A 57,671-nucleotide genomic window follows, 5' to 3' on the forward strand; every position below is an offset into this window, starting at 1 on the left:
CGCACTTCCCGCTCCCGCTCCCCCGGTCACCCTGCCCACCGTCGACCAGACACTCGCCGGCCTCGAACGCCACGGGCTGCTCGAACCGGCCCCGGAACACCGGACTGGACCCGTGGTGGCTGCGCGCCGACCACCGCCCCGCCTCCGCCCGGGTCCAACTGCGCGCCCTGGCCGAGCAGACCGCGCTCGCCCGCGGCAATGGCAGCACTGGCGGTCCCGACCCGGGCCCCGGCACCGCGCCCATGGTCCGGCGGCTGTTCCGCGACCGGCACGGCCGCGCCGCCGTCGCGTCCCCGGCGACGGTCCGGCTGACCCGATCCCGAGACGCTGACCAGCAACAACACCATCACCACCGACTGTCTCTCACAGCCACTGCCACACACCCGCGAGATCGCACCTGGGGACCTTGCTACTCAACGTGTCGTCGCGCCGGCGGGCGGCGGTCAGTCCGCGGCGGGCGTGCTGGCGCTGCCGGCGCCGGCAGCGCCTGCATCGGCGTCCGGGCCGAGGTCGTCGGCGTCGATCCGGTCGAGGAACCGGGAGAAGCCGCGGTCCGCGCGGGCGAGCAGTGCCGGGGACGGGACCCCGTACCCCGGCGCCCGCGTGCTGCCGGCAGCCGGGTCGGGGGCGGTGGCGTCGGTGTGCGCGAGCATGGCCCCACCTTTCCGTGTTCGGTCGTCTGTCAGTGTTCCGACGCTACGGACCGCCCGGATGCGGGCTCGACAAAGTTGTGCGAAATAGCGGGAGTGCGCCCCAGTGCGTCGGCTGCTGCCTGGATGAGCGCGCGGGCGGCGTCGCCGTGGACAGCCGAGCCCGGTGAAGGCCCTGGCGTAGTCGGCCGGCTCGCGCGACTGGGTCACCTTGATCTCCACGGTCAGCGTCTCCACGGGGCAGAGCGGGAGCAGCGGTGCCGCTACCTGCGTCATCTGACGCGACGCCGGCTCTGTCCCCACGGGCCGGGGTTTACGCGTCGTTCATTGCCCACGATCGCCGCAGCCGCCGGTGCAGCGCTCAGCGCAGGACCGTGCTGCTCCATGGGTGGTGTCGGCACCGCGGCCGCCGGGGCACCGGCCGTGCACCAGGATGCGGCTGCAGCCGGCTGCGTCAGCGTCGAGACGTTGCCCTTCACCGTCCGCAACGACACGGCCGGGCGGGCCGTGTCGCGCGGGGGGGCCCAGCCCGTCCCGCAGGCTGCGCGGACATCACTCGCACGGGCCAACTGAGTTCGGTCGAGAGTATGGACGATAGACCCGCGAGGGAGAGCTGCTCGCGCCACATCTCTCTCAGGGCCGGGAGGGTGTCCAGTCCGGGCCGCGCAGTTGCTCCCACAGCTCGCGCAGGGCCCGCACCTCGTCCGCGACCGAGGATACGGATCGGGAGTCGACATTCGGAAGGCCGATACGGCGACCGGAGGTGACGCGGACCACCACGAACTCGCCGCTCAGCCAATTCCTGCGGACCTCGAAGGCTTGGATGTCGCTCCACCTCACTCGCCTCGTTTCCAGGGGAACGCGCACCTCGATGTAATCACGGTGCGTGGTGGTCGCAAACTCCTTGCCGGCCCACCACTTGCCGCTGCCATAGGTGCGAAAAGCCGGGTCGTCCGTCATGGCCGACGATCGTAGACCAGTGGGGCCGGTCCTCCAGTCCCCCGAAAGAGGGTCCATGACGGCCGGTGCTCGGGGATCCCCAGGATGCGGATCGAGCAACTCACCATTAGTGACGCCGAGCGGCACGTCCGCGGCCGCGGTGCTGTGGCTCGCGTCGGTCACGGCGAGGGTCGCGTCGTCCCCCAGCGCCCGCAGCCGCGACGTCGACGCCGGCGGCCGCAGTGCCAGATCGAACGCCGCAACCGGTCCTCGCAGCATCTTCCGCCGCTGCTCCGACCGCGTCTTGCCGTCGCGTCCGGCACGACGGCCTCCGGTCCTCCCGGCTCCTGGTCGCCCGCGCGGGTCGGGTGGATGAACGCCCGCCCCGGACGTCTTGTCCGCCACGCCTGCCAGGGCGGGGGCGGTGGTGTGCAGTTTCCCGGTGTGGTCGAGGTAGCGCAGCGTCGCCACGTGGGTGTAGCCGGGTTCGGGGGGGGGAGGGTCGGGACGTTGTCGTTGTCGCTGTCGTTGACGAAGCGGAACACCCGGCCTTTGAGGCCCTTGTCGTATGCGGTGGCCAGCAGGCGGTCGCAGGTGCGGGGCTGGCCGTAGGTGTAGACACCGTCGGCGGCCAGCTCGGGGTCCTCCAGGACCGTTCGCGCCGCAGCGAGCATCGCGAGGGCTCCGCCGAGGCTGTGGCCGGTGAAGTACACCCGCTGTCCCTGGTCGCGCAGTTCCTCGATCGCGGCCCGGACCTTCGGCCAGATCGAGTCCGGGGCCTGCGCGAAGCCGTAATGGACGCAGCCCATACCGCCCGGCCCCGCGCTCGGCGGGGTCGTGGCATCGGTGAGCCAGTCCATGATCTGCTGCGGCTCGGTACCGCGGAACGCGGTGACGCCCGTGTGCGGACCGGCCATGGTGCAGGCCTGGGTGTCCTGGAGGGGGAGCGGCGGAGTGAACGCCGTCAGGTGGTGCCGGACCTGGCCTGGTCGAACACCACGGGCACAACCACGGTCCACCCTCACTCTCTCCTGCCGCCACGCTCTCGGGGCGGCTTCTGCCGGCGGCCGGCGCCGCCGCTTCGTGCGCTCGGTCAGGTACGGGGAGACCTGCGCGAGGTCGAGCAGTTCGACGGGGCGGCCCCCCGCCTGGAGCCGACTGCCGACGTCGGCGACGCCCAGGGTGTTGTGAAAGATCACCGGGGTCGGCCAGCAGCGAGGTGAACTTCACGTCCTTCTCCCGTTCGACCGAGTCGTCGGCCGCCACCGTGCCGTTCCGGCCGAAGCGCACCCAGCCGGAGAAACCGTTGAGAGGCCGAGAGCCTCGGCGCGCTGAGACACAGGTGACGCGGATGGCCCTTACCCGGAGCCCGGGCCGTCGTCCGGGTCCTGGTGTGCCGGGCCGACCGGACGTTCGCCGTGCGGCGTGAACGGCGACGGGAGCCACGGGTCGAGGCCCGTACCGGACAGGTCCACCAGCCGGCAGCCGCCGCATCGCCTTGTCGAACCGCGGGCCGCGCACGTGCTCGGGGGCGCCGGGACCGACGACCAGCCGGTTCGCGGCCGCGAGGAACGCGGTGTTCACGTCGACGCCGACCGCGAACTGCTTCGCGCACTCGGCGCCGGTGAGCAGCTGCGGGTCGCGGATCCAGTCGAACGCCTCCTCGTCGAGAACCTGCTCGGGCGTGCGCTGGTGGCCGCACGGGAAGAGCCCGGCGACGACGGGGCGCTCGTCCGGGGCCTGCGGCGGCCGCCGGGTCCACCGGTGTGGTCAGCGAGCCCGGGACGGTCCCGGACACCCACGTGCCGGTCGCTTCGTCCTTCACCGCGCGGGTCGGCGGCCGCAGCGCGCTCGTCAGTTCCAGACCCGCCACCGCCGTGGAACCGCGCGGGGTCAGCACCCGGGCCGCGTACACCGACAGGACGCGGGCGAGATCCGGCGCGGGCAGCGTCGCGCCGACTGCCCGCGGGCGGGTCCGCGCCACCGTGATTCACGGTGATCGGCGTTGGAGTGGCACCCGCGTGGGGTCCGCCGCTCACGGAGCTACCCGATCCGGAATCTCGCGGCGGGCGCCGCGCCGAGCGGCGTCATCGCGCGGTCGGCGGCCCCGACGCCGTCGCCGACAGGGGCGCACTGACGTGTCCCCGGTCTCCGGTCTTCTCCTTCCGGGTCGACCCGCGTGTCACCCGCCGGACGGCGAGGCGGGTGTGGCGGGCCGGCCGGGACGGGGGGTCAGTCTTTCCAGCAGGTGCCGGACGGCCTGGGTGCCGCCCCGGACGCGCCGGTACTCGACGGAGGCACCGAGGTCAGGTACGGCTGGGCCCTCCTCCTACGTCGGACGAGGAGGACAGCGCCGACCGCTGCCACGGCGCCGGCGAAGGGTGCCCAGATCACTGGGGACGAAAGTGACGAGGCAGTCGTCCCCATGACGACACATGCGCTGGTGGCCGGCAGGGTACCGAGCGCTGTGGCGGCAGCGAACGGAAGAATCGGCAGCCGGCTGGAGCCCGCTGCCACACTGACCGCCGCGAAGGGCATACCGGGCGTGATGCGCATCCACAGCAGGCCGACGAAGGGTTTCTGTGCGAGGCGCTGGCGCAGGAGACCGACGTGACGGCTGCGAACGCTGAGCAGACGGAGGGCATCGCTGCCCAGAAGCCGGGCAGCGCCGTACCCGAGCAGGGCACCGGCGGTGTTCCCCAGAACGGCCACGAGCAGTCCCGTCCGAAGGCCGAAGAAGGCACCGGCGGCAGCGCACAGGGCGGGCTTGGGAAGGAAAACACAGATGCCCAGGACGTACACGCCGATGAAAGCGAGCACGTCGGGACCGCTCCCCTGTGTCCCGTCCCCAGGGTTCAACAGGCCGGACGGTGACGCCCAGATCACCGCCCCCGCCGTACCCGCCATGACCAGCGCCAGAAGTCCCAGACGCACGCCTGCCGCAGCCCAGGAGGTTCGGCCGGGCTTGTTCCCGGGACCCATCCGCCCCCGCCTCAGCACCCGTCGAGGCGTGTGGCGCCCACGAACGCCTTCGGCCTCACCCTGACAGCTGTGTCGACGCTCTCCGGCACGTGGACGCCTGCCCGTGAGCCGAAACGGACCGGGCTGGTGCTGTCTCGCTGTTCGACCCGCGTCCCTGGCACAGGCCAGGGTGAGCGCCCATGGGCGGGACGGACGGAAGAGACAGGCATGCGACTCCAGACAACCGTTCGGGAAGGGCTTCCATGCTGGCACGGTTCCGCAGGATCGACGGCACCGCCCCGAAACCGGACATCCCCGCCGTTCCCGGACCACGGCCGAGCCTGCCGCGAGTCGCGCTCATGGGGTGGATTCGGCGTCGCGGGCCAGGAGTGCCGCCTGGACACGATTGGTGACACGCACCGGGGTCAGGATACGGCTGACGTGGGGCCAGTGGGGATGCGGGCCCGGGCCCGGGTGGCCTCCGGTCGGCTGGTGCGGTGAAAACGGTCGATGAGGCGGCGGGCGGCGGCGGGGTGGAGCATGCGTCATCCAGGATCGGCGAGCGGCGAGGCGAGGTGCCGGAGTTGGAGGACGGGGCGCCGCAGTTCCGGGTCGAGGGACGAGTAGAGGCTCAGCCGCACGGCCCAGGCACCGCCGTCCGGTGAAGGGCGCATGCTCTGCTGCCAGTCGTCGACTGCGGCGACGATCGCCGGGGCAGTGGCGTCGCCGTAGGGGCCGGCCGGCGACTGCACCACGGGGAGGCTGACGGTCACTGGCCTGTCTCCCGGTACGAGGGTGTGCTCGTACCGCATGCCGATCGCGATGGTCCGACCCGTAGGGTCGCCGTCGAAGACGGTGTCGAACAACGGATCGAGGGGGCGGCTCGGCCAGGGGCCGAGGGGAAGGACCCCCGTGACGTCGATGAACGGCACGACCGGTTCCGGGTATCCGACATCGGGGGTGCGGTAGACGAAGGGCTCCCGGGTGGCGGGACCTTCCGGACCCAGCAGGCGCGCGTTACGCGTCACCCTCGCGCGGGCCGAGGCGTTCTGGTAGCCGGCGATGTGCACGGGCGGGAAGGTCAGTTCGAACGTGACCGGCACGGAGGCCGCGACCGTCCGCGGGGGGAAGGCGAGGCACGCGCAGTCCGTGTCCGTGCACCCGCAGGCGGCCGGGTCGGCGGCCGCGACGAGGGGGATCCGCTCGCCGTCCGCTGCGACGACCACGACGTCGGGCAGGCCCACGTCCCCAGGACCCGCCTCCGCCGAGCGCACCAGGCTCAGGAACGTGTACCAGCCGTCCTCCGACAGCACGCCGAGTTCGTACCGGTAGACGTCCGCGACCGGGCCGTCACCGGGTGGCCCGGTGACAACTGCGGAGGGCACCTCGCTCGTCCAGTGGCCGCTCCACGCGACCGCCACGTCGTCGGCGAGAGTGGCGAAGGAGTCCAGCGCGCGGGCGAGTACCTCGCCCCCCGCCGTGTCCTCCTGCTCCCGGACGGTGAGGCCGGCCAGCAGTCCCAGCAGCGGGGCGGACACGGCATCGTAGCGTGCCAGCGCCGTGAACAGGTCGTCGCTCCGCACCGACGCCGCCATCGCGGCGCGCTGGTTGTAGGTCACGGTCAGCTCGACGGTGTCCTGCTCGGCGGGCCGGTGCCGTACGGCGCAGCGATACCGCCACCGCACCGCGTCCTCGACCCGGGAGACCTGACCGGGCACCACGGCCTGGTGGTCGAGCAGGGTGGGAGGCTCGGGGTAGGCGCGTAGCGGCACGGGCACCCGGGGGTCGCCCAGCACGATGTCCAGGGCCTGGGGCGGCAGGTCCCCTGGCCCTCCCGTGAAGGTGAGCCAGTCGGAGCGTTCGTAGCCGTCTGCGCCGGGTGCGATCCCGAACTCCATGTCGACGACCGCGAATCGCAGGGAAAGGTCGACTTCGCGGTGGGCGGCCGCGTCGGGCACGCTGACCAGGAACGACACCTGCGAGGTGCCCGTGGTCAGGGAGACCGAGCCGTTCGACACCGTTGCCGCGGAGCCCCCCGGGGCGTCCTGCCCGGCCGCTCCCACCGCGTGCCCGGAGAGCCGGGCGAACGTCCCCGTCCACGGTGAGGTCACCCTGGTGTCGTACTGGATGACTGCTGCCGTGTCGTAACCGCGCGGCAGCGAGACGAGCAGTTCCTGGCGCAGCGTCGAGGCCGCCGCCTCCCGCTCGGCGGCAGCGCCGCCCGCGGCGGGGTCGGGGACGTCGAGAACGCGGTCGAGTCCTGCGGCGACAGCCGCCGCAAGCGTCCTCTTGGTCTCCGCGATCCTGTCGAGGGCCGCCGGGGCGACGGCGTGGGCCCCGCGGACGTAGGCGGCCGACAGGAGCAATTCGACGTCCGCGAGGAGGCTGCGCGCCCACACCTCCATGTCGATTCCCTGGTAGTCGCGCGTGTCCGTGTCGCTGAGGCGCCCGGTCGCCAGGTCCAGTTCCGGTGTGGGGACACCGCTGCGCCCGAACAGTGTCGTGGCCAGGGGGCGGAGGGCGAACACGCGCGGCTGGCCGTTCTCCCCGGGCGGTCGCACGGAGACCTCCGAGATGGCGCCCGGTCCGAAGTCCACCGCCCACACGTCGGTGTCCGACGCCTGCCCGGTGGCCGGCCACAGACCCGGCAGTGCGTCGCGCAGCCGTCCGGCGAAGTCCGCCAGGCCGCGGGTGCCCTGGGCGTCAGCGGCGGCCCAGTCGGGTGCGACGGCGGTCGTGTTCCGGGTCGCGCTCCCGGCGAGGTCCGGGTCGACCAGGGTGGGATCGCGGGAGATGTCCAGCGCCACGGTGACCGGGAAGACGGCAGCAGGAAACGGCCTGCCCGGTGCACCGGGCAGCGACTCCCGCAGGTGCACACGCAGACGTGCGCCTGCGGGAGGTACGAGCACCCGCGCGCCCGGGCGCAGGAAACCGATGCCGAGGTTGGCGGTGACGACCGTTTCGACCGCGACCGCCGCGCCCTGCCTGCGGAAGCGCTCCACGACCGCGGTGAGCGTGTCCGACTCCGTCGTGGTCTGCGTGGGGACGCTGCCGTCCGGCTGCGCGGGCGCCATGAGCACCTGCCCGGGCAGCAGCACGTCCGGTGCACCGGCGTTGGCCGCCAGCAGCGCCACGGCCGTCACGCCGAACGGACGCGCCGCGTCGCCCGGCGTGGTGCCGGGGAGGCCGGGCGTGGCCGTGGGCACCACGCCGGGCGGGCAGACCAGCAGGGCGCCGGGAGCCAGGACATCGGTACGGGCACCGATCGCGGCTTGGAGGGCTGCGAGGTCGGCCGGTGGGTCGAACATCGCGCACACCTCGGCGAAGGAGGATGCCGCCGCGGTCGTCGCCGAGACGCCGTCGACAGTGACGGTCACGCCGGGCGCGACGGTCTTCGGCATCGTGGCGTTCACGGTCACCAGGTCGGCTCCGGGACAGCGGCCGGCAAGGGCGTCCAGCGAGTCGCCGGGCTGCACCGTGCAGGGCACCCGTACCGTCTCCTCGGGCCGCTCGGGCCACTGCCACCTGCCCGGTACGACCGGCGGGGTGGCCGGTGGAACGGTGAGGGAACCGTTGTGCCGCAGAAGGGCTCCGGGCGTACAGCCCCGGGCATCGGCGAACTCCGCGAGGGTCTCGCCGGCCGTAAGCGGTGCGGACCGTACGGTGAGGAACAAGGGCGTGCCCGGCGGGAAGAGGTCCGCGGTCGTGGTGTTCAGCGGGGCGAGGTCTTCCGGGGGACGCCCCGCTCCGTTCACCGCCAGGGTGTCGCCGGCGGCCACCAGGTACCCGTCGACGTCCACCGCCGCGCCGGAGCGGAACATCCCGGGCGAGTCCGAGTTCAGCGCCACGATCTGCTGCACGTCGAACGGCACACCGTTCTGCTGGAAGAGGAGCGCGACCCCGGCCAGGGTCGCCTCGCTCTGCGGCGGGTCCGTGGCGATTCCGACCCGCAGCCCGTTGCACTCGAAGGTGAAACCGGGTGTCAGCAGCCCGGCACGGTCCTGGTTGGCCGCGACCAGTCGGGCCAGGCTGCAGCCGCACTGCGCTGCGACGTCGCCGGCGGTGGGCGAACCGAGCGGCACCAGGACCTGGTGGCGCGGGACGCCTAGTTCGGCCCCGGTCGCGAGCGGCAGGACGGTGTTGTCCTGGTCGAGCAGGACGGACACGGCGTCGAGCGGCGGGTCGAGCCGGGCGCAGACCGCCGTCACCGTCTCGCCGGCGTGGAACACCCCGGTCACCGGCACCGCCATTTCCGTGGCCGAGACCAGGCGGTCCAGCGGGGTGGCCGCGTTGGCGGCGGCCAGCGCGTCGTGGTCGACACCGTAGGCGGCGCAGATCCCGTCCAGGGTAGGGGCCGCGGTGGCGGGCAGCGGAAGGACGGCGGTCAGCGAGTCGAGCAGGGCGTGCGCGCCGATCGCGTACCGGCGCAGCACGTCCGCGTCGACGGCCAGGGCGACGGGGTCGCTGCCGGGCGCCTGCTGGAGGGAGGTGAGCACACTGACGGCGATGTCGGGCTGGGCCAGCTGGTGATGGACGGACACCAGCTGTTCGCGGCCGGTGGCGGCTGCCGTGGCGGTGTCGGCAGCGGTACCGGACGGTCCGGGCTGGTAGGCGACGGCCTGGAAGTCGGCGGAGACCGTCAGCACGGCGCCGTCCGCCGCCGCATCGACCCCGTAGCGCAGGGTGGTCGACGGCCACCCTCCGACGCCGACGACCGGATCGGTGTAGCGGACGGGCAGCGTCACGGTCCCCACCGTGGCAGACGGGTTGCCGAACACGTCGCCGAACCGGGCCAGTACCGGGATGCCGGACCGCGCCGCCACTCCGGCGTAGGGGTCGCCCTCGGAGGGCGGCGCGGTCGGCACGTCCGGCAGGCGGGAGCGGGCGAACCGGCCGGAGTCGACGATCCGGCTCAGCTCCCAGACCGGTTCTGCCTCCTCGCACGCCGTCAGCAGCCCCAGTTCGTCGGGGTCGTCGGCGGGGCGCGGTGACACCGGCCTGCTCTCCCCGGAGCCGCGGAAGGCCTCCGTGGCGCCGAGGCTGAAGGAGAGCAGCCCGTACAGGCGTCGCAGGCGCCCCTGCGGGGTGTCGTCGGCCAGGGGGTTGCCGAACCGCGCGCGAAAACCCACCCGGCCCGGATCGGCCGACGCGGCACGCCGTACGTCCAACGGTCCGGGTTCGGCGGCACGCGCGGTCAGGGCGACCGTGGCGGGGTCGATGCCGTCGCCCACGACAGCGGCGTTCATGAACGGGTGCAGGCGCAGCTCGGCCTGCGACGCGAGCTGGACGACGAGCGACAGCTCGGCCAGCCCGTCCTGGTCGAAGGCCGCGTCGGGGACGTCGCCGCCGAAAACCATCCAGTAACCGCCGCCGCCGACGGTACTGCACTCCCACAGGAGGGCGAGGAACGCCTCGGCGTCGCCGAGTGTGGCGCTGTTGCGGCCTGCGGTCGCCGCGCTCGCGGCCCTCCCTGCGGCTGTCCGGGTGGACAGGTTGGTCCGGGCCACGAAGGTCCGGTCGGTGTCCAGAGGCGCCGACGTCAGCCCGGTCGCCGTGCGTCCGGGCGCCGCGGGAAGGCGCCAGGCCACGGTGAGGGGGTGTGCGCGGTCGCCGGAGCCACGCAGGTAGGACAGCAGCTCGGCGATCCGGCGGCGTTCGGCGGCGTCCGCGCCGAGCACCTCGACGGTGCCGGGGGTGCCGGGGATGCGGCGGACGGTGAAGGACGACAGGGCTGCCCACGCGTAGGCGTCCAGCTCGCGGTAGGGTGCCCCGCTCGCTGCCTGCGGTGCGGTCTGCTCCAGCAGGACACGGGGGCCGGCCGAGTCGGCAGCGGCCCGTGCGACGAGGTCGGCGGGCAGCCGCCACAGGGTAGGGGGCGCCGCAGCCTCGGCCGGCAGCACCACCTTCGCGGTGGTGTGCCAGGCAATGACCTGAGTGACGGGATGGCGGACGGCGGCGTCGTGCCGGAGCGGCACCGGTGCGAGTGGGGCGACCACGACGGGTTGCAGACCCGTGGCGGGGTAGTGGTCACGCAGGTCGGCCCCGGTGACGGTGACGACGGCGGTCGACGGCTCCTCGCCCACGGCAGGCGCTCCGCCGGTGGCCGGCGGCGCGAAGGACAGCCAGTCGGCGGGCCCGACCTTGGTGACGGTGACGGTCACCACGGGGGGTTCCGCGGCGGTGGGGGGCTGCGGTGGCGGTGGCGGCCCGGTCACCTGCTGGCCGATCAGCTCGTACAGGCCGGTCACCGGGCCACGAGCACGGTAGACACCTCCCTCGGGGACGGGGGCCGGCAGACACAGACCTCCCAGCAGGAACCGTGCTGCCTGTCCGCTCACCGAGCCCATGGCCGGCCCGTCGTGCAGCGCCGCGACCAGGTCGGCGAGCGGAACGGCCGGTACGTCGGGCACGACGAGTTGCCGCCCGGCGACCGGCGCGAGCACCCCGGTGTCGTCCGCGATCCGGGCGGCGAGGTCCCCGAGGCCGAGTCCGTAGCGCTGTCCCAGGGTGAGCAGCGTGAGACCCGGCCCTGTCTCGCCGACCGCGCCGGGCACCTCCGCGGTGACGAGGGGCAGCAGGACGTCGGCGTCGGCAACGTATCCGGCGAAGTCGTCCGGCCCGGCCAGCAGCCGCTCCCGCAGCGAGGCCAGCGTGTCCTGCGGCTGGACCACGGCGGTGGCGCCGGCGGGGAGCACGACCGCGCCCGGTGGGCGGGGGGCGTTGGCGGCTCGCACCTCGCCGAGCCAGGAGGCGAACGACGGGTCCAGCGCCGGTTCCTGGAGCAGCGCCGCACAGGCCGCCACCAGGAGGAGGGTGTCGCCCTCCAGCGGTGCCCAGGAGGAGGACCCGGTGCTCTCGTACCGGGTGGGGACGTCGAGGGCCGTGTCGAGCGGCACCTGCTCCGGCACGCCTGGGTTGAGCCGGACGATCGCCTGCTGGTACCAGTCCGCCCGCGGCACGTCGAGCGGCTGGACGTGGCCGAGCCGGACCCAGAAGGCCGCTGCCACCCGGTCGACCTGGGCGTCGCTGCGGACGGTGAGCCCCGCCACCGGCACGGTCGCGCCCGCCCGCAGGAGGGGCGTGGTGGCGTCGAGGTGTCCGGTCAGGGCGGTCAGCGCAGCCCGGTACCCCGGGTCCGCAGGGGCCAGGAGCCGGTAGTCGCGCACCAGCTGGGACAGCGTGCGGCCGCCTGACTGCACCGGCAGGTCGCCGAGGTTGACGCGGCTGCCCTCGGTGACCGGCCAGTCGGGGTTGGCCAGGGCGATCGACTCCGGGGTGACGGCGACGGCGACGGCCAGGCCGTCGCCGGGCCGGGCGGCGGCCAGCTCGTCGGGCAGACGGGGGTTGTGCGCGGCCAGTTCGCTCGGTGTGACGCGCAGGCGGGAGGCGACGCTCTCCACGGTGTCGCCTGTGGCGACCCGCAGGGCCGCGGACGCCGCCGGGAAACCGGCGGCCACGGAACGCAGGCTCTCCTGACCGGTCACCGAGTACGGGTACGCGGTCAGGAGGTCGACAGCGGCCTGTGCCGCCGCGCGGGTGACGAGGTGGAAGTAGTCCCGCAGCACGTATGTGGCCATCGACTCGCTGCCCCCGTCCGTGGCCACCGACCGCGCCGCCGGTGCCGGTGCGTCCTGCCGGGGGCGGGGGTCCAGGTCGGCGAAGTACCCGAGAACGTCCGCCTCGTACGTCGCGTCGACCGGCTGGTGGGCCGCGAAATCCCTGGTGGCGTCGCCCGGATCCGGCAGGCCGGTGGACGTCCAGGTGAGGACGGGCAGCATGGGGAACGGCGTCCCGGGCACCGGGTCGGAGCCGCCTGCACCCTGCGTGCCGCTGACGACGAGGTGCAGGTTTGCGGTGAGGAAGCCGGTGACGGCCTGCCACGTGAAGCCGGACCCGGCCGCTTCGGGCATGGCCAGTTGCTGCACCAGGTCGCTGAGCTGGGCGAGGGACACGACCGAGTCGGACCCACCGACGCCGAGCGCGTCGAGGGCCCAGCGCAGCAGGCCCTCCGCGAGCAGGTTGAACGACGCGTCGGCCGGCGTGTCCGCGAGCGCGTTCCGCGTCACGTCGGGACGCAGGGCCCGCGCGATCGTCATCGCGTCGGCCGGCACGGCGTTGTCGGTGACCAGCGTGATCACCAGGCGGTAGCCGGGGTCGCCGTTGGGCGGGACCGTCTGCCCGGTCCAGTCGGCCGGCACTCCCGCGACGGTGTACCCGGGCACCAGCGTCAGGGACACCGTCCGCGGCAGCCCGTCCGGGAAGACCCGCGCGTCCGGGTCGAACCGCAACCGGTAGCCCGCGGGCGGCGCCACCTCCGCACGCACGGACGCCGGCAGGCGGCGCGCCGGGGCACCGGAGGCCACGTGCCACGGCGGCACGCTGTCGGCACCGATGGTGAACGACGCCTGCAGGGAGAGGGAGAAGGAGAAGGAGATGGTGAAGAAGGCGATCCGCACACTCGCGCTGGCGCGCAGCGAGACACTGAGCGAGACGACGGCCGCCCGGTACGCCTCCAGCTCCACGGTCGCCATGGCAGCGACCTGCACGCTGATCTCCAAGCCGATGATCTTGAAGTCGACCGAGGCGAAGAGCCGCCCGACGATGCCGACCGTGCCCCGGCACCAGTAGTACAGATCGGTGTCCCCGTCACCGTCCGCGGGGTGGAACCACGCCAGTACGCCCTCGACGATCAGCACCAGGTTCGCGTACAGCCCGGCCCTGAGGGGGCCGCGCTCGAAGGTCCGCCCGACCCCGACGGACAGCCCGATGCCCAGTTCGACCACCGGGCTGAAGGTGCCGTCCGTGACGGCGGGCACCCTGCTCGAGGTCGCACCGCTGAGCACCCCGAAGTACAGCCCGCCGCGGCCGTTGTACAGGCCGGCCTCGACCGCGAACGAGGAGCTGAAGTCACCGCCCGAGGGAAAGCCGAGATCGATCCGGAAGTCACCGTTGGTGTAGATGTCGACCGTGATGAGGCCGAGGGTCACCGACACCGGGCCGAACTCCATGTGCCGCAGCGCGTCGGGGACCTGCAACCGGGCGTGGAAGACACCGATGCCGTCGGCGACCTTTCGGTAGAGCAGTTCGGCTCTCAGCCCCGCGAGCGGTCCGGCCTGCGGTCCGCTCAGTTCCACGAGGACGCCGTACAGATCCGGGTCGTGCATCACCAGCTTCACCGCGACCGTGTCCATGACCGTCAGGTCGAGGCCGAGCAGCCACTGGCTGGAGGCGTCGAACCGCATCGGCGTCCCGGCGCCGACAGGCGGCGGACCCGGAACGGGATCGACGGGCCGCATGGCCGAGGCCAGCGCGTCGACCACCGCGGAGATGCCGGTGTACGTGGTGAGCGCCGCCGGTGTCACGTGCTGGCCCAGGCCGAGGTATCGCAGCGACACGAGCCGGTCGCCCAGGCCGGGCGCCTGCGGCGGAGCCTGGTTGACCGGGTCCCACACCCGCGGTACCGCCACGGTGTCCCCCGCCATGCGTGCCGACAGCTCGATCCTCACGCCGGGCTTGCCGGAGGCGTGGTCGTAGCGCACGCCTACCGACTCGATGGTGACGAACCCCAGGTCCAGCTTGATCTTCCAGACGGCGGCCACGGACTGCGCGGTGGGGTCCACCACCACCGAGATCCCCGTGAGGTCGAGCGAGCCGAGGAAGTCCCACGGCGGGTCGAGCCGGAAGGTGGCGTTGGGGTTGACCAGGGCCACCAGGTAGGCCAGCAGCTCGCCGAGGGTGCCGGTGAGGGTCACGGTGAGGATCTCGTGACGCGGCGCGGGACTGGTGATCCAGGAGGTCGCCGCGCGCAGGGACACGTCACGGTAGGTGACGGCGAACGTGAAGTCCTTCTCCGCGCCGGTGACCGACACCGACGCGGCGACGACGAGGCCGCCGACGGAGAACGTACCCGAAAGGCTGCCGCTGACCAGCGCGCCGCTGTCCGCCGCGGGGGTGCCGAGCGCGACTACCGCAAGGTGCTCGTCCGCGGAGGCCGTCGACAGCCGCCGCTCGATGTCGACGCTCAGCAGCAACCGGACGGCGAGCCCGAGGAGTTGCTCGGGCACGCCGACCGACAGGGTGCCCGATGCGGAGAAGGGGTGGCCGGACGCGGTGCTGAACAGGATGCCGAGGTCGGCGAGTTCGACGTCGACGTACCGGGGGTCCCGCAGCCAGTCCGGTGCCCGCCCGAGCAGCCCCCGCACCAGGCCCGGCACGTCGACCGACCCGCGCGCGCCGGCCGCGAGCACCCATGCGCCGCCCCCCGGGTACCGGGCCTCGACGTACAGTTCGACCGGTGGGGCGGGCGGGTCGGCGCCCGGAACGGTGAGCGTCCCCACTCCCCGTAGCAGCCCGCTGACGCCGCTCTGCGAGATCTCGACCTGAAAGCCGAATCCGGCCAGGGTGAGGATGACCTCACCGATGGTGAGGCTCCAGTCGCCGACGACGTCGAGGGCGACGCCGAGACTCTTCTGCGGCAGCGACCCCTCGATACTCAGCGACTCGATCGTGAGGTCCGCGCCGGTCCGTGGCGCCTCGCCGAGGAGTACGGCCAGGATCTGGGAGAAGCCGACCTCGATCGGACCCTCCGTGTACGCGGTGAACCACAGGTCCGGCAGCGACAGTTCCACGGTGACGGTGACGTCGGGCAGATCCGGGGCGGGCGGCAGCAGGCCGCGTGCGGCGCGCTCCTGGTACGACGGCGCCGCGCCCAGGGAAGGGGCGGTTTTCCGCCCGAACGTCATGGTCCCGAACAACGTGCCCCAGACGAACGGAGCGCCGCCACCGCCGAACGAGAAGCCCCATCCGACTCCGACCCTGTCGATCAGGAGGTAGGGAACGGGAGGGTCCCACGGTTCGTCCGACTCGATGCCCGCAGTCACGTACGACAGGCCGGGGCCGCCGCGTCCGGGGGGCGTGATGCCGAGTTCCATGAAGGAGAGGCCGAACGCGTCGACGGCCGCGATCCCCGCGGGGAGTTCAAAGTCGCCGGACCCCCCGCCGGTGATCGCAGTCAGCGCGGTGATGCCGCCGACCAGTCCGAGCGGGGTCGCGAAGTCCAGTCGCACCGGCCAGAGGTGGTCGCCGGTCAGCAGCGGTCCGCTGACGGTGACGACGTCCGCGGGAGTGGTCGGGAGCGCGACGTCGGCGAACAACAGGACGGCGGAGAGCACCGCGTGCGGTTCGTGCAGCGGCGCCGGGTCGGGGAACGTGGTCGTCAGCGCGAGGCCGACGGCGTCGACGGCGGGCCGGTCGATCCCCAGACCGACGCCGGGCGCGGTTGCGCGCAGTTCGAGCACCACGGGCCCGGCCGCCGGGAGGTCCACCGTGCCGTCGGCCTGGAGCCGGTCCCCCAGCAGGTCGGCGTACCCGGAGAGCAGGTCGCTGCCGGGCACGCCCGCGTCACCGCGCAGCGGCAGCGTGCCCGTCAGGCGGGCCGCCGCCCGCGGGCTGTTCGTGGCCCGTACGACGGGCTGTTCGAGGACCAGGTGTGCGAGCACACTTTCGCCGGCGACGAGGCCGCCACCGTCGTCCGCCGGCACCCGGCTGATCGGCAGCGTGCCGAACGCTTCCCCGAACGTCCAGGGTCCCGTGCCCGCGTCGAAGACGAGTTCCAGCACCAGGTCTGCCTGGTCGGCATCCTCCCGGAGGCTGCCGGTCAGCCGCAGCCGCCACCGCCACCCGGGCCGCAGGTAGGTGGTCGTGGCGGTGAGCCAGGCCTCGGCCGAGCCGATACCCGTCCCGCCTGCCTCCAGCGGGAGGGGTCCCGCGATCCCGAGGGACGCCAGCAGCGCGGCGAGGCCGGGGGGCGAGTCGCCACCGAGCGCACCCGACTGCACGGCGGCTTGGAAAGCGGCATGGATCTCGTCGAGTGTCATGGCCGGTTCCTAGGGTGCGGGGGCCAGCAGGACGAGGTCGCGCGCGGTGAGAAAATTGCCCGGTGTGACCGGCCGGAGCTTGACACGTTGTTTCACCCCCAGGGTCGCGTGCAGCGTGATGACGATGTCGGCCATCTTCGTGTTGATGAACGGCGAAGGCGCAGCCGGTGCACCCGACGCCGGAGACCGCCGCTTCCTGCTCAATCGCTTCTCCGCCTCATCGAAATAGGAGACGGTGGACCAGATACCTTCAGAAACGGTCTTGTTCTCCCATTCGTCGGCCGCCTCGACGAACGTCGCGTAACCATGAGAGGAAACACCGCTGACCACTTTCACGTTGTCCACTCCCCCCCTGAACCGGTCGAGAACCTCGAATACCGGATGATCGTGCCGATTACCAGGCCCCGCGCTGGCACCGAGGTGTTGCGGGCGCACAGTCTGAGCAAACCGGTCAAAGTTCTCCCACCTGCCGCCGCACCGGGTCACCGCGGTGGCCCGTGCCCCGTGGTGCGGAGCAGCGAGTACCACCACATCCCTCAGGGGATGTCGCTCATTCGGCTCCCCGACCTGGTCGTGGATCCAGCCCATCGTGTGACATGTGATGTCGCCGGGAAGAACCGCGATCAGGTGCGGCGCCGAGGACACGTCCTCCACGACGACGACACCGGAGGACTGGTTCTTCTCCTTCTTCACCGTTGACGGCATATTCATGAACAAGATACGGAAGAAGACTTTCTTCTTGTATTGGGCAATGCATGTCGGGGACTTGGCCCAGTAGTCACTGCGCGGATTCAAATCGAACTGCAGCGAGCCGGTATAATGCACACGCTGCGCGAATTCCAACACGTCGGGCTCGCTCTTATCTGGGTCCCAATTTACTCCGCAGCGATAAATTTCCTTCACCTTGACACCAGCCGCTCCCAGCCGCTTGCCCAATTCGGGAAGAAGGTTGATGTGGTCCTTGTCCTGGTGGGAGAGGACGACGAGGTCGAGTACTGACGGCTTCCTGGCCAAGACCTTGTCCGTGACGTACTTGATTGCCCCTCCGGTCATCCCCGGCACATTGATGTCGTCGCTGCCGCAGTCGATCAGCGCCAGGAAGTCGGCAGGCTGCGTAAGGTCCCCCATGTCGTAGACCTCGACCAGGGTCATCGCGCCCTGGCCGCAGGACAGCATCGTCACCAGCGTCAGGCTCATTGCCCTGCGCCTCCTTGCGTGGAGCGGAGCGCCGGACGGCGGCGGGCCGTCTCCGCGCGGGTGGGCGGTGGTGCGGGGCGCCTCGGGTCGGTGTCCGAGGCGTAGGCGAGATACCAGCCGACCTTCGACGGGCCCGACCGGTCGGGGTTGCCGAAGAGGATCACGTCGTTGTGGCCGGGCGGGAAGGCGAGGCCCAGCAGGCGCAGGGCGAAGTCCCGCAGGCGCAGCGTGTACGTCCGCGGCGTGCCGGTTGGCTGGTCGGTGAGGAACTCCACCGACCGGAAACCCATCGTCACCACACCCTGCAGCGGCAGGGTGACGCCGACCAGGCCGTCGGTGCCGGGCAGCCGGACGCCGAGGTAGAGGCCCGGCTCGTCGTCGGGTCCGCCGGGGCTCCACGCCGCGAGCACCCGGAGGGTGAGGGCCTCGCTGCCGGCCAGGGCGCCGAGTGTGCCCAGGTCGACGGTGTAGTCCAGGCCGTACCAGGGCTGGGTCAGCGCAGTCTGCTCCAGCGGTGCCGTGACGGAGACGTAGCCGAGGTCGGCGGGGAGGAGTGCGGGGGGAGGATCGCCGGCCGACAGTGCCGGGTCGGCCGTGCAGAGCAGCCCGGCGAGCCGGACGGGGAAGCGGCTGACCAGCGAATCGGGGCGCGCGGTGCTGTTCGCGGTGTCGAACGACAGGTTGCCGTCGCGCAGCGAGAAGACCGTCGAGCCGGCCGGGTCACCGACGGCGAAGGACATCGCGACGGCGAGACCGGCGAATCCCAGACGGCTGCCGCCTTCCTCGGTGCCGTCCGCGCCCGGCCCCCAGCAGAACGGGTCGAAGGCCGCCGGTTCGGAGAACCGCAGGTTGCCGGACATCTGGAAGACGGCCTCCGCGGTCGGCCGGCCGGAAGCGGGATCGGCGGCCCTGACGGTGACGAGCTGCGTCGACAGCAACTCGACGCTGCCCAGGACGGGCCCTTGGAGCTGGAAGGTGTTCTCCTCCCCCGCCATCGAGAAGGCGTACGCGTCCTGTGCCCCGCCGCCGGGCAACTGCTGGCGTTGCAGGGAGCCGTCGAGGAGGACGTTGTTGCCGTGGCTGGTCTCCAGGAGGCGGGTGGCCGCGCCGAACAACCGGTTGACCAGCAATTCCACCCGGCTGGTGAACGTGGTGACCAGGCTGTTGCCGATCCCGACCGCCAGGCGCAGCACGCGGAAGGCGAAGGCGGTGTCCTCGGTGAAGTACTGGTCCTCGGGGTTCTGGTAGTCGATCAGTCCCGACATCGCCGACCTGTCGAAGGCAGGCCGGCCCCCGACGAGCCGGAACGGCGTGACCGGCATCGTGAAGTGGTGGGCGCGGAAGGCGCCCGCGTCGATTCCGGCGCCCAGCACCTGGAGCGCGGCGGGCAGTTGATCGAGCGGCACTTCGGCGGACAGGGCGAGGATGCCCGTCCAGTCCGGATCCCGGACGAGTGCGGCGAAGTCCGCGTACGGGGATTCCGGGGGCTCGTCCGCCGCGGCGGCGACGACCGCGTGGAGGGCCGCCTGGGCGTCCGAGGGACGGCCGGTGCGCGAGGCCGCCTCGGGCCAGGCCCAGCAGGAGGTGTCGGCGACGAGTTCGGTGACGCTGCGGCCGAGCCCGAACTTCATGATCAGATAGGTCGACGGCCCCCAGTTGTCCGGCGACAGGCGGAACTGCCAGCCACCGGCGTCCGCGGTCATCAGGCCGGCGTGGCGGAGGAAGACGTGCGTCTCGTCCTCGGTGATGTCGGCGCATGCTTCGTGGAGGGCTCCGATGAACTCCGTCCGGGTACCGTAGGTCCGGTCGGCCATCGGGCGGACGGCCTCCAGGGTCCCCGGGCGCATGCCGCCGCGGTCGGCCGGGACCGTGGCGATGACGTTCAGTGCCATGGTGGCGAGCAGGTAGCCGACGGATCCGAAGCGGTGGAACTCGTCCGGATCGCCCAGGACCATGAACAGGTCGTTGGTCTGCATCGCCTGCCGGAAGCGCCCCGAGACCGCGGTGAAACGCAGGTCGGGCAGCGGGGCGCCCCCTTCCCCGTCATGACCGATGCCCAGCCAGTTCCACGCGGAGTCGGCGGCCACACCGACCGCGAGGCCCTGCGGGCTGACGCCGATGGTCTCGGCGCCCTCCACGGCGGGCCCGGCGTCCGCGGTGGGCAGCAGCGCGGATCGGCGGGCGGGGGCGATTGCGGACCGCTCCAGGGCGACGGCCGCGGCCACCGCGTCCGTCGCCAGTCCGCGGAAGGGCGCCATCGGGAACACCGCGCCTGCCGTGTCCGCCGCCGGCACCTCCAGGAAGCCGAGCAGGGCCGGTCCGCCTGCCGAGGGACCGGTTCCCCGGTCGCCGCCGGTGTGCAGCGGCGCGTCCTCGGGCTGGCTGTAGTAGACGGCCGCGGTACCGGATGCCGGCGGTTCGACGCGCACCCACGAGGTCGTGCCGAGCGGTGTGAGCGGTCCGTCACCGCGCGCGTAGGCCGGGCTGCCCGGCAGGAAGGTCACCGTGCACCCGCCGGGCGGCACACCGATGTACTCCAGTCCCGACGTACCGCAGACGACCCGGCCCCCGTCCGGCCCGGCATCGAGGGAGAACGGCCCGGCCGGAGTGAGGTAGCAGCCGGAGGCGCCGGGCGCGCCGTCGAAGTACGGGGCGGTGCCGAAGACGAGCCGGGCCGGCGGTCCGGCGGCGGGTCCGGCGGCGAGCGGACGGAGGGTGACGTCGTGTCCGAGCACCGTGGCGTATCCGGACGGCAGCGGGGGCGCGTCGCCTCCCGGAGCCCAGGAGAAGAAGCCCAGCCAGGTGCGGTCGCCGTCGAGTGGCCGCATCGGATCGATCTGCGCGTACATCTCCAGCACCGGTCCGTCCGGCTGGCGCAGAGCCGCGAAGTGGGTGCCGTCCGCGTAGCCGTCGTCGCGTGGGGAGAAGAACCGGATTCCGGCGCCGAGCCGGGCGAAGGCGTCACCGCTGCCGGACGGGAGGTCGAGGGCGAACCGCCACGCACCGCTGTGTCCCGGTTCCATGCTCAGCAGCGTCGTACCGGGCCGGGCCGGGAACCGGTCGGTGGCCGAGGACAGCACCGCGGCGCCTTCGCCGCCGCTGTCGGCGACGGTCAGCCCCCAGCCGGCTTCCGTCCTCCCCGGGGCGACGGCTCCACCGCCGGACACGGCGGCCTGATAGCCGGAGAGAGGGTGGGCGGTGCCCCGCGACAGCCACGTGCCCCCCGGCCCGGGCCGGCAGTCCAGCACCGAGGTGACCCATGCGGTGGGGGCCGCGGCCGGGTCGGCCACCCAGAGGAATCTGGGGGCCCGGCGTGGCGCGTAGGAGGCGATCCACCCCAGCAGGGCCTCCAGGAAAACCGCTTCGTCCACCGCGGGGGCGCCCGGGAAGACGTAGCACCCGCCGGCGTCCTGCCAGGTGCGGGTGAGCGTCGGCGTGTCGCCGAGCAGGCCGGGTGCGGAGGCGAGGAACGCCGCGCCGCCCCCGGCCCGGCCCGTCCAGTACAGGGATGTCGTCCCGCTGCGGGTGAACGTCGGCTCGGCCATGGTCAACCGGCCGTCCCGAGCCCCACACGGTCACCGTGCAGCAGCGGCAGGTCGAGGACGCCGGGGTCCAGTCCGGCCCAGTCCACCGCGACCCTCCAGTCACACGGCCGGTCCCCGGGTGGGACCGCGGCGGCGCGGGCTCGCCGCAGGGTCACCCCGGTCAGAGGCAGAGCGGAGGAAGGGGGCCGCCGTGCGGCGCCCGCCAGGACGTCGCCGAGGGTGGTCCCCAGCGCCACCAGCCGCTGCGCCCCGTCGACCCAGATCCGCACCATGGGGCGGACCACCGCACGTCCCCGCAGGTAGGCCGCCGCGACACCGGGACCGGGTGCTCCGCGGCGGCGGACGTTGTCGGTGGCGGCGTCCAGGGAGCCGAGTGTCGCCCCGGCGAGGAACAGCACGTTCTGCTGCGGCAGCAGTGACCCGGGGGACGTGGTCTGCAGCGACTCGGGCGGGTAGACCACGCGGGTGTAGGGCAGTTGCACGGTCGGGGTGAACAGGTCGAGCAGGCCCCCGCCGCCGTAGGCCTGGCCGGGGCCGGGCGGGACGGGCGGGGGCACCGTCACGCCCGCCTGCGTGAGGGCGTTCAGGAAGGCGTCAAGGCCGGCGGACCACCGCCCGGAGCGGTCACCGCTTGTGACCTCGTAGTCGGCGACGGCGGTCGTGACGTACCCGGACAGGGCGTTGGCCTGCTGGCCGGGAGCCACCTGGTACCCCTCGTACTCGACCCTCACCACGACGCCCGGCCGCAGGTCGAAGCAGCCGCGGTCGAACCGCAGACCGTAGGCGAAGTACAGGCTCTCGGCGAAGGTCTGGGGCACCGCCCGTGAGACCGCCTCACCCAGTGCGGCGACACCGTAGGACGTGATCCCCCGTTGTTCCAGTCCGGCCAGCAACGACGTCCACTGCGGGACCACGTCGTCGCGGACGGTGAAGTCCCACAGGGGACTGTTCCCGGGGATCTCCAGGACGTACGCGTACGGGGCGGACCTGGCCGGGGCCAGTGTCAGGCCGAGCGGCAGGTTCAGTGCACCGGACTGCGGAGTGGCGAACAGTTCGGGCAGGCACAGCGTGATGTCTGCCGGGCCCGACGCCGGCCCGTGCCGCGGCGCGATCGACGACGGGCCGGGAAAGAGCGCCTCGGTCAGGAGCGGCACCGGTGCGGTCGGCAGGCCGCGGGCGAGTCCGCCGGCCATCGCGGCGACGGTGAGGGTCGGGGCGGAGAGCGCGGCCCCTGCGGGCAGTTCGACACGGGCCCGCGGCTCCGCCGTGGTGACCACGACATCCGGCGCGTCCGGGCGGGAGACGACGACCACGTACCGGTCGGTGGCGGGGGCGCCGACCGGCTCCCAGGCCGCTGCCACCGCCGCCCCGTCGTAGGCGACCTCGAGGGCCGCGGGAGCGACGGTCAGCAGCGTGACGGCGTTGCCCAGGGGACCGCTGCCCGCCAACGACACCCCGCGCAACGCCACGGTGGCGGCGTTGGGCACCTCGTCGGGCAGCATGACGACGAGCGGGTTGCTCACACGCATGACGTCGAGGGGGACGGTGTTGTCGGCCCACCGCACGACCGGTTGCAGGCCCGTCAGTGGCGGCCTGGTCGCCCCGGCCCACGTCAGCGTGACCCTGCGGCCGGCGTCGACCGCCGCGCGGGTGATCCGCACGGGGTCCGTGAAGAGGGTGACGGAGGTGACCGGGCCGGTGGCGGCGCCGTCCACCTCTGCGACGGTGGCGGTGGCGGCACCGGGCTCCAGCGGAAGTTCCGCGCCCATCCCCGTCGTCACCACGCCGGACCGGCCGGCCGTTACACGGAAGGTCGCCCCCTCGCGCCCGTCCCAGGCCAGAGCGACGCGATCCGCACCGACCTCGACCGCGGTGAAGCCGACCCGCCCCGTCGGGACGGGAACCGGCTCGCTCCACGGGCCGGCCGCCACGCCGTCCACGGCCCGCACGGCGACGGTGACAGCGTGGGCAGGGGCGGGAACGGGAAAGACCGCGCGGCCGTCGGCGTCCAGCCGCCTCGACGCGGCCGACCCGGTTCCGGTCCGCAGCAGCGCCTCCATCGGCCGGTCCGAGGTGTGCGTGGCCGTCGTGGCGGTGACCGTCAGCCCCGTCCCGCAGACGACCGAGGACACGCGAGGGGCGGTGAGGAGCGCAGGCGCCGTGGCCGCGGGACCAGCCGAGCGGCCCGCGCGCGCACGGACCGAGACCGTGTAGACGGCCTCGGCCACCACCACGTCCGGGACAGGGAGTGACAACGTCGAAGCGGCGCCGGGGGCGGCGGTACGCACAGGCACTCCGTCGCGCAGCAGGGCGAGGTCGTAGCCGGTCGGCACGAGGCCCGGAGGCGGCGTCACGTCCACCGACAGCGTCCTGCCGTCCGAGCGCACGGCGGTCACCCGCGGGGCGGTGAACAGTACGGGAAGCGGCGCCGACGGCGGGCCGGAACCCGCCGCGCCGAGCGCCTGCACCACCACGGCACACGCCGGCCGGCCGCCGTCACCGCCGGCCGTGCCCGCCGGCTCTTCCAGCGGCTCGTCCAACGACGTCGTGACCGCGTCCGTGGTGGTGTGCTGCCAGAGCACGTGTCCACCGTGCAGGACGCTGACCCGGTAGGCCTCCGCGCCGGCGCTCGCGGTCCACTCGGCGTGCAGGCGTTCTCCGGCGAAGCGTACGGCGAGGAGCGCGGGACGGTGGGTGGGGACGGGGAGCCCGGTGCCGTAGGGCCCCACGCTCACTGCGCCGTCGTGACGGCGGACGACCGCGACCGAGGCCACCGCCCACGCGCCGGGTGGCAGTTGCGAAACGGTGGACGTGCGTCCGGTGGCGGGGCGTTCGGCGCCCGTGCCCGCCCCGCCGACATCGAGCCGGACGAGGAACTCGTCCTCTTCAGCCGTCCAGCACAGCGTCGGCTTGCCCGACACGGGATCGTTCTCGACCCGCTCGACGGCGACGGTGTCGGCGACGGCCGGGACTCTGGCGGACCAGCCGCGCGGAGCGCCGTCGGCGCCGAAGGCGCAGACGGCCACCTCGTGCCTGCTGCCGGGCGCGAGGTCGACGGGGAACCGGACGTGCCCCGAGGATTCCGCGTCCGCCTCGGCGACGGGGGACGCCCCCTCGAAGACCGTCACCCGGTATCCGGCCGCGACGTCGCCCACCGGGTTCCAGGTGACGGACAGGGCTCCCCCGTCGTAGCACACCCTCCTGATGACGGGGCCTCTCACCTGCCCCTGGGCGCCGGAAACGCCTACCATGCCCGCCTCCTCCCGGCGGCAGAACCGCCGTGACGCGACCGCCGGCGAGTTGCGTGATGCGCGCCGCTGACAGGAGCTGCCAAGCGAAGACAGCACCTCCGACGGGCGGCCTGCGGCGGCCCACGACACTCGCTGACGGGCACTGGGATTCACTCAAAGGCCTTTGCCACCAAGGCCCGTTGCGCGATGAGACGAGTTATCCCACCCGAGTCGCGAGGCCGGACAGGGGCTGTGTCGAGGTTTCACCCCATCGACGTATTCGTAGCAACGCGTGCCGCCGGGGCGCACGCTCGCGCCGCAGCGCACCCGCCGCAGTCGGCTTCCGCCACCGCTACCGGGCCCGTCCACGACAGGACGAACGACGCGCCCTCAGGACAAGGACGCCCGCACGGAACTCAGGAAGCGCCGGTCGGCCCGGACCTGGTGGCGCCTCCGCCGCCCTGACCGGGTGACGCGTCGCCCTGGTTCTGCTGGTTGCGATGGTTTTGCTGCGCGCCGCACTCCCGACGCTCGCCGTGGCTCGCGATCACGTTCTTTGCCGTGTTACTGACGGCCTTGATTCCGAGATATGCCGTCGTGATAGACGTCACGGCAGTGAACGCACCGGTGGTGATGGCAACGGTCTGCTCGGATGCGGTGGCCCGGGTCACCACCACGGCGGCGGTCAGCACCACCGCGACATCGGCCACGATGACCGCGAACATGCCGCCGAAGGTACGCACCTGCTCGGTCACGCAGTCGGCGGTCCTCACGGACTCTCTGTGGGTGAGGAGCCAGAACACCCCGGCCATCGCCAGGAGGGCGACGACGGCGCCGACGAGGACGTAGATCGCCACTTCCGGTCTCCTCTCTCCCTTGCTCGGGACACACTGCCCAGGACCTCGTCATCGTCTCCTCCGGCCACGGGAGCCGCATCTCGGTCAGCACCGACAGGTTGACCGCCTGCGGCGAGGGCTTCTGCCGGCCGGGAACGCCCCATCGCGGAGAACCCAGGGGGACGGACGCGCCGACGGCGGCCCAGGGCCGCCCCGCTGCGGCGAGCAGGCCCGGAAGGGTGAAGACCGCCGACGGGGGTCGACCCGATGGCCGTCCCGGTCTCGCCGCCCGCTCGCCTTCGGTGAGGGGATCAGCACCGGGGGAGGCCGATGCTGATCACCGAGGAAGACCGATGACACACCGCGCGCCCCGACCGCGCCGGCCTGCCTGCCCGCCGCCGCAGCCCTCGTGCTCGCCGCACCCGTCCACGCCGCCACCGCCCACTCGTCGGCGGCCGCCCCTGTCCCCACCGCCGCCTCCGCGGCGCTTGCCCCGCGGACCCTCGCGGACCTCGAGACCGCGATGCGCGGTGAGGCCTACGCGAACGCCTCCCACACCTTCTACGCCGCACGGGCCGACCGTGAGCACATCCCCGTGACCGCGACGGTCCACCGCACCGCGTCCACCGAGCTGAGCTTGTTCTTCATGGTCCGGCCTGGTCACGTTCGATGACGGTGGCGGGACGTCTGGTCGTTCTGCCCACGTCGTAGCGGGTGGCGGGGCGCCGGTTCTTCGAGCCGGACGGGCGCCCCTGCCCGGCCCCCCGTGACCTCCCGCGGGGGCACCGCGGGAGGTCACGGGGCCGGTGGGTCACACGCTTTCGAGCAGCAGTTGCGAGCCCGCGGTGATGAGGCCGGGTACCTCGAAGTCCAGCTCCACCAGGGTCCGGCCGCCCGGTGGGAGCAGGAAGGTGCCCAGCGGGCAGCGGGGGGCCGTGGGGCGGACGTAGACGGTGGTGAGCTGCGGGGTGCCGCCGTCGACGGTGAGGGTCGCGGCGCCGTTCCAGGTGTCACCGGGCACGTCGGTGGCGGCCGTGACGTTGGAGCCGAAGGTCAGGGCCACGGTGCGCGCGTTCTGCGAGGGGTTGGCGAGCTGGAGCCGGACGGCGTACCGCATCCCGTAGTTGCCCCAGCTGCGCTGCGAGGAGTCGGAGAGCGCGGCCACCGCCGGGACGGTCTGGTCCAGCGCGGCCACCTGGCGCTGGGTGGTGTTCACCGCCAGGCCGAGGAAGCTGCCGGCCGCGGGGACGTCCACGCCGACCACGCCGGTGTCCCAGGCCGAGGCGGCGTAGACACCGGCCTCGCGGCCGTAGGTGGTGTCGGTCTGCGGGGCGGTGTTGCCGGGGGCCGCCGTCTCGTCGTGCTGCGTCGAGTTGATCGCGGTGGCGGTGTCGCCGTCGGCGGTGGCCGCGGTGTAGACGTAGACGCCGCCGCCGGTCGCGGTGACCTCCAGCAGGCCGTCGACGATGGACGAGCTGAGCGGGACGACCGCGACCTGCGCCATGGCGCCGGGGGCGAGGACGGTGGCGGGCAGGTAGGTCCGCAGGTTGCCGGTGGCCCAGTCCTGGGAGGTCGCGTAGCAGGGGCCGGTCCCGGCACGCTGGGTCGGGTCCTGGACCAGCGGCTTGTCCCCGTTGGTCCACACCGAGCCGCGCGCGGACACCGTCACCGGCGACGGGCCGGGGTTGGAGACCAGGACGTGCACGTACGCCGTCCGCCCGGTTCCGTTCTGGTGGTAGAGGTAGACCGGGAAGGTGCCGGTCAGCGGGTGGGCGGCGCCTCCGCGGTTGGCGGTGGTGCGGCCGCACTGCGCCAGCCAGCCGGTGCCGGTGAACGTCTCCGGGTTGTTGGAGACGAACATCTGCGGGCCGCCGGCGGCGCCGGGCAGCTGCCGGAGCTGGTCGCGGGGCACGGTGGGGCCGGGCGCGGAGGGCACTCCGGACGTCCAGGCGTCGGAGCCGATCGTGGTCGTGACTGCCTGGCCGTCGGCCAGGCAGTGGCCCGCACGGCCGCCTCGATGCGATGACGAGTGGTCAGTACCACTGCGCGCCGCACTGGTCCCGGCCGCCACAAGCGGAAGGGCCGTTCCGGCCATCAGCACGCCTGCCGCACGGCCCAGCAGCGCCCTGCGTGAGGGGCTGATATTGCTCAGGGGTTCCATGATGCTCCTGGTGAACGAGTAGTCCGGGCAAGGGGCGCGCCCGTAAGTCCACTTGGATACCAGGCTTCTCGCGCTACCAACAGTGGTAGGGAGCAATCTGCCCTTCATCACAGCTTTGCCCTTGACTAGCTGGGAGTTTCGATGAAAACGTGCGGCAAGTGGTCGCTACCAATTGGAGCGACATGACCGTGGACCTTGTGGTCTCCACTGTCCGAGGAGAGACATGCCCAGCAGCAGACGCCTGCACCTTGCCGCCATCGGGACCGTCGTGGCACTGACCGCCACGGCCTGCGGCCTGGGGTCGGGCTCTTCGTCGCAGAACTCCGGTCCGGCCGCGGGCAGCGGCAAGGTCTCCGGCACGATCACGCTGGAGACGCTGCAGCTGAAGCCGACCTTCACCGACTACATGAACAAGGTGATCGCCGCTTACGAGAAGTCCCACCCGGGCACCAAGGTCAAGTGGGTGGACATCCCCTTCCAGGGCGCCCAGGAGAAGCTCACGACCGACGCGACAGCCGGCGCGCTGCCCGACGTGGTGAACCTCAACCCGCAGTTCGCGCAGGCGCTGGAGGCCAAGGGCCTGTTCGTCGACATGGACGCGGCCGCGGCCGGCGTCAAGTCCGACTACGTCCCCGGGGCGTGGAGCGCCTTCACCGTTCCCGGCACGTCCGGTGCGTACGCGATCCCGTGGTACCTGACCTCCGAGGTCACCATGTACAACAAGCAGCTGTTCGGCAAGGCGGGGCTCGACCCGAACTCGCCGCCGTCGACGTTCGACGAGCTGCTCGCCGACGGCCGCAAGCTCTCCGCGGCCGGGCACGGGTCGTCCTACGGGCTGCACCCCGCGCTGGAGAACCGCTTCGTCACCGACCTGGCCAAGCAGGGTGTCCCGCTGCTCGACAGCACCGGTGCCAAGTGGACGTTCAACACCCCCGCGGCCGTGGCCTATCTGCAGAAGCTCGTGGACGCCTACAAGGACGGCGTCTACCCGAAGGACTCGCTGACGCAGGACCACAGCAAGGAGACCGAGGCCTACCAGGCCGGCCGTATCGGCCTGTTCCCGTCCGGGCCCAACTTCCTGACCGTGGTCAAGCAGAACGCGCCGGCCGTCGCCGCGCAGACCGGAGTCGGCCCGCAGATCACCGGCGCCGACGGCACCACCAACATGTCGGTGATGGGCCTGCTGGTCCCCAAGAGCAGCAAGAACCGGACGACCGCGCTGAACTTCGCCGAGTACCTCGGCAACGCCGAGAACCAGCTGGCCTTCAGCAAGATCGTGACGATCCTGCCCAGCACCCTGTCGTCCCTGAAGGACCCGTACTTCACCTCGGACGGTGACGGCTCCGTGGACGCCAAGGCGCGCAAGATCTCGGCCGCCCAGATCGCCAAGGCCAAGAACCTCGTCCCCGTCCAGTACGACGCCCGCGTCACCGCCGCCGTCATCGGCAAGGTCCAGCTCGCGCTCCAGGGCAAGCTGTCCGCCAAGGACGCGCTGGACCAGGCCGTGGCCGCCGCCGACGCCATCACCTCTGCCGCCCGCTGACAAGCCGCCCGTGCGCGTACGCCCCCCGGCCGCGCACGGGCGCGCTCCCGACGACACCGTGCGCGCACCGCCCGAACCGACAAGCCCGACAAGCCCGACAAGGAGGCCCGCGTGACCGGCCGCCGCTGGTACGTACCCTGGCTGTTCCTCGCCCCGGCGCTGGCCATCGCTGTGGCCTTCTTCCTGGTCCCCTTCGCCAACACCGTCGTGCTGTCGTTCACCGACGCCAGCACCCTGGGCGGCGGCCACTTCACCGGGTTCGCCAACTACCACCGGCTGTGGCACGACCCGCAGTTCTGGCAGTCGGTGCGCAACACCGCGCTGTACATCGTGGTGGTCGTGCCGTGCATGGTGGTGCTGCCGCTGCTGCTGGCCGTCCTCGTCCAGCGGCGGGTCGCCGGTATCGGCTTCTTCCGCGCGGTGTTCTACTCGCCCGTGGTCGCCTCCATGGTGGTCGCCGGGCTCATCTGGTCGTGGCTGCTGTCGAGCGACGGCCTGGTCAACGCGGCACTGCGCGGCCTGCACCTGGTGTCGGAGCCGGTGCCCTTCCTCACCGACTCGCACTGGCTGCTGTTCAGCTCGATGGCGATGACCGTCTGGAAGGGCCTCGGCTACTACATGGTCATCTACCTCGCGGCCCTTGCCAACGTGCCCGCCTCCCTCCTGGAGGCCGCGCAGGTGGACGGGGCGGGCGCGGTACGGCGCTTCCGCAGCGTCACCCTCCCGCTCGTGCGGCCCACCATGGTGCTGGTGGCGACGCTGTCGGCGATCGCGTGCGCGAAGGTCTTCGCCGAGGTCTTCACCCTCAGCGACGGCAGCGCGGGCCCCGGCGGCCAGGCGCGCACCCTCGTCTACACCATCCGCGAGACGGGCCTCGGCCTCGGCGGCGAGGCCGGGTACGCCTCGGCCATGAGCCTGGTGCTCTTCCTGGGCACCCTCGGCCTCTCGGTCGCCGTCACCCGACTCAACACCCGGGAGGACCGGGCATGACCTCGCTCGACACCCCCACGGCCCGCCGCTCCCCGGGCGGCCCGCGCCGCGGACCCGGCGGCGCCCCCGGGCGGCCGGCCGCGGCGGACGCCGCGCGGCGCAGGCGCCGCGCCGCCGGGCTCGCGGCACGCTACCTGCTGCTGTGCTGCGTGCTCGCCCTGACGGTGGGTCCGTTCCTGTGGCAGCTGTCCACGTCGCTGAAGGGCGCCGGGGAACGGGTCTTCGGCTATCCGCCGCAGCTCCTGCCGCACCACCCCACCCTGCACCACTACACCGAGGTCCTGCACACCGTGCCGGTGCTCCGCTACGCGGGCAACTCTCTCCTGGTGGCGCTCGGTTCGGTGGTCACCAACTGCCTGTTCGGCTCGATGGCCGGATACGCGCTGGCCCGGATGCGGTTCCGCGGGCGCGGCATCGCCGTCGGCGTCTTCCTCGCCACCATGATCATCCCCTTCGAGAGCATCATGGTCTCGGAGTTCCTGGTGGCCAGGGACCTGCACCTCACCAACAGCCTCCTCGGGGTGATGCTGCCGCTGGCCGCCTCCGGCCTGTCGGTGCTCCTGATGCGCAACGCCTTCAGCCGGCTCCCCCGGGAGGTCGAGGAGGCCGCGCTGCTGGACGGGGCGGGCGAGATGCAGCGGTTCTTCCGCGTGGCGCTCCCCTCGGTGGGAGGAAGCCTGGCGGCGGTCGCGATCTTCAGCTTCGTCTTCGCCTGGGACGACTTCCTGTGGCCGCTGGTGGTCCTGTCCGATCCGGCGAAGTACACGCTGACGGTCGGCATCCAGTACCTGTCCGGCACGTTCACCGACGACCAGCGGGTGGTCGCGGCAGGCACCATGATGGCCGTCGTACCGCTGCTGGTGCTCTTCTTCGCGCTGCAGCGGTTCTTCTTCCGGGGCGTAGGCGAAGGAGCGGTCAAGGAATGACAGGGAACACCGAGCAGGAGCCCGCCACCACCTCCGCTTCCGCGGGGACGCAGGTGCGGACCGTCCGCGAGCCGAAGCACGAGGTGCTGCGCCGACGGCTGCTGGACCTGGTCGAGGCGGCGCAGGCACACCAGATGCTGCCGAGCGAACGCGAACTGATGCAGCGTTACGACGTCAGCCGGGTCACCGTGCGCCGCGCCGTCGAGCGCCTGACGCAGGAGGGGCGGATCTACCGCGTGCAGGGCGCGGGCACCTTCGTCGCGGAGGCGGAGACGATCAGCAAGTCGCTGCGGCTGACGTCCTTCTCCGAGGACATCCGGGCCCGCCGCATGGTGCCCGCGGGCACCCTGCTGGTCATGGAGCGGGTGCCGGCCGACGTCGACAACGCGCGGGACCTGTTCGTCGAGCCGGGTGCGCCGCTGGTGCACCTGGAGCGGCTGCGGACCGCCGACGGAGTGCCGATGTGCCTGGAGAACGTGTGGCTGCCCGAGCACCTGGTGCCCGGTCTGCTCGACGAGGGCGCGCCCGACTCGCTGTACGACGTGCTCGACCGGCAGGGCGCGGCGCCGGAGGCGGCCGACCAGACGGTACGGGCCACGGTCGTCGACGCGGCGCAGGCCCGGCTGCTGAAGGTGCCGCCGCAGTTCCCCGCCCTGCACGTCGAACGGCTCACGCGCGACGCCCGCGGCCGGGCGGTCGAACGTGCCGTCAGCCTGTACCGGGCCGACCGGTACGACTTCCACTTCACCATCACCCGGGAACGGCATCCATGACATCCCCTCACCCGCCCTCCCCCGGCGGCACGGACGTGCTGGCCGTGGACATCGGCGGCACCAAGACGACCGCCGCCGTGGTGACCGCCGGGTATCGCGTCGTCGCCACGGTGACGGAGCCGACTCCGGCGGGCGACGGCGGCCCGGCCGTCCTCGCCACGGCGCTGCGGCTGGCCCGGCGGGCGCTGGCGCAGGCCGCCGCCGCGGGTCCGGCGGGCGTGGGCGTCGGCACCGCGGGCGTCGTGGACGCCGGCGGGCGGACGGTCACGGCCGCCACGTCGGCGCTGCCCGGCTGGGCGGGAACGCGCGTCGCGGACGCCTTCGAGGAGGAGTTCGGGGCCCCGGCCACCGTGCTGGGCGACGTACAGGCGTTCCTCGCCGGTGAGATGGCGGCGGGGGCGGCCCGCGGCTGCCGGAGCGCGGTGGCCGCCATGGCCGGCACCGGCGTGGGCGGCGCCGTCGCGGTCGGGGGCGCGGTGGTGCGCGGCACGCACGGCGCCGCGGGCCACCTGGGGCATGTGGGCGTCGAGGCTGCTGCCGGGCTGGTCTGCCCGTGCGGCGCCACCGGCCATGTCGAGGCGGTCGCCTCGGGTCCCGCGATGACCGTACGGGGCCGGGCGCTGCTGCCGGGCCGGGACCTGGCCGACCTGTCGGACGTGGCGGCCCTCGCCCGCGGGGGCGTCCCGGAGGCACGGGAGGTCCTGACGGCGGGCGGGGCCGCGCTGGGCGGCGCGCTCGCCGGTGTCGTGTCGGTCCTCGACCCGGACGTGGTGGTCCTGGGCGGCGGCGTCCTGGCGTCCGGCCCCTGGTACCCGCGGGCCGTCCGCGAGGCGGTGCGGACGCGCACGCTGCCGTCGCTGGCCGGCGTACGGGTCGCGACCTCCGTACTCGGCGGCACGGCCGTCCTGGTCGGAGCCGCCGCCGAGGCGCGCCGGACGGCCGCCGTACCGGACCGGACCCTCACCCCGTCCGCAGGAGGACGCTCATGACCCCCGGCCCCGGCGGCACGCGCCCGCGCGTCGCCCTGCTGCCCCTGGACGAGCGCCCCGCGTGCACGTCGCTGCCCCGCATGGTCGCCGCCGTCGCGGGCGTCGACCTCCTGCTGCCGCCCGCCGGGATCCTGCCCTCCGTCCGCGAGCCGGGCGACCCGGCCGCGCTGGGCGGGTGGCTCGCCGGGCAGCGTGCCGACGCGGCGGTGGTGTCGCTGGAGATGCTCGGCTACGGCGGCCTGATCGCCTCCCGGACCTCACCGGCCGACGCCGGTACGGTCGCGGCACGCTGGCAGCCGCTGCGCGAGCTGGGCCGCCGGGGCACCCCGGTGCACGCCGTCACGCTGGTCACCCGCACCCCCGACTCCGCCGACGCGATGGAGGAGCCGGACTACTGGGATCCCTACGGCCCCGCCCTGCACCGGCTCTCCGCGGACCTCCACCGCGGTCTGGCCGGTGACGGAGGCCCTGGGGAAGACGCCGGTGTCCCCGACGAGGTGCGCGCCGACTTCCTCACCCGCCGGCTCCGCAACCACGCGCTCAACCTCGCCGCCCTGGAACTGGCCGCCGACGGCACCGCTCGCTCCCTGGTGGTCGGGGCCGACGACACCGCCCCGCACGCGCTCGCCACATGGGAGCTGGAGCACCTGAGGCGCTGGACGTCGGTCGCGGGCCTGGCCGACCGGGTCTCGGTACGGCCGGGGGCGGACGAGGCGTGCACGGTACTGGTCGCCCGCACCGTACGCGACCTGCTCGGCACCGGACCGGTGCGAGTCGCCGTCGAGGCGGCCGACCGCGCCGGGCTGGACCGGGTGGCCGCCTACGAGAACGTGCCCGTCGCGGCCACCGCCGCCGGGCAGCTGCACGCCGCGGGCGCGGTGCCGCTGCCGCCGGGGGCACCGGCCGGCGGCCGGGACGCCGTCCTGCTGGTCCACACCCCGGCGCCCGGCGGCGACTGGGCCGTCAGCCCGCCGGGCAGCACGGACGAGCGGGCCGCCCGTGCGGTCGCCGACCGCGCGGTGGCGCTGCTGGACGCCGGGGCGCGGGTCGCGGTCGCGGACTGCGCCCAGCCCAACGGCGCGGATCCGGCCCTGGTCGCCGCGCTCGGCGAGGCGGGCGTGCTGGAGCGCCTGACGGCCTACGCGGGGTGGAACACCGCGGGGAACACCCTGGGCACGGTGGCCGCGCACCTGGTCGCGTCCGTCTCGGCCGAACGTGCCGGGCGGCTGGACGTGCCGGCCCACCAGCGGCTGCTGCTGCACCGGCTGGTGGAGGACTGGGGCTGGATGTCCCACGTGCGCGGGCGCACCCGCGCCGCCCTGGGCAGCGACCCGGCCCGCCACGACCACGTCCCCGCCGGCCATCCGGCCCTGCGCGCGGCGGCCGCCGAACTGGCCGCGCTGCGCGACCGACTGCCCGCCTTCGGCGGCCTGGCCGTGGACCGGCCCTCGGTACGCCTGCCCTGGCACCGCACCTTCGAGATCGACTTCTCCCTCGTCCCCGGCGAACCGCCGCAGGAGCCCCAGCGATGACCTCTTCCCCTCCCCCGCGCGTCCACGCCGACGTCGCCGTGATCGGCGGCGGCCTCGGCGGGGTGGCGGCCGCCCTGGCGGCCTGCGCCGCCGGCCGCACCGTCGTCCTCACCACCGACCAGGACGTGCTCGGCGGCCAGATCACCTCCCAGCTCGTCCCCGCGCTCGACGAGCACCCGCACGTCGAGCGGGGCGGGATCTCGGCCTCCTACCGCGGGCTCCGCGAGGCACTGCGCGCGCGGTACGGCGGTGTCGCCAACCCCGGCGGCGGCTGGGTCAGCCGCCTGTGCTTCGAGCCCGCCGCCGCGCGGGCCGTCCTCGCCGACCTGCTCGCACCGCACGTACGGGCGGGACGGCTGACGGTGCTGACGGGCCTTCGCCCCGCCGCGGTGGTGCGCGAGGCGGACGTGGTCGGCGAGGTGCGGCTGGAGGCGGTGCAGGGTCCCGGGCACGACGTCACCGTGGCCGCCGAGGTGTTCTGCGACGCCACCGAGACCGGGGCGCTGCTGCCGCAGGCCGGAGCGGACTGGGTGGTCGGCTCCGAGGGGACCGAGGCTTATGGCGAGAGCCTGGCGCTGCCGGGCGGGCCGCGCCCGCACGCCGTCCAGTCGTGCACGGTGGGCTTCGCCGTGGAGCACCGGCCCGGCGAGGACCACACCGTGCCGCGGCCCCAGGGTTACTCGCGCTGGCGGGACGGCCAGCCGTTCACCCTGGAGATCGCCGGATGGGACGACCGCAGGCACCGCTACCGGATGTTCACCGAGGGGCCGGACGGCCATCCCCCGTTCTGGACCTACCGGCGGCTGCGCGACGGCGGCGTGCTCGGCGGCCCGGACATCGCCCTGATCAACTGGTCCGGCAACGACTACGCCGACGCCTCGCTCGTCCACGAGCCGCGGCGGGCGACGGAGGAGGCCCGCGCCCTGTCGCTGGCGTTCCTGCACTGGCTGCAGACCGAGTGCCCGCGCGACGACGGCAGCGGCTTCGGCTACCCGGGGCTGCGGCTTTCCCCCGAGGCCGCCGGCACCCCGGACGGCCTGGCGGCAGAGCCGTACGTCCGCGAGTCGCGCCGGCTGGCCTCCGCCCGGCCGGTGCGCGAGCAGGACCTGTTGCCGGTGCCCGGACGGGCTCGGGCGGCGAACATGCCCGACTCCTGCGGGCTGGCCTCTTACCATATGGACCTGCACGCCCGGGTCGGTCATCCCGGCTCGGCCTACGCGCCTACCGCGCCCTTCCAGATCCCGCTGTCGGCGCTGGTCGGCTCGCAGCCGGTCAACCTGGTGGCGGCGGCGAAGAACCTGGCCGCCACCCAGGTCGCCGCTGCGGCCTACCGCGTCCACCACGGCGAGTGGGCGGTCGGCGAGGCCGCCGGCACGCTCGCCGCCAACGCCGTCCGCCGCGGCCTGACGCCGCTTCGGGCGGCCACCGACCCGGCCGCGCGCGTCGGCGTCCAGCAGGACCTGGTACGCGCCGGCGTACCGCTGGCATGGCTGCTGGACGTGCCGCCGGAGCACCCCGTGTTCGCGCACGCCCATCTGCTCGCCGCCGCCGGAGGCCTCGCGGGCGAGCGGCTGGCAACCCTCGAAGCCCAGCTCGGGCGGCCTGTGGACGAGGCCGATGCCGCGGCCCTGACGGGCGCCGCCGGGCGCCTCGCGCCAGGCCTGGAGCCCCCCGCGGTGGCCGTGGGCTCCGCGTGGCCGGACGCGGTGACCGCGCTGGGCACGGCGGTCCACCGCGCACTCGACGTCAGCACCGCACGCTGAGAAAGGCATTCTGTGCACCCCAACGAAGGATCACCGCCCCACCACCTGGCTCCGGCCCGGCAGTCGCCGGTGCCAGCACTCGCCGGCAGGCTGGTGGTGTCCTGCCAGGCCCTGCCGGGTGAGCCGCTGTACGGCCCGGTCCACATGTCGGCCATGGCCCGGTCGGCGGTGATGGGCGGCGCGGCGGCCGTGCGCGTGAACGGCCCCGAGGACGTGGCCGCGGTGCGCGGCGCGGTGGGCGTGCCGGTCATCGGCCTGTGGAAGGACGGTGCGGAGGGCGTCTACATCACCCCGACGCTGCGCCACGCGCTGGCCGTCGCGGAGGCGGGTGCCGACATCGTCGCGCTGGACGCGACCGGCCGTCCGCGCGGCGACGGCCTGGACATCGCCGCCACGTTCGCGGCGCTGCACGCGGCCGGGGTGCTGGTCATGGCGGACGTCTCGACGCTGGAGGAAGGGCTCGCGGCCGCCGCGGCGGGCGCCGACCTGGTGGCCACGACGCTGTCCGGCTACACCGACGCGAGCGCGCCCTGGGCCCCGGCCACCGGCCCGGACCTGGACCTCGTCGCGTCGCTCGCCGCGCGAACCGGAACCCCGGTCGTCGCCGAGGGCCGCATCGCCACCCCCGAACAGGCCGCCGCCGTCCTCGCGGCCGGCGCCCACTGCGTCGTCGTCGGCGGCGCCATCACCCGACCCGCGGACCTGACCCGGCGGTTCGTCACCGCGCTGGCCGCCCACCCCACGGAGAGCCCCGTATGAGCACCCCCGCCGCCCGTCCCGGCACGCCCGCCGTGGACTGCCATGTCCTCACCCATGTGCACTGGGACCGCGAGTGGTACCGCCCCTTCGAGGCCTTCCGCGCCCGGCTGGCCGAACTCGCCGAGCGGGTCTGCGACGAGCTGGACGACGGCCGTATGGCCTCCTTCCACCTCGACGGCCAGACCATCGTGCTGTCCGACGTCCAGGCACTGCGTCCCGACCTCGCGGAACGTCTGCGCGACCACGCCCGCGCCGGCCGGCTCACGCTCGGCCCCTGGCACGTCCTGGCCGACAACCAGCTCGTCTCCGGCGAGAACCTGATCCGCAACCTGCTCACCGCCCGGCGTTGGGGCGCCACGGCCGCGGGCCTGTCGCCCGTCGGGTACTGCCCCGACACCTTCGGCCACCCCGCCGACCTGCCGCGCATCCTCACCGGCTTCGGCATGGACACCGCCCTGGTGTGGCGCGGCGCGCCCGACGGCATTGCCCGCTTCCGGTGGCGCTCCCCCGACGGCTCGGAAGTCTTCGCGGTGAACCAGGGCTACCACGCGGCCGAGGTGCTGTGGCCGGAGCCGGACGGCGCGCAGGGCCGCGTCCTGCGGCTCAAGGAGTTCGCACGGGCGGAGCGGGACCGGCTTCCCGAAGGCCCGTGGCTGCTGATGAACGGCGGCGACCACCTGGCACCCTCCGACCCGGTCGCCGCCCTGCGGGACGTCGCTGGAGCGGCCGCGCAGGAGCAAGTGGAACTGCGGCACAGCACCCTGGAGGAGTTCTTCGCAGCCGCGCGGGCCGCTGCGGACGAAAACAGCCTGCCGCTGGTCGAAGGCCCCCTGCGCCACCGGCCCGGCCGGCTGACGTTCATTCTGCCGGGCACGCTGTCGGCCCGCGGCTATCTCAAGCAGGCCAACGCCGAGGCACAGACCCTCCTGGAACAGCGCGCCGAACCGCTGCTCGCCCTGCACGCGCCGGACGACCCCTCGCTGGCCGCCGACCTCGACCATGCCTGGGAACTGCTGCTGCGCAACTCCCCGCACGACTCCATCTGCGGATGCAGCGTGGACGAGGTGCACCGGGAGAACGCCACCCGCTTCGAGCGGGTACGGGAGGCCGCCGGCCATGTGGTGTTGCGCGCCCTGCACGCAGCCGGCCTGGACACCCGCCAGTACGGGGCCCCCGCCGACCGCGAACTGTGCTTCGCCGTCCTCAACCCCAGCCCGCAGGAAGCCGGCGGTCCGGTCACCGTCGAGATACTGACCGCGCCGGGCACCCACCCGGCCGCCGTCCTCGACCCGGACGGTGTCGAGATCCCGTTCGAGACGGTGCCGCTCGGGCCGGAGACCGCGTTCGAGGCGGACATCGACCTCATGCCGGACTCGCGGGCCGCCTTCCGTCACCGGGTGGCCCTGCTCGCCCGCGGTGTGCCGGCGCTCGGGCACGCGGTGTACACCGTGCGGCTCGCCGACCGGCCCGCAGAGGCGGCGCAGCCGAGCACCGAGCAGGACGAACGCACCCTGTCCCTTGTCGGCGGCGCCGACCTGATCGCCTCCGACGACGCCACACTGTGCCTGCGCCTGCCCGACGGCACCGAACTACCCGGCCTCGGACGACTCGTCGACGAGGGCGACCGCGGGGACACGTACAACTTCGACCCCGTACCGGGCGACGCCCCCGTCACGGCCACTCTGCGCTCGGTGCGCCGCCGCACCTCGCCGGTGCGTACCGCTCTGGAGCTCGACGCCGAGCTCATGCTGTCCAGCGGGCTGACCCCCGCGCGCGACGCCCGCAGCACCGAGATGACAGCGGTCCAGGTCCGCGTCACCGTCACCGCCTGGCAGGAAGCCGACGCTCCCCTCGAATGGGACGTCCGGTTCGACAACCCCGCCGACGACCACCGCCTGCGCGTCCATTTCCCGACCCCGTCCCCCGCCGGGACGTGGACCGCCGACACCCACTTCAGCCTGCTCGACCACCCCGTCGGCCCGGACATGGGACCGCTGCCCACACAGCCCGCGCACGAGGCCGAGTACGGCGCGGTGCCGGTGCAGACCGTCAGCGCGGTGGGCAGTGGTTCGGGGCGAGTTGCCGTGGCGGCTGCCGGGCTGCACGAGCGGACGGGGCTCGCCGCGCCGCACACCGCTTCCGGCAGCGAGGAGCTCGCCATCACCCTCCTGCGCTCGGTCGGCTGGCTCTCCCGCTTCGATCTGGCGGCTCGCACCACCGGGGCCGGCCCGATGCTGGCCACACCGGAGGCCCAGTGCCACGGCCCCCAGCACTTCCGGCTCCTGCTCAGCGCCGGGCAGCAGGCAGCGGGCGACGCCGGCCTCGTCCGGCTGGCCACCGCGGTCAGGTCCCCGCTGTACGCGGTGCCCCTGCGCCCGGGCACCGCGCCGGTGCCCCGGTCGCCGCAGTCGCTCACCGTCACCGGCGCCCCGATGACCGCGCTCAAGCCGGCCGAGGACGGGCAGGGCGTCATCCTGCGGATCTCCAACCCCACCCGCGACCGGGTCAACGTGCGCCTGACGATCCCACCGGGGATGACGGCGCGGCAGGTCCGGCTCGACGAGTCATCCCTCCCCGGGCGGCATCCGGTAGGCACCGAGCTGCGCCTGGCCCCTTACGCCCTGCAGACGTTGCGCCTGACCCACGTCTCCGGCTGACACGGAAAGCGTCCGGCGGCACTGCCCTGCCACAGCTCCCCGGGCGCTCAACACGCCTCGGGCGGGAAGCCGGCCCCGCTCAGGACGACGCGGACAACAGCTGCCGCGGGGTCGCCGCAGTGAGCCGCGGCCTCCACCCGGTAGGTGCCGGAGGGGGCGGCCCAACCGTCGGCGTGCCGCCGCTGCAGGGGGCGCAGGCAGGCCCGGACCGAGATCCTCCGGGCTTCGCCGGCGTCGAGGTCGAGCCGGGCGAACCCGAGCAGGGCGCGGACGGTGTCGTCGAAAGGACCGTCCTCCCGGGCGGCGTAGACCTGCACGACATGGCTGCCCGGGCGGGATCCGGTGTTGGTCACCAGCACGGAGACCTCGGCTTCCTCCCGCTGGCCGGCGTCACCGGTGGGCGCCGCCATCCGCAGGTCGGACAGTGTGAAGGACGTGTAGGACAGGCCGAAGCCCGGTGGGTGTGCCGGCCGCAGTCCGCGGCGGTTCAGGAGACGCTGTCCGTGCCAGAGGTCGTACTGAGCGACGCGTGCGTCCCGGTCGAAGTCCGGCAGGTGGTCCGGGGTACTCGGGAACGGAAGGGGAGCCGGCCGGCGGCGTCGCACCGTCCCAGCAATACGTCGGGAAGGGCGTTGCCGCCTTCCATCCCGGCGTACCAGAGCATCAGCTGGGAGGGGGCCTGGTCGCGCCACCGCCCGGTGAGGACGGGGCCGGCGGCCACGATGCCGACGACCGTGCGCGGGTTGGCGGCCGTCACAGCCAGGATGAGTTCCTCGTCCTCAGGGCGCAGGGTCAGCCGGTCGTCGGCATCGTGGCCGCCGGTGCTGAAGCTCCCGATGATGCCGGCCTCTCCGCCCAGTGGCGTCTGGCCGGTGTTCCGCTCCTGGTCCGGTCCCTCCGATGCGCCCTCCGCGGTGGAAGCAGGCGGCAAGAGCTCCAGGAGTTCGGGGTCGGTGAACAGTTCGCTGCTGACGTACTCGCCTTCGTCGTCAGCGGTGTGTCCCACGACCACGAGCGCCGTGTCGGCGTCCGCCGCGAGCCGGGCCGCGGTCTGAACGTCCTCGCCGTCGGTATACACGACGTCGGTGGCCGGCAGCGCGGCGTGCAGTCCCTGGAGGAAGGTGACTACCTCGGGCGCCCTGACGTCGGAGGATCCGTGGTCGCCGGTGTTCGGGAGGTCGGCAAGGCGGCCCACCGCAGCCACCTGGCGCAACGCGTCCCGGTCCCACGGAAGGACGGGCCGCCCGTCGACCGGCTCGCTGCGGAGCAGCACCATGGACCGGGCAGCAGCGGCGCGCGCCAGAGCACGATGGGAAGGACAGGCGACGACCTCCGGTCCGGGCACCGGCGTGCCGTGGTACCGGGCGGCGGAGCTGAGCTGAGTGGCGAGGATGCGCAGCGCCGAGCGGTCCACGTCCTCCCAGCGTGCGCGGCCGGCGGCCAGGTCGCCGGGCAGGTGCCGGAACCGCTGTTGGCGGAAGGGGGCTTCGATGTCCAGGCCTGCCGACAGCGAGGCGGCGGCGTCGCGCAGTCCGAAGACGAAGTCGGAGATCACCACGCCTTCGAAGCCCCACTCCTCGCGCAGCACGTCGGTGAGCAGATCGGGATGCCGGCCGCACCACTCGCCGTTGACCGTCGACGGTGAAGCGGGCGTTCTCCATGCTGTTGAGCGCGAAGTGCTTGGCGCAGGCCATCACGTGGCGGCGCACACCCGGGTGAGGACGGCCCCCATGGCGCCGAGCAGCAACGGGTCCTCGCCGTAGGCCTCCTGGATGCGTCCCCATGCGGGGTGCCGGGGCAGATTGACGCACACACCCGCGAAGAAGTCGCCTCCCTGGGCCCGTACCTCCTTACCGATCGCCTCGCCTATCCGCTGTGCTCCAGCTCGGTGTCCCAGGTGGCGCCGCGGGCCATGGGGACGGGGAAGGCCGTCGAGGAGGTCGAGTCTCTCCGCGGGCGTCGTCTGCTGGAGCAGCCGCAGCGCGGACTCATCGGCCGGGGCACCGGCACGCACGTCTGCCGCCGCTTCTTCGAAGGCGCTGGACGACGGCGTGGGCATGGCGTTCCTCGGGGGTGTAGGCGGATCACGTGCTGCGGAAGGCGGGACCCCGGAGGGCCCGCCGGAGCGGGAGTCCGCCGGCTGCAGCGAGCCGCACGCCGTGACTGCCGGTGCGTCCTCGGTGAAGTAGTTGTCGTCCATGGCGGGCATCTCACCGATGATCACGGGGTTGTCGTCGTCGTTGTAGAAGGACGGGCCACGGTTCTCCCAGGGCGAGAAATCGTAGCCGTCGCCCTTCTCCCAGTCGTACCAGTGCACCTGGTAGAAGTCGCTGTAGGCGTAGGGCTTGTCCGCGTCCGGGACCTGGGCTTTCAACGCGTTGTCGCTCCAATCGCCTTGATGCGCGCTCGGTCGGAGCGAAGGTCGGCGTCAAAGCAGGTGGCGTGCGAACGCTCGACGTGCTGCTGGACATGGTGGGGCGACGGCAACGGTGGCGATGCTGGACGACGCCCGCGTCTCCCGGCAGGGGGCCGTCGTCGTCGGCCCAGGGAGGTGAGCGGGGAAGTGCCGACACGGGCGCGGCGCCGAGGGCCGGGCGGGTCAGCCGTGCCACGCGTCGGCCGCGGCGTGCGCCGCGGCCGACGGTGCGGGACAGCGTGCGTGGACGTCAGTCGGCGGGACCGCCGCGGACCACACAGGAGCGGTTGTTCTCCCAGCCCCATCCGTCCCCGTCAGGGTCGGTCGCGCCGCCGTTGACACAGTACGGGTATCCGTTCGGGGCGGTACCCGGGTTCGCAGCCCCGTCGGCGGGACCGCCGCGGACCACACACGAGCGGTTGTTCTCCCAGCCCCATCCGTCCCCGTCAGGATCGGTCGCGCCGCCGTTCACACAGTACGGGTATCCGTTCGGGGCGGTGCCCGGGTCCGAGCCGCCGCCGTAGACGGAGGCTCTCACGGCGGTCGACGCGATGCCGTTGCTGCCGTAGAAGATACGGTTGCCCCACCAGGTCAGTGAGCCGGGGTTGAAGCCGTTGCTCATGTCGAGATAGGCGACGTCCCCCCCGTTGCCGCTCCAGGACCAGCCGAGGTATCCGAGGCCGCGGGACTGGGCGGTGGCCATGATCGCGTCCTCGGCAACGTCGCCGTCGGTGTGCTGGTAGCCGAACTCCCCGACGACGACCGGCAGATGTGCGTTGACGTATGCGTCCAGGTAGCCGGTGACCTTGTCGGCGGTGTTGTAGACGCCGTACATGTGGACGGAGAAGATCGTGTTGCGGTCGGGGTCGGCGGCGAGCACCGAGGCGGCGTTGTCCTTCATCGTGTTCGACCAGTCCTGGCCCCAGTTCGGGCCGTCGACCATGAGCGCCTGATGAAAGCCCGCGGCGCGCATCTGCGCCACGGCGCTCTTGGTCGCGGCGGTCCACTGGGCGTAATTGCTGTTGCCCCACGGCTCGTTGCCGATGTTGATGACGGTGTAGGCCTCCTGGCCGTCCAGCGCGCTCTTGACGCTCCTCCAGTACGCGACTGCCTGGTCGAGGGACGCGGCGGCCGCATCCTCGCCGTACCCCGTGGTGTCGTGGTCCTCCAGGACGCAGATGACCTTGCTCTGCTTGCACTGGTTGATGAGGGAGGCCACCTGGGAGGCGTCCGTCCTGGTCCATCGGTTGCCGCCGCCGAGCACGACGCGGACGGTGTTGGCTCCCTTGGCCGCGATGTCACCGATCGCGCCGGTCTGACCGGGGTACCAGACGTAGGCGTGACTGGCTCCGCGCATCACGAAGTCGGCGCCGTTGCCCTCGACGATCCGTCCGTTACTGACGTGCAGGCCCGGAACCGCGGCCCGGGCTGTTGCGACCGGTCCGGCCGTCTGGAGGAACAGCGCCGCCAATCCGGCGAGCACGACGGCCAGGGCGGCTCGCAGCCGGCTCGGGCGTGGGGGTCTTTGCATGGTTCGCTCCTGCGGGAGTGCGGGTGGGGGGAAAGGGCGAGCGGCGCTCACCACGTGGTCATGTCGGGGAGCTGTTCGACCGAGATGGTCCTGGGGTCGGCCATGGCGGTCTTCCACAGCCCCTGGACGTCCTTGCCGCTTCCGGCCCAGTCCCGCGAGGCCCACACGACGAAGTACGACCACGCGGGTTCCGAGGCGGGGTTGAGCGGGCTGAAGGTCTCGGCCACCGCCGCGGTCTTGCCGGCGCCGACGGACGTGACCGTGCTGTAGTCACCGGCGCTCTGGAAGTAGTCGGAGGTCACCAGGTCCGCGTACGAGTCACCGGGGTACCAGGCCGACAGCGGCGTGCTCTGCCCGCTTGCCATGCCGTTGAAGACCCACAGGACGTTGTGCACCCCGGCCGCCTGGGCTCGTTGGTAGATCAGGCGCCACAACTGCTTGTAGGCGTCGGGGCCCTTCTTCGTCCACCACATGTAGTTGTTGTTGCTCTCGTGCAACGGGCGGAAGAGGACCGGGATCCCGGCGTCGCCCAGCTTCTTCAGCTGCGCCACGACCAGGTCGATGTCCTGGTACAGCTTGGACGACGGGTCAGTCAGGTCCGGCTGGAAATCGCACGGCGCCGCGTAGTTCCCGCCATGGGGGCAGTACCAGTGCCACTGGAACGCGACGATGCCGCGGTGGGCCTTGTACCAGTCGATGACGCTCTGGGTCTGGATCTGGCCGTTGGTGTACTCCATGAAGTCGAAGGCGGTGATGGCCGGGTAGCGTCCCGTCAGGGATCTGACCTTGTCGGAGTCGGCGGCGTCCGTCTGGCCGCTGACGTACGAGTGGGTCCTGAGGTAGCACAGCAGGTGCCGGGCCTTGGAGTCCGCCGACGGATCGGCCGGCACCTGTCCACAGTCCGACCCGCTGGGCGGCACGGCATAGACTTCGAACTCGTACAGCGAGTAGCCCCAGTTGGTGCCCCGGGTGGTTCCGTACATGCGGACGTAACGGCCGCTGCCCGACACGGCGAGGGTCTCGGTACCGCCGGTGCCCGTCGTGGTGGCGTGGACATCCGTCCAGGTGGCGCCGTCGGCCGAGGTCTGGATCCGGTATGCGCGTGCGTAGGCGTTCTCCCAGCGCAGGACGACCTCGTTGACCGGCCGCACCGCCCCGAGGTCGACCTGGATCCACTGCGGGTCGGCGTAGGCGCTGGACCATCGGGTCCCGGGGTCGCCGTCCACGGCGAGATCCGCGGTCAGTCCCGTCCCTTCGTCCGAGGAGGAGGTCACCGGACGGTGCAGCGCCAGGTTCCCGGTGGGGACACCGTCGGTGGGGGTGGGGGTGGGGGTGGGGGTGGGGGTGGAGGTCGTGTCCGTCGGACTCGGCGTCGGTGTGCTCGCGCCGCAGGGTGTGCCGTTCAGAGTGAACGCCGTCGGCGACGGATTTGCACCGCTGTAGGCGACGTTGAGTCCGAAGGTGACCGTGCCGCCACCGGCCGCGATGACCGCGTCGTAGGCGACGTTCGTCGCCCGCACCGCGGGACCGGTCTGGACCTTGGTCGCGTTCCACATGTCGGTGACGGTCTGACCTGCGGTGAAAGTCCAGCCCACCGTCCAGCCGTCGACGGCCGTGGAGCCGTTGTTCGTCACCACGACGCCCACCGTGGCACCACCGGACCATTCGCTTGTGACGTCGTACCGGACGTCACAGGAAGCCGCCGTCGCGGCGTGCGCGCCCGGCGGCAGGGCAGCCACCGCGGCAGCGGATACGACAGCGGCAGCTGATGTCGCAGCGAGCCAGGCTCGCGATCCTCGCCTTCTCATTGCCTTCTCCTCATCGTGGGACAGCCGGTGGCGCGATTGCGGGTCGGGGAACACCCTTACGGCGAGACCGGATGGCAGAGCATCGCCTTGAACCCGGAGGTGAATCGTTTAAGCAAGCGTTCCACTACGAGGGGCTGCACACATCCGCCCCGAAGGCGGAGGTAACGCCTCACGTTGCACGATCAGGCACGGACATCCACTCCATCAAGGAGCAGCGAAACTTTTCGTCACGAGAGTGATGGTGAATCGGTTAACCTGTCAAGAGGTCGCACATCCGCAGGCCTGTCGGGCGGCCCCGCCTGCGCAGGCACCGCAGGCCGTGCACCGTCGAAGGCGCTCTCACCCAAGGGCAGGTCAGCGGTCGCAGCCCCCTGCGCCGGACGGACGGACGTGAGGCCGGGCCCGGTCGTCGATTCCGTTGCAGGCGTGCGGGTCCAGGCCGACGCCGTCGTCGAGGTGTCCGTTGTCGTTCCGTCTCGGCCTCGGTGAGCAGGTTCCGTCGCTGACTCGCAGGTCGCGCGGGCGAGCAACCCGGGCGGTACGACGGCGGCATGCCCTGGGCTGGTGGAGGCGGCGCAGGACGTGTAGTCCGCCGCCGTCAGCGAGGTCGACCGGAGCCCCCCGGGATCGTCTGGGTCACCCATCAACTGGCGCTTCGCGCTGCGCGCCTTCCGTGCACCGGGTCCCGCCGGTCCGGGCGCCGCAACGTCGTGCCGAACCGGTGCCTCACCTCGAGCGGCGGTGGCGGCTGTCCGGCTCCTGGGTCCTGGAACCCGATGTGCGGCCGGGCCGCCACGGCGGGAGAATCGTCGTGAGGGACCGCGCCCGCCACCGGCGGCGCGCACCGCACTCGCGTCCGGGCGGAGAACGGCGGCCGTTCCCGGCCCTGCGGGGCCTACGCGCCTCCGGCGGCGAGCCGGGTCCCGGGGTCCCACGATCCGACCGACCCGCGCGGCTTGCAGAGGAGTGCCGCCATGACTGATCATGACAGCCCCCGCGGCATGGTGCGGTGGTTCTCCGACCTCTCCTCCGGGGACGTGCCGGCGGTCGGGGGGAAGAACGCCTCGCTCGGGGAGATGACCCGCCACCTCACGTCGCGCGGCGTCAGCGTGCCACCGGGCTTCGCCACCACCGCCGTCGCCTACGAGGAGTTCCTTGACGGCGCGGGGCTTCGTCCGCGCGTTCAGGAGCAGGTCGACGCGCTCCGGCGCGGTGCCACCCTCGCCGACGTGGGCGCGGAGATCCGGCGGCTGCTCCTGGGCGCCCCGCTTCCCGCGCGGCTCGCCGACGCCGTCCGCGGCGCGTACCGCGAGCTCGGAGTCGCCGCGGGCCGGAGGGATCCGGATGTCGCGGTGCGTTCGAGCGCGACGGCTGAGGACCTGCCGGAGGCAAGCTTCGCCGGTCAGCAGGAGACCTTCCTGGGTGTCGTGGGCGAGGACGCGGTCCTCGAGGCGTGCAGGCGCTGCTTCGCCTCCCTTTTCACGGACCGGGCCATCAGTTACCGCGAGGACCACGGCTTCGGCCATCTGGACGTCGCCCTCTCGGTCGGGGTGCAGTTGATGGTGCGCTCCGACCGCGCGGGTGCGGGGGTCATGTTCACGCTCGACACGGACAGCGGTTTTCCCGGTGTCGTACTGATCGACGCAGCGTGGGGGCTGGGCGAATCGGTCGTGTCAGGGACGGTGGATCCCGACGAGTACCAGGTCTTCAAGCCCCGCCTCGGCAAGCCGGGGGTCGTTCCCGTGATCTCGAGGACGACCGGCCGGAAGGAGAGCAAGATCGTCTACAGCGGCTCGGCGGACGCCCCGACCCGGCGCGTGGGGACGACCGCCCGCGAGCAGGCCGCCTGCGTCATCGGCGACGACGACATCATGCAACTGGCCCGGTGGGCCGTCGTCATCGAGGAGCACTACGGCCGGCCCATGGACATCGAGTGGGCCAAGGACGGGTTCAGCGGCGAACTCCACATCGTCCAGGCGCGTCCGGAGACCGTGCAGACGCGCAGGCAGGCTGCGACGCTGCGCTCCTACCGGCTGCGGGAGCGCGGCAGGACGCTGACCACCGGCTTGGCGGTCGGGGATGCGGTGGCCACGGGGCGGGTGTGCAACCTGCGCGGCGCGGAGGAGATCGAACGGTTCGAGGACGGCGCCGTACTGGTCACGGAGGCCACTGATCCCGACTGGGAGCCCGTCATGACGCGGGCGGCTGCCATCGTCACCGACCACGGCGGCCGAACCTCGCATGCCGCGATCGTCAGCCGTGAACTCGGTTTGCCCGCCGTCGTCGGCACCCGGGACGCGACGTCCCTCCTCGCCGACGGCCGGGAGGTCACGATCTCGTGCGCCGAGGGGCAGGAGGGCCGTGTCTACGACGGCTTTCTCGGCTACGACGCGAGGGACATCGACCTTTCGGAGATTCCGGACACGGATACGCGGGTGATGCTCAACATCGCCAACCCGTACGCCGCGTTCCGGTGGTGGCGGCTGCCCGCCGACGGCGTGGGCCTGGCGAGGATGGAATTCGTCGTCAACAACCACATCGGGATCCATCCGATGGCGCTGGTCCACTACGACGACCTCGAGGACGCGGGGGCGCGAAGCGAGATCGCCCGCCTCACGTCCGGGTACGAGGACAAGACGGAGTTCTTCGTCGACCGGCTGGCGTCCGGCATCGCCCGTATCGCCGCGGCATGGTGGCCCAAGCCCGTCGTCGTACGCATGAGCGATTTCAAAACCAACGAGTACGCCAAGCTGCTCGGCGGCGCCGGTTTTGAGCCTCCCGAGGAAAACCCCATGCTGGGCTGGCGCGGAGCCAGCAGGTATTACAGCGACGGCTACCGGGCCGCTTTCGCGCTGGAGTGCCGCGCGATCCGGCGCGTCAGGGAGGGCATGGGACTGGACAACGTCATCCCGATGATCCCGTTCTGCCGGACCCTCGACGAGGCCGACCGCGTGCTGGAGACCATGGCCGGTCACGGGCTGGTCCGCGGTCGCGACGGTCTGGAGTGCTTCGTCATGGCGGAGATACCGTCCAACATCGTTCTCGCCGAGCAGTTCGCCGACCGGTTCGACGGCTTCTCGATCGGCAGCAACGACCTCACCCAGCTGACGCTCGGCGTGGATCGCGATTCCGCGCAGTTGTCAGGCCTTTTCGACGAGCGCGACCCTGCCGTGACCACCAGTATCCGAAACCTCGTCCGGAGCGCCCACGCCAAGGACCGCATGGCCGGTCTGTGCGGCCAACGGCCCAGCGACGATCCCGACTTCGCACAGCTCCTCGTCGACGCCGGAGTCGACTCGGTCTCGGTGACGCCGGACAGCTTCCTGCTCGTGAAGACCAATGTTGCGGCGGCCGAGAAACGCCGCCGGGGGCAGGGAACGGGGTGACCGCCGGCTCACGACGCGGTGCGGCGTTCGCTGCCTTCGGGCCGGGTCGTCACGTCAGGCAGTATCGACGCGGCCACGGCGGGGTCGAAAGGGTCCGTCCCGGCGGTGAGCACCGACGCCGCGGCCACCGCCACCGCGAGCGTGCACGCGGTGGCCACGTCGTCCCCCGCGGCCAGCCGCAGGGCCAGCGCCGCGACCATGCTGTCGCCGGCTCCGGCGTCGCTCAGCAGGTCGCCGGGCAGCGGCGGCGCGTGCACCTCGGTGTGTTCCGTCCCGGTCGAGCAGAGCGCCCCCAGTGGCCCGAGGGCGGTGACGACGACATGTGCGGCACCGGTGTCCAGAAGTCGTGCGTTGAGCAGGCGGGCGTCGTGGAAGGTGCGGACGGGCCGCCCGGCGAGGCTCGCGGCCTCGTGCTGGTTGCATCGCAGCAGGTGGACGCCTTCCGCCAGGGCGCCGCGAAGCGCGTGTCCGGAGGTGTCGAGGATCAGCCGGGCACCGCTCTCGGAGACCTGGCGGGCGACGGTGGCGTAGAAGTCCGCGGGCAGACCCGGCGGCAGGCTGCCGCTGGCCACGACGTACGAGGAGTCACCGACGGCCCGCCGAAGGGCAGCCAGGCAGCGGAGGCCCTCGTCCGCCTCCGTCCTCGGACCGCGCGGCACCACGTGGAAGCAGCGGCGCATGTCCGTCTCGTAGAGCACCAGCCCCTCGCGCGTCTCGCCCTCGATCGGTACGGACACGTGGTCGATGCCCTCCTCGTCCAGCAGCCGGTCGAGGAGTTCGCCGGTCTCACGGCCCGCGGTGTGGACAGCCGTGGCCAGACCCCCGAGCCTGGTCACACCGCGGGCGACGTTGATCCCCCCTCCGCCCGCGGTACGGGCCCGCACCCGCGCGCGGTTCTTGCCCACGGCGGAGAGGTGTCCCATCTCCCAGCAGAGGTCGACAGCCGGATTCAGCGTCAGGGTGACGACCCGCGGCGGTCCGTTTCCACCGGGCCGACCGCCTCCCGCCCACTCCACCCCGCGGCTCATGACCGCTCCGCGTCCCGTCCTCGGCCCCGCACCGGCTCGGCCTGCCCCTCAGGAGGGCCGTACCCGCCACCGCCGGGGGTCTCGATCACCAGGACGTCGCCGGGCTCCATGCGCACCACCTCGCTCCCCCCCAGAGCGGACACAGTGCCGTCCGCGCGCTCCACCCGCCCGGCTCCCGGCGCGCCGGGAAGGCCGCCCGCCATCCCGTAGGGGGGTACGCGGCGGTGCGAGGCCAGGGTGCTCACCGTCATGGGTTCCAGGAAGCGGATCCGCCGGACAGCCCCGTCACCCCCGCGCCAGCGGCCGGCTCCTCCGCTGCCCTCGCGGACGGCGAACTCCTCCACCCTGACCGGGTGGCGCCACTCGAGGACCTCGGGATCGGTGAGCCGGGAGTTCGTCATATGCGTCTGGACGACCGAGGCGCCGTCAAATCCGTCGCCCGCGCCGGTTCCGGACGCGACGGTCTCGTAGTACTGGTGCCGGTCGTTGCCGAAGGAGACGTTGTTCATCGTCCCCGAGCCCTCCGCCTGCACGCCCATGGCCCGGTAGAGGGCCCCGACCAACGCCTGCGAGGTCTCGACGTTCCCGGCCACCACGGCGGCGGGGTAGGTGGGCGCCAGCATCGACGCGTCCGGCACCTCGATCTGCAGCGGGCGCAGGCTGCCGTCGTTGAGCGGGATGTCGTCGTCCACCAGGGTCCGGAAAACGTACAGGACTGCCGCGGTGACCACAGCGGTAGGGGCGTTGAAGTTGCTGGAGAGCTGCGGTGAGGTGCCGGTGAAGTCGATGGTGGCCGTGCGGGCGGCGCGGTCCACGCCGACCCGTACGGCGATCACCGCGCCCGAGTCGGTCCTGTAGCGGCACGAACCGTCGCCGAGCCGGTCGATGACGCGCCGGACGGCCTCCTCGGCGTTGTCCTGGACGTGCCGCATGTAGGCCTGCACGACGTCGAGGCCGAAGTGGTCGATCATCGCGCCGACCTCCTCGGCGCCCTTGCGGTTGGCCGCGATCTGCGCGCTGAGGTCGGCCAGGTTGGTGTCCGCGTTGCGCGAGGGGTGCCGGCCGCTCGCGAGCAGCTCCCGTGTCTCGGACTCGCGGAGCCGGCCGTCCTGGACGAGCAGCCAGTTGTCGAACAGGATGCCCTCGTCCTCGATGCGCCGGCTGTCCGCGGGCATCGATCCGGGGCTCAGACCGCCGATGTCGGCGTGGTGGCCGCGGGACGCGACGTGGAAGAGGATCCGGTCGCCGTCGCCGTCGAAGACGGGAGTGACGACGGTGACGTCGGGCAGGTGGGTGCCCCCGTGGTACGGGTCGTTGACCGCGTAGCTGTCGCCGGGTCGTATCGTCGCGCCCCGGCGGCGGACGACCTCCTTGACACTGGTACCCATCGATCCCAGGTGTACCGGGATGTGCGGGGCGTTGGCGACGAGGTTGCCGTCCGGGTCGAAGAGGGCACAGGAGAAGTCCAGCCGCTCCTTGATGTTGACCGAGTGGGCAGTGGACTCCAGCCGGGCACCCATCTGCTCGGCGATCGACATGAACAGGTTGTTGAAGACCTCCAGCATGACGGGATCCGCCTCGGTCCCTGTCCGGTCCCCGGCCCCGGTCGCCACCCGCCGGGCGAGCAGGTCGCCGTGTCCGGTCGTCTCCGCCTGCCAGCCGTCGTCCACCACCGTGGTGGCATTGGCCTCGACGACGATCGCGGGTCCGGTGACGACGGTGCCGACGCCCATCTCCTCCCGTTTCAGCAGCGGCACGTCCTGCCAGGAGCCGCGGCAGTACATCGGCGCGGTGCCCTGCCCGGCCGTCGCGACCGTCGGCGGCTCCGGATCGGGGACCGCCCACCGTGTCCGGCATCGTGCCTCCACCGACAAGGACTCCACCACGAGCGCCCGGTCCAGGAGGAACGAGTACCTGGCGCGGTGCTCCGCCTCGAAGGCCCTCCGCATGCTGTCGGCGTCGGCGAGCTCCACCGGGTGGGCGGTGTCGGTCCCTTCGTAGCGCAGCATCGCGCGGTGCACGACGAGGATCTGTTCGGTGTCGACGCCCTCGTCGCGCAGCTCGTCACGGGCGCCCGCCTCCAGCGAGCCGGCAAGCGAACGGATCCGGGACATCGATGCCTCGGCGAGCGGAAGCTCGACCGACCTCTCCCGCATGGCCGTCACGTCGGCCAGGCCGATGCCCAGCGCAGAGAGCACTCCCGCGTGGGGTGGCACCAGGACAGTGCGGATTCCCAGCGCGTCCGCGACGGCGCAGGCGTGCTGTCCGCCGGCGCCGCCGAAGGTCGTCAGCACGTATTCGGTGACGTCACGTCCCTTCTGCACCGAGATCCGCTTGACTGCGTTGGCGATGTTCGTGACCGCCACGCGCAGGTAGCCCTCGGCAACCTGCTCCGGGGAGCGGTCGTCACCGCTCTCGTGGCGGATCCGTCGGGCCAGTTCGGCGAGCCGCAGGCGGACCGCGTCCGCGTCCAGCGGCAGGTCTCCGTCAGGCCCGAACACCTTCGGGAAGTGGTCGGGCTGGACACGGCCGAGCATGACGTTTGCGTCGGTGACCGTCAGGGGCCCGTCGAGGCGGTAGCAGACCGGCCCCGGTACGGCCCCGGCGGAGTCCGGGCCCACGCGGTAGCGCCCGCCGGCGAAGTGCAGCACGGAGCCTCCGCCGGCGGCGACCGTGTGGATGTCGAGCATGGGAGCGCGCAGCCGCACCCCGGCGACCTCCGCGGTCTGGACGCGTTCGTAGGCCCCCGCGTAGTGGGACACGTCGGTGGAGGTGCCCCCCATGTCGAAGCCGATCACCTTGTCGAACCCCGCGCGCTCCGACATTCGGGCCATTCCCACGATGCCGCCCGCGGGGCCGGAGAGCACGGCGTCCTTCCCGCGGAAGTGCCCGGCTTCCGCGAGTCCGCCGTTGGACTGCATGAACATCAGCCGCACCCCGGGCATCTGCCGTGCGACCTCTCCCACGTAGCGGCGGAGCACCGGTGACAGGTAGGCGTCGACCACTGCCGTGTCGCCGCGCGGCACGAGCTTCGTCAGCGGACTGATCTCGCTGGAGAGGGACACCTGGGGAAAGCCCACGCTGCGCGCCAGGTCGCCAACGGCGCGCTCGTGGTCGGGGTTGCGGTGGCTGTGCAGGCAGGCCACAGCAACGGACCGGATGCCCGCGTCGTAGGCGGCCCGCAAGTCGTCCTCCAGTCGTACGAGGTCGGCGCCGCGCACCACCGTCCCGTCGGCGGCGATCCGCTCGTCGACCTCGACGACACACTCGTAGAGCTGCTCGGCGGTGCGGATGCGGCGCGCGAAGATGCGCGGCCGGTTCTGGTACCCGATCCGCAGTGCGTCCCGGAACCCCCGGGTGACCACGAGGAGAACCCGCTCCCCCGTGCGCTCCAGCAGGGCGTTGGTCGCCACCGTCGTGCCCATGCGTACCGTCTCCACGAGGGAGTCGGGCACGGGTTCGTCCCCGCCCAGTTCGAGCGACCGCCGGATGCCGGCCACGGCCGCGTCGCGGTAGCGGGCGGGATCGTCCGACAGGAGCTTCTGCGTCAGCAGCCGACCGTCCGGTCGGCGGGCCACGATGTCGGTGAAGGTGCCGCCCCGGTCGACCCAGAACTGCCAGCGCCGATCCGTCATGGCCCCAGTATCGAGGAGAGATGGATAGTGCCGCAAAAGCGGCAATATTCGCGCATACTCTCGTATATCGGGTACATCTCTCCGGAGAGGCGGTCGAGGTGGCGTCCTTCACGGTCGGCGTGTGCGCGGAGACCGGCCCGAGGGAGCGGCGCGTGGCCGTCGTGCCGGCCGCGGTCGGCATGCTGCGGGCGCTCGGGGCCCAGGTGGCCGTCGAGGCCGGTGCCGGGCGTCGGGCAGGCTACGGTGACAGCGCGTACGTGCGTGCCGGGGCGGAAGTGCTCGGCCGCGCGGCGGTGGTGGGCCGAGCGGACGTACTCCTCGGGGTCGGGCTCCCGGCCGCTTCGACGGGGCCGGGAACGCGTCGCGGGCAGGTGGTGGCGGGCCTGCTCCGCCCCCTGCGGAACGCACTGACCGTACGGTACTGGGCGGAGCACGGGATCACCGCCGTGAGCTTCGACCTCCTCACCGAGGCGCCCGGCGACCTCGCCGACATGGACGCCGCCGCCCAGCAGGCCCGCATCGCCGGACGTCAGGCCGTACTGACGGGCCTTCTGCACAGCGGGCGGGACCTGCCCGGATCCGGCACCTGGCGAAGGGACCGTCCCGTGCAGGTCCTGGTGGCCGGCGGTGGCCCGGCGGGGCTGCAGGCCGCACACACCGCCCGCACGCTGGGCGCTGCGGCCACGGTCTGCGACACCTGCGGCCCACGGCTGCAGGACGGCACCCCGCGCGCCCTGCTGGCAGCGCTGACCGGCTCCGACATCGCCGTCGTCACCGCCCGGGACACCTCACCCGGGATGCCCGAGCAGCTGGTGGGCAAGGACGCGCTCACCTCCATGGCACCCGGCTCCGTCGTGGTGGACACCACTGCCGAACCCGACGGCGGAAGCGTCGCAGGGGTCCGCTGGGGCACGACAGTGACGGTACCGCCCGGTGTCACTGTCGTCGGCGCCGGCAGCCTGGTCCCTGACCTGGCACACGAGGCCTCGGCGGGCTACGCGAAAAGGGCAGCGGCGCTGCTGGGCCGCTTCGCCGTGAACGGGCGGTTCACGATCGACCTGGGGGATCCCCTGCACGCCGCGCTGGTGGTCACGCACCACGGCGACCTGCTGCGGCCTGACGTGCAGCGTGACCTCTTCCGGCTGACGGAGGTCGCCGGACTGCCGTGAGCGCGGGCGGCGCCGGACTCCCGGCCGCGAAGGTCAGGGCGCCAGCAGGACGAGATGTCTGACGGCAGCCACGGAGTGCCAGGCACAGCCCTCGTAGCAGCGCCCCAGGAGCGCCATGTCCACGGTGTCGGACGCACCGGCCCGCGGGCCCTCGGCCACAAGGGTCTCGTCCAGGAACCGCTGGCGCCCCGAGACTCCCGCGAGCCGCAGGTCCAGCTCTTCCAGGGCCGCCACAGTCGCCGCGGCGGCACCGCGTCCGCCGGCGTCGATGTCTCCCGCGATCTCCGCCGCCCGTGCGACGACCGCCACCACCTCACCGCCCAGCGCCGTCACCGCCGTGTGGACGGCCTGCGGCACTCCCCGCTCCCCGGGATGCCACGGCCGGGCCATCTCCGCGATCTGCCGGGCCAGCTCACCCACCCGTCCCATGTCACCTCCCGCATGCGCCGCGGCGACCGCTGCGCGCGGTCCGGAGTCAGCCGGGCCGTCGAGCAGAAGGCAGTCGACAGCGTCGCGCAACTCGTGCAGCGCGGCGTCGGAGGCCTTCGCGCGCTCCCCGTCGCCGTCCCCCCTGAGGACCTCCGTCGCAGCACCCAGAGCGGTTCCGGCTGCCCGCAACGCCGTACCGCACAGGTCGGCGACCTCGCGGAGCCGATCGCCCTCGGACATGGCCATGCGCCACCTCCCTGTTGCCGCGGGAACAGCCCCGGGCGGTGATACGGAACGTGCTCAGTTAATCACGAACAGCGATTACCGCCGTGGGAAGGCACGCTCGCGTGACACGTGGCCGCCCTGCACTGTTCGCCGGGCCGAACGTCGCGGACTCCCGCCGCAGCGCCGTGATCGCCGGCCACGGCCGGCTCATCGCAGCCGAGCACGGTCGCAGAGGCGGCGCGCAGGTCAGACGCGGTCGACGGTGAGGTCCAGGAAGTGGGCCGAGCAGGAGATGCACGGATCGTGGTTGCGTACGGTCCGCTCGCACAGGGACGCGAGTTCGACATCGGTTGCGGCACCGCCGCGCAGCCTCCGGTCCACCGCGCGGCGGACGTCCTCCTCGATGGCGGCCTGGTTCTGGGAAGTGGGCGGCACGAGGTCCGCCTCGGCCACCGTGCCGGCGCAGTCCAGTCGGTAGCGGTGGTAGAGCAGGCCGCGCGGCGCCTCGGTGGCTCCGTGACCGGTGGCGGCCCGCGGGACGACGTCCGCGCAGGGGCGGCCCGGCGGCTCGTAGGCCGCGATGATGCGCAGTGCCTCCTCGACCGCGTACAGGACCTCGACCGCCCGGACGACGATGCTCAGGCCGGGATTGCGGCACACGTAGCCGGCCGCGGGGTCGCCGAGCCCGGCCGTGCGGGCTGCCTGCGCGGCCGCCGGAGTCAGCCACCGCCCGCTGAGGGCGAACCGGGCCAGCGGACCGGTCAGGTACCGCCGGCCGTCGAGCCGGGCGTGCAGCGCGGTCGAGTACGGCACCTGGTGCTCGTCCACGTGGTCGCGGAAGTCCCGGAGGGCGAAGGTACGGACGGGCAGTGACCGGTCGCAGTCCCCCGGGAGCCCGTGCAGGCCCGGGGCGTCCATCACCGCCGGCACACCGGTCTCGATCGCGTACGTACCGCTGCTGACCAGAGCCAGCAGGTCGTGGTCGCAGTCGGCGTCCGGGAAGTCGAAGCCGGCTACCCACCGGACCGCCTCGGCGGCGTCGTCCAGGGCCCGGCGCAGCTGCGCGGCCAGGGGCCGGAGCTCGTCGGTGGACGGCACGCGGTGAAAGCCGCCGAGCCGGACGTTGACGGGATGCACGGCCCGGCCGCCGAGGAGTTCGACGACGCTGTTGCCGACGTGCTTGAGCCGCAGTCCCCGTTCGATCGCCGCCCGATGGCGGTGAGCGACGTCGAAGAGGTTGTCGCAGCCGAGGAAGTCGGGAGCGTGCAGCAGGTGGACGTGCAGGGTGTGGCTCTCGATCCACTCCCCGCAGTACATCAGCCTGCGCAGCGCCGCCACCTGCGGGTCGACAAGCGTGCCGCAGGCGTCCTCAAGCGCCTGGCACGCGCTCATCTGGTAGGCGACCGGGCAGATGCCGCACACCCGGGACGTGAGGTCGGGGGGCTCGGTATATCCACGACCGCGCAGGAAGGCCTCGAAGAACCTGGGCGGTTCGTAGACCGCCAGGCGGGCGTGCTCGACGCCGCCGTCCCGCAGGCGCAGGTGGACGGTGGCCTCGCCCTCCACCCGGCCGAGGCCGCCGATGCCGATCTCCCGCCTCCCGCCCCCGGTCACCGCGACTCCTCCTGGCGTGACGCGGCCTCGAACTCCGGAGCGGCCGCGTTGAACGTGCGCAGAACGCGTACGACGTCGAGGGTGTCCATGCCGTCGCGTCGCAGCAGCGGCACAAAGGCCGGGAAGTTGACCGAGTCCGAGGGGCCGAAGCAGCCGTAGCAGCCCCGTGCGTACGCCGGGCACAGGGCTCCGCAGCCGGCCTGGGTGACCGGGCCCAGGCAGGGCACTCCGCGGGCCACGGTCACGCACACCGTCCCACGCCGCTTGCACTCCGAGCAGACGCTGTGCCGCGGCACGTCAGGGGTGCGCCCGGCGAGGAACGCGGTGATCACCTCCAGCAGCTGGCCCCGGTCGATCGGACAGCCGCGCAGTTCCAGGTCGACCGGGACGTGCGCGGACGCCGGGGTGGAGCGGGCCAGCGTCTCGATGTAGTCGGGACGGGCGTAGACGACGGACAGGAAGTCCTGCACGTGCGCGAAGTTGCGCAGGGCCTGCACCCCTCCGGCGGTGGCGCAGGCACCGATGGTCACCAGGCGGCGGGAAACCCGGCGGATGTGGGCGATCCGCTGCCGGTCCCGTTCGGTGGTGATCGACCCCTCGACCAGTGACAGGTCGTACGGACCCGTTCCCACTGCCGTCGATGCCTCCGCGAAGTGCCGGATGTCGACGGCGTCCGCCAGGTCGAGCAGTTCGTCCTCGCAGTCGAGCACCGTCAGCTGACAGCCGTCGCAGGACGCGAACTTCCAGACCGCCAGGCGCGGCCGCCCGCCGGTCGCCCCCGGCTCGTCGCCGCCCTGCCGCGCCGTCCCGTCGCCGTCCATGTCACAGCTCCCTGACGGACAGCAAGGGCCCCGCGAGGTCCCAGGCGGCGACGGGACCCGCCTGGCAGAGCAGCAGCGGACCGAGCTGGCAGTGGCCGCAGTGGCCGGTCCCGCAGTGCATGGTGCGTTCGAGCGACACCTGGATGCGGTCGGCGGCCACCCCGCGGTGCACGAGGTCCCGGGCCACGGACCGGATCATCACCTCGGGCCCGCACACGTACGCCAGGACACCGGCGGGGTCGAACATCGCCCGCTCCAGGAGCGCCGTCACGACACCGACCT

The 57,671-nt window shown here is 72.9% G+C and carries 33 protein-coding genes and 4 pseudogenes (1 of these 37 running past the window's edge); 12 read left to right on the plus strand and 25 right to left on the minus strand.

Annotated features, from left to right (window positions below; all coding sequences use genetic code 11):
- Positions 1 to 443: 443 nt before the first annotated feature.
- The 12 genes and pseudogenes from ACH4PY_RS34705 to ACH4PY_RS34760 all read right to left on the minus strand — a co-directional run bounded on the left by ACH4PY_RS34705 (position 444) and on the right by ACH4PY_RS34760 (position 25,255).
- The gene (locus ACH4PY_RS34705; protein WP_398192350.1) at positions 444 to 653 is read right to left on the minus strand and encodes a hypothetical protein; all 210 of its coding nucleotides are present in this window, start codon (positions 651 to 653) and stop codon (positions 444 to 446) included.
- A 101-nt stretch (positions 654 to 754) separates the two neighbouring features.
- Positions 755 to 887 (minus strand): annotated as a pseudogene (locus ACH4PY_RS34710) (transcriptional regulator); the annotation flags it as partial.
- 396 nt (positions 888 to 1,283) lie between these two features.
- On the minus strand, positions 1,284 to 1,610 hold the full coding sequence (locus tag ACH4PY_RS34715; RefSeq protein ID WP_398192352.1) for a PH domain-containing protein: 327 nt from the start codon (positions 1,608 to 1,610) through the stop codon (positions 1,284 to 1,286).
- 158 nt (positions 1,611 to 1,768) lie between these two features.
- Positions 1,769 to 2,506, minus strand: a complete 738-nt coding sequence (locus ACH4PY_RS34720) for an alpha/beta fold hydrolase (protein WP_398192354.1) — start codon at positions 2,504 to 2,506, stop codon at positions 1,769 to 1,771.
- Positions 2,507 to 2,983: 477 nt separating this feature from the next.
- Positions 2,984 to 3,543, minus strand: a pseudogene (locus ACH4PY_RS34725) (transcriptional regulator); the annotation flags it as partial.
- 278 nt (positions 3,544 to 3,821) lie between these two features.
- Positions 3,822 to 4,409, minus strand: coding sequence for a TVP38/TMEM64 family protein (locus tag ACH4PY_RS34730; RefSeq protein ID WP_398192355.1), 588 nt, complete (start codon positions 4,407 to 4,409; stop codon positions 3,822 to 3,824).
- 498 nt (positions 4,410 to 4,907) lie between these two features.
- Positions 4,908 to 5,092 (minus strand): annotated as a pseudogene (locus ACH4PY_RS34735) (DNA-binding response regulator); the annotation flags it as partial.
- A gap of 3 nt (positions 5,093 to 5,095) precedes the next feature.
- Positions 5,096 to 16,426 carry a LysM peptidoglycan-binding domain-containing protein gene (locus tag ACH4PY_RS34740; protein WP_398192357.1) on the minus strand — a complete coding sequence of 3,777 codons (11,331 nt, stop codon included), beginning with the start codon at positions 16,424 to 16,426 and terminating at the stop codon, positions 5,096 to 5,098.
- Positions 16,427 to 16,435: 9 nt separating this feature from the next.
- Entirely contained in the window at positions 16,436 to 17,623 is a 1,188-nt protein-coding gene (locus tag ACH4PY_RS34745; protein ID WP_398192359.1) for a hypothetical protein, read from the minus strand.
- The gene (locus ACH4PY_RS34750; RefSeq protein WP_398192360.1) at positions 17,620 to 21,168 is read right to left on the minus strand and encodes a hypothetical protein; all 3,549 of its coding nucleotides are present in this window, start codon (positions 21,166 to 21,168) and stop codon (positions 17,620 to 17,622) included. The genes ACH4PY_RS34745 and ACH4PY_RS34750 overlap by 4 nt, the downstream gene beginning before the upstream one ends.
- Before the next feature lie 2 nt (positions 21,169 to 21,170).
- Positions 21,171 to 24,419: a hypothetical protein gene (locus ACH4PY_RS34755; protein ID WP_398192362.1), complete on the minus strand. Its 3,249-nt coding sequence runs from the start codon at positions 24,417 to 24,419 to the stop codon at positions 21,171 to 21,173.
- Positions 24,420 to 24,814: 395 nt separating this feature from the next.
- Positions 24,815 to 25,255: a hypothetical protein gene (locus ACH4PY_RS34760; RefSeq protein ID WP_398192364.1), complete on the minus strand. Its 441-nt coding sequence runs from the start codon at positions 25,253 to 25,255 to the stop codon at positions 24,815 to 24,817.
- 388 nt (positions 25,256 to 25,643) lie between these two features.
- Here ACH4PY_RS34760 and ACH4PY_RS34765 point away from each other — a divergent pair, with 388 nt between their 5' ends.
- The gene (locus ACH4PY_RS34765) at positions 25,644 to 25,907 is read left to right on the plus strand and encodes a hypothetical protein (protein ID WP_398192366.1); all 264 of its coding nucleotides are present in this window, start codon (positions 25,644 to 25,646) and stop codon (positions 25,905 to 25,907) included.
- A gap of 138 nt (positions 25,908 to 26,045) precedes the next feature.
- On the opposite strand, the gene ACH4PY_RS34770 is transcribed toward ACH4PY_RS34765, so the two are convergent.
- Positions 26,046 to 27,395, minus strand: a complete 1,350-nt coding sequence (locus ACH4PY_RS34770; protein ID WP_398192368.1) for a DUF3370 family protein — start codon at positions 27,393 to 27,395, stop codon at positions 26,046 to 26,048.
- 223 nt (positions 27,396 to 27,618) lie between these two features.
- Here ACH4PY_RS34770 and ACH4PY_RS34775 point away from each other — a divergent pair, with 223 nt between their 5' ends.
- The 9 genes from ACH4PY_RS34775 (at position 27,619) to ACH4PY_RS34815 (ending at position 39,327) form a co-directional block, all read left to right on the plus strand.
- Complete coding sequence (locus ACH4PY_RS34775) at positions 27,619 to 28,938, plus strand: ABC transporter substrate-binding protein (RefSeq protein ID WP_398192370.1); 1,320 nt, start codon at positions 27,619 to 27,621, stop codon at positions 28,936 to 28,938.
- A 111-nt stretch (positions 28,939 to 29,049) separates the two neighbouring features.
- The gene (locus ACH4PY_RS34780) at positions 29,050 to 29,928 is read left to right on the plus strand and encodes a carbohydrate ABC transporter permease (RefSeq protein ID WP_398192371.1); all 879 of its coding nucleotides are present in this window, start codon (positions 29,050 to 29,052) and stop codon (positions 29,926 to 29,928) included.
- The gene (locus tag ACH4PY_RS34785; RefSeq protein WP_398192373.1) at positions 29,925 to 30,854 is read left to right on the plus strand and encodes a carbohydrate ABC transporter permease; all 930 of its coding nucleotides are present in this window, start codon (positions 29,925 to 29,927) and stop codon (positions 30,852 to 30,854) included. The genes ACH4PY_RS34780 and ACH4PY_RS34785 overlap by 4 nt, the downstream gene beginning before the upstream one ends.
- Positions 30,851 to 31,627: a GntR family transcriptional regulator gene (locus ACH4PY_RS34790; RefSeq protein WP_398192375.1), complete on the plus strand. Its 777-nt coding sequence runs from the start codon at positions 30,851 to 30,853 to the stop codon at positions 31,625 to 31,627. The genes ACH4PY_RS34785 and ACH4PY_RS34790 overlap by 4 nt, the downstream gene beginning before the upstream one ends.
- Positions 31,624 to 32,616, plus strand: coding sequence for an ROK family protein (locus ACH4PY_RS34795; protein ID WP_398192377.1), 993 nt, complete (start codon positions 31,624 to 31,626; stop codon positions 32,614 to 32,616). Before ACH4PY_RS34790 ends, ACH4PY_RS34795 begins: the two co-directional genes overlap by 4 nt.
- Positions 32,613 to 34,148, plus strand: coding sequence for a DUF4127 family protein (locus ACH4PY_RS34800; RefSeq protein WP_398192379.1), 1,536 nt, complete (start codon positions 32,613 to 32,615; stop codon positions 34,146 to 34,148). The genes ACH4PY_RS34795 and ACH4PY_RS34800 overlap by 4 nt, the downstream gene beginning before the upstream one ends.
- Positions 34,145 to 35,911 carry an FAD-dependent oxidoreductase gene (locus ACH4PY_RS34805; protein WP_398192381.1) on the plus strand — a complete coding sequence of 589 codons (1,767 nt, stop codon included), beginning with the start codon at positions 34,145 to 34,147 and terminating at the stop codon, positions 35,909 to 35,911. The genes ACH4PY_RS34800 and ACH4PY_RS34805 overlap by 4 nt, the downstream gene beginning before the upstream one ends.
- 69 nt (positions 35,912 to 35,980) lie before the next feature.
- Positions 35,981 to 36,670: an N-acetylmannosamine-6-phosphate 2-epimerase gene (locus ACH4PY_RS34810; protein ID WP_398192383.1), complete on the plus strand. Its 690-nt coding sequence runs from the start codon at positions 35,981 to 35,983 to the stop codon at positions 36,668 to 36,670.
- Positions 36,667 to 39,327 carry a glycosyl hydrolase-related protein gene (locus tag ACH4PY_RS34815; RefSeq protein WP_398192385.1) on the plus strand — a complete coding sequence of 887 codons (2,661 nt, stop codon included), beginning with the start codon at positions 36,667 to 36,669 and terminating at the stop codon, positions 39,325 to 39,327. Before ACH4PY_RS34810 ends, ACH4PY_RS34815 begins: the two co-directional genes overlap by 4 nt.
- 47 nt (positions 39,328 to 39,374) lie before the next feature.
- On the opposite strand, the gene ACH4PY_RS34820 is transcribed toward ACH4PY_RS34815, so the two are convergent.
- From ACH4PY_RS34820 to ACH4PY_RS34845, 6 genes and pseudogenes are all read right to left on the minus strand, one after another.
- Positions 39,375 to 39,737 carry a fibronectin type III-like domain-contianing protein gene (locus ACH4PY_RS34820; protein WP_398192387.1) on the minus strand — a complete coding sequence of 121 codons (363 nt, stop codon included), beginning with the start codon at positions 39,735 to 39,737 and terminating at the stop codon, positions 39,375 to 39,377.
- 77 nt (positions 39,738 to 39,814) lie between these two features.
- Positions 39,815 to 40,603: a glycoside hydrolase family 3 protein gene (locus ACH4PY_RS34825; protein WP_398192477.1), complete on the minus strand. Its 789-nt coding sequence runs from the start codon at positions 40,601 to 40,603 to the stop codon at positions 39,815 to 39,817.
- Positions 40,604 to 40,726: 123 nt separating this feature from the next.
- Positions 40,727 to 40,951, minus strand: a pseudogene (locus tag ACH4PY_RS34830) (glycoside hydrolase family 3 N-terminal domain-containing protein); the annotation flags it as partial.
- A gap of 69 nt (positions 40,952 to 41,020) precedes the next feature.
- Positions 41,021 to 41,701, minus strand: a complete 681-nt coding sequence (locus ACH4PY_RS34835; RefSeq protein WP_398192389.1) for a hypothetical protein — start codon at positions 41,699 to 41,701, stop codon at positions 41,021 to 41,023.
- Positions 41,702 to 41,993: 292 nt separating this feature from the next.
- Entirely contained in the window at positions 41,994 to 43,274 is a 1,281-nt protein-coding gene (locus tag ACH4PY_RS34840) for a cellulase family glycosylhydrolase (RefSeq protein WP_398192391.1), read from the minus strand.
- A gap of 47 nt (positions 43,275 to 43,321) precedes the next feature.
- A complete protein-coding gene (locus ACH4PY_RS34845) occupies positions 43,322 to 45,082 on the minus strand; it encodes a glycosyl hydrolase (RefSeq protein WP_398192393.1) in 1,761 nt (586 codons plus the stop codon).
- 1,001 nt (positions 45,083 to 46,083) lie between these two features.
- Here ACH4PY_RS34845 and ppsA point away from each other — a divergent pair.
- Entirely contained in the window at positions 46,084 to 48,468 is a 2,385-nt protein-coding gene (gene ppsA / locus ACH4PY_RS34850; RefSeq protein ID WP_398192479.1) for a phosphoenolpyruvate synthase, read from the plus strand.
- 8 nt (positions 48,469 to 48,476) lie between these two features.
- On the opposite strand, the gene ACH4PY_RS34855 is transcribed toward ppsA, so the two are convergent.
- Positions 48,477 to 49,496 (minus strand): 1-phosphofructokinase family hexose kinase, encoded by a 1,020-nt coding sequence (locus ACH4PY_RS34855; protein ID WP_398192395.1) that lies wholly within the window; start codon positions 49,494 to 49,496, stop codon positions 48,477 to 48,479.
- A complete protein-coding gene (locus tag ACH4PY_RS34860; protein ID WP_398192397.1) occupies positions 49,493 to 53,131 on the minus strand; it encodes a hydantoinase B/oxoprolinase family protein in 3,639 nt (1,212 codons plus the stop codon). Before ACH4PY_RS34860 ends, ACH4PY_RS34855 begins: the two co-directional genes overlap by 4 nt.
- 20 nt (positions 53,132 to 53,151) lie before the next feature.
- Between ACH4PY_RS34860 and ACH4PY_RS34865 the strand changes: the two genes are divergently transcribed.
- Positions 53,152 to 54,300: a hypothetical protein gene (locus tag ACH4PY_RS34865; protein ID WP_398192400.1), complete on the plus strand. Its 1,149-nt coding sequence runs from the start codon at positions 53,152 to 53,154 to the stop codon at positions 54,298 to 54,300.
- Between the two features lie 33 nt (positions 54,301 to 54,333).
- Here ACH4PY_RS34865 and ACH4PY_RS34870 read toward each other — a convergent pair whose 3' ends face one another.
- From ACH4PY_RS34870 to ACH4PY_RS34885, 4 genes are all read right to left on the minus strand, one after another.
- Complete coding sequence (locus ACH4PY_RS34870) at positions 54,334 to 54,975, minus strand: hypothetical protein (protein WP_398192402.1); 642 nt, start codon at positions 54,973 to 54,975, stop codon at positions 54,334 to 54,336.
- Between the two features lie 225 nt (positions 54,976 to 55,200).
- Positions 55,201 to 56,568: a Ni/Fe hydrogenase subunit alpha gene (locus tag ACH4PY_RS34875; RefSeq protein WP_398192404.1), complete on the minus strand. Its 1,368-nt coding sequence runs from the start codon at positions 56,566 to 56,568 to the stop codon at positions 55,201 to 55,203.
- Positions 56,565 to 57,389, minus strand: a complete 825-nt coding sequence (locus ACH4PY_RS34880) for an oxidoreductase (RefSeq protein WP_398192406.1) — start codon at positions 57,387 to 57,389, stop codon at positions 56,565 to 56,567. Before ACH4PY_RS34880 ends, ACH4PY_RS34875 begins: the two co-directional genes overlap by 4 nt.
- Position 57,390: 1 nt before the next feature.
- Positions 57,391 to 57,671, minus strand: the 3' portion of a protein-coding gene (locus ACH4PY_RS34885) for an FAD/NAD(P)-binding protein (RefSeq protein WP_398192408.1). It continues 541 nt past the right edge of the window; the window shows 281 of its 822 coding nt (coding positions 542–822); its start codon lies off the right edge, out of view; its stop codon occupies positions 57,391 to 57,393.

The organism is Streptomyces sp. NPDC021224, from assembly GCF_044332905.1.
GTDB lineage: Bacteria > Actinomycetota > Actinomycetes > Streptomycetales > Streptomycetaceae > Actinacidiphila.

Bases quoted from the DNA above. Each gene is read 5' to 3' on its own strand.
- ACH4PY_RS34705 (WP_398192350.1), bottom strand. From the start codon at position 653: ATGCTCGCGCACACCGACGCCACCGCCCCCGACCCGGCTGCCGGCAGC.
- ACH4PY_RS34715 (WP_398192352.1), bottom strand. From the start codon at position 1,610: ATGACGGACGACCCGGCTTTTCGCACCTATGGCAGCGGCAAGTGGTGG.
- ACH4PY_RS34720 (WP_398192354.1), bottom strand. From the start codon at position 2,506: ATGGCCGGTCCGCACACGGGCGTCACCGCGTTCCGCGGTACCGAGCCG.
- ACH4PY_RS34740 (WP_398192357.1), bottom strand. From the start codon at position 16,426: ATGACACTCGACGAGATCCATGCCGCTTTCCAAGCCGCCGTGCAGTCG.
- ACH4PY_RS34745 (WP_398192359.1), bottom strand. From the start codon at position 17,623: ATGAGCCTGACGCTGGTGACGATGCTGTCCTGCGGCCAGGGCGCGATG.
- ACH4PY_RS34750 (WP_398192360.1), bottom strand. From the start codon at position 21,168: ATGGCCGAGCCGACGTTCACCCGCAGCGGGACGACATCCCTGTACTGG.
- ACH4PY_RS34755 (WP_398192362.1), bottom strand. From the start codon at position 24,419: ATGGTAGGCGTTTCCGGCGCCCAGGGGCAGGTGAGAGGCCCCGTCATC.
- ACH4PY_RS34770 (WP_398192368.1), bottom strand. From the start codon at position 27,395: ATGGAACCCCTGAGCAATATCAGCCCCTCACGCAGGGCGCTGCTGGGC.
- ACH4PY_RS34775 (WP_398192370.1), top strand. From the start codon at position 27,619: ATGCCCAGCAGCAGACGCCTGCACCTTGCCGCCATCGGGACCGTCGTG.
- ACH4PY_RS34785 (WP_398192373.1), top strand. From the start codon at position 29,925: ATGACCTCGCTCGACACCCCCACGGCCCGCCGCTCCCCGGGCGGCCCG.
- ACH4PY_RS34790 (WP_398192375.1), top strand. From the start codon at position 30,851: ATGACAGGGAACACCGAGCAGGAGCCCGCCACCACCTCCGCTTCCGCG.
- ACH4PY_RS34795 (WP_398192377.1), top strand. From the start codon at position 31,624: ATGACATCCCCTCACCCGCCCTCCCCCGGCGGCACGGACGTGCTGGCC.
- ACH4PY_RS34800 (WP_398192379.1), top strand. From the start codon at position 32,613: ATGACCCCCGGCCCCGGCGGCACGCGCCCGCGCGTCGCCCTGCTGCCC.
- ACH4PY_RS34805 (WP_398192381.1), top strand. From the start codon at position 34,145: ATGACCTCTTCCCCTCCCCCGCGCGTCCACGCCGACGTCGCCGTGATC.
- ACH4PY_RS34815 (WP_398192385.1), top strand. From the start codon at position 36,667: ATGAGCACCCCCGCCGCCCGTCCCGGCACGCCCGCCGTGGACTGCCAT.
- ACH4PY_RS34820 (WP_398192387.1), bottom strand. From the start codon at position 39,737: ATGGCGGCGCCCACCGGTGACGCCGGCCAGCGGGAGGAAGCCGAGGTC.
- ACH4PY_RS34825 (WP_398192477.1), bottom strand. From the start codon at position 40,603: ATGGTGCTGCTCCGCAGCGAGCCGGTCGACGGGCGGCCCGTCCTTCCG.
- ACH4PY_RS34840 (WP_398192391.1), bottom strand. From the start codon at position 43,274: ATGCAAAGACCCCCACGCCCGAGCCGGCTGCGAGCCGCCCTGGCCGTC.
- ACH4PY_RS34845 (WP_398192393.1), bottom strand. From the start codon at position 45,082: ATGAGAAGGCGAGGATCGCGAGCCTGGCTCGCTGCGACATCAGCTGCC.
- ppsA (WP_398192479.1), top strand. From the start codon at position 46,084: ATGGTGCGGTGGTTCTCCGACCTCTCCTCCGGGGACGTGCCGGCGGTC.
- ACH4PY_RS34855 (WP_398192395.1), bottom strand. From the start codon at position 49,496: ATGAGCCGCGGGGTGGAGTGGGCGGGAGGCGGTCGGCCCGGTGGAAAC.
- ACH4PY_RS34860 (WP_398192397.1), bottom strand. From the start codon at position 53,131: ATGACGGATCGGCGCTGGCAGTTCTGGGTCGACCGGGGCGGCACCTTC.
- ACH4PY_RS34865 (WP_398192400.1), top strand. From the start codon at position 53,152: ATGGATAGTGCCGCAAAAGCGGCAATATTCGCGCATACTCTCGTATAT.
- ACH4PY_RS34870 (WP_398192402.1), bottom strand. From the start codon at position 54,975: ATGGCCATGTCCGAGGGCGATCGGCTCCGCGAGGTCGCCGACCTGTGC.
- ACH4PY_RS34880 (WP_398192406.1), bottom strand. From the start codon at position 57,389: ATGGACGGCGACGGGACGGCGCGGCAGGGCGGCGACGAGCCGGGGGCG.